At 68.9% G+C, this 56984-nt stretch carries 53 protein-coding genes and 1 tRNA gene (2 of these 54 cut by a window edge); 22 read left to right on the forward strand and 32 right to left on the reverse strand.

The window, feature by feature from the left end; genetic code table 11:
- The 20 genes from BHS09_RS24045 to plsX all read right to left on the reverse strand — a co-directional run.
- Positions 1-202, reverse strand: partial view of a CheR family methyltransferase gene (locus BHS09_RS24045; protein WP_140799166.1) — the 5' portion only. The gene continues 671 nt to the left of window position 1, outside the view; only the first 202 of its 873 coding nucleotides appear in the window; the start codon lies at positions 200-202; its stop codon lies off the left edge, out of view.
- A gap of 9 nt (positions 203-211) precedes the next feature.
- Positions 212-2191, reverse strand: a complete 1980-nt coding sequence (locus BHS09_RS24050) for a HEAT repeat domain-containing protein (RefSeq protein ID WP_140799168.1) — start codon at positions 2189-2191, stop codon at positions 212-214.
- Complete coding sequence (locus BHS09_RS24055; protein WP_140793581.1) at positions 2188-2565, reverse strand: hypothetical protein; 378 nt, start codon at positions 2563-2565, stop codon at positions 2188-2190. Before BHS09_RS24055 ends, BHS09_RS24050 begins: the two co-directional genes overlap by 4 nt.
- A 21-nt stretch (positions 2566-2586) precedes the next feature.
- Complete coding sequence (locus tag BHS09_RS24060; RefSeq protein ID WP_140799170.1) at positions 2587-3111, reverse strand: chemotaxis protein CheW; 525 nt, start codon at positions 3109-3111, stop codon at positions 2587-2589.
- On the reverse strand, positions 3108-3674 hold the full coding sequence (locus tag BHS09_RS24065; protein ID WP_140793585.1) for a chemotaxis protein CheW: 567 nt from the start codon (positions 3672-3674) through the stop codon (positions 3108-3110). Before BHS09_RS24065 ends, BHS09_RS24060 begins: the two co-directional genes overlap by 4 nt.
- A 43-nt stretch (positions 3675-3717) precedes the next feature.
- Positions 3718-6306 (reverse strand): chemotaxis protein CheA, encoded by a 2589-nt coding sequence (locus BHS09_RS24070; protein ID WP_140799172.1) that lies wholly within the window; start codon positions 6304-6306, stop codon positions 3718-3720.
- The gene (locus BHS09_RS24075) at positions 6303-6677 is read right to left on the reverse strand and encodes a response regulator (RefSeq protein ID WP_140793589.1); all 375 of its coding nucleotides are present in this window, start codon (positions 6675-6677) and stop codon (positions 6303-6305) included. Before BHS09_RS24075 ends, BHS09_RS24070 begins: the two co-directional genes overlap by 4 nt.
- A 51-nt stretch (positions 6678-6728) precedes the next feature.
- Positions 6729-7220, reverse strand: a complete 492-nt coding sequence (locus BHS09_RS24080; RefSeq protein WP_140793591.1) for a M17 family peptidase N-terminal domain-containing protein — start codon at positions 7218-7220, stop codon at positions 6729-6731.
- Positions 7221-7250: 30 nt separating this feature from the next.
- Positions 7251-7673 carry a transcription antitermination factor NusB gene (nusB, locus tag BHS09_RS24085; RefSeq protein WP_011554748.1) on the reverse strand — a complete coding sequence of 141 codons (423 nt, stop codon included), beginning with the start codon at positions 7671-7673 and terminating at the stop codon, positions 7251-7253.
- Between the two features lie 3 nt (positions 7674-7676).
- The gene (gene ribH / locus BHS09_RS24090; protein ID WP_020478482.1) at positions 7677-8180 is read right to left on the reverse strand and encodes a 6,7-dimethyl-8-ribityllumazine synthase; all 504 of its coding nucleotides are present in this window, start codon (positions 8178-8180) and stop codon (positions 7677-7679) included.
- Between the two features lie 40 nt (positions 8181-8220).
- A complete protein-coding gene (locus BHS09_RS24095) occupies positions 8221-8883 on the reverse strand; it encodes a riboflavin synthase (RefSeq protein WP_140799174.1) in 663 nt (220 codons plus the stop codon).
- Positions 8884-8934: 51 nt separating this feature from the next.
- Complete coding sequence (gene ribD / locus BHS09_RS24100) at positions 8935-10098, reverse strand: bifunctional diaminohydroxyphosphoribosylaminopyrimidine deaminase/5-amino-6-(5-phosphoribosylamino)uracil reductase RibD (protein ID WP_140799176.1); 1164 nt, start codon at positions 10096-10098, stop codon at positions 8935-8937.
- A 9-nt stretch (positions 10099-10107) separates the two neighbouring features.
- Positions 10108-10614, reverse strand: a complete 507-nt coding sequence (nrdR, locus tag BHS09_RS24105) for a transcriptional regulator NrdR (protein ID WP_140799178.1) — start codon at positions 10612-10614, stop codon at positions 10108-10110.
- A gap of 21 nt (positions 10615-10635) precedes the next feature.
- Positions 10636-11892: a serine hydroxymethyltransferase gene (glyA, locus tag BHS09_RS24110; protein WP_140799180.1), complete on the reverse strand. Its 1257-nt coding sequence runs from the start codon at positions 11890-11892 to the stop codon at positions 10636-10638.
- Between the two features lie 36 nt (positions 11893-11928).
- Positions 11929-12372: a ribose 5-phosphate isomerase B gene (gene rpiB / locus BHS09_RS24115; protein WP_090495521.1), complete on the reverse strand. Its 444-nt coding sequence runs from the start codon at positions 12370-12372 to the stop codon at positions 11929-11931.
- A 20-nt stretch (positions 12373-12392) separates the two neighbouring features.
- Positions 12393-13646 carry a beta-ketoacyl-ACP synthase II gene (gene fabF / locus BHS09_RS24120; RefSeq protein WP_140799182.1) on the reverse strand — a complete coding sequence of 418 codons (1254 nt, stop codon included), beginning with the start codon at positions 13644-13646 and terminating at the stop codon, positions 12393-12395.
- An 84-nt stretch (positions 13647-13730) separates the two neighbouring features.
- The gene (gene acpP, locus BHS09_RS24125) at positions 13731-13973 is read right to left on the reverse strand and encodes an acyl carrier protein (protein ID WP_090495523.1); all 243 of its coding nucleotides are present in this window, start codon (positions 13971-13973) and stop codon (positions 13731-13733) included.
- 104 nt (positions 13974-14077) lie between these two features.
- Positions 14078-14827 (reverse strand): 3-oxoacyl-[acyl-carrier-protein] reductase, encoded by a 750-nt coding sequence (gene fabG, locus BHS09_RS24130; RefSeq protein WP_140799184.1) that lies wholly within the window; start codon positions 14825-14827, stop codon positions 14078-14080.
- Entirely contained in the window at positions 14824-15765 is a 942-nt protein-coding gene (gene fabD / locus BHS09_RS24135; protein ID WP_140799186.1) for an ACP S-malonyltransferase, read from the reverse strand. Before fabD ends, fabG begins: the two co-directional genes overlap by 4 nt.
- A gap of 138 nt (positions 15766-15903) precedes the next feature.
- Entirely contained in the window at positions 15904-16965 is a 1062-nt protein-coding gene (gene plsX / locus BHS09_RS24140; protein WP_140793602.1) for a phosphate acyltransferase PlsX, read from the reverse strand.
- A gap of 442 nt (positions 16966-17407) precedes the next feature.
- Between plsX and rpmF the strand changes: the two genes are divergently transcribed.
- A complete protein-coding gene (gene rpmF, locus BHS09_RS24145; protein WP_011554760.1) occupies positions 17408-17596 on the forward strand; it encodes a 50S ribosomal protein L32 in 189 nt (62 codons plus the stop codon).
- A gap of 132 nt (positions 17597-17728) precedes the next feature.
- Here rpmF and BHS09_RS24150 read toward each other — a convergent pair whose 3' ends face one another.
- Positions 17729-18331, reverse strand: coding sequence for a YceD family protein (locus tag BHS09_RS24150; protein WP_140799188.1), 603 nt, complete (start codon positions 18329-18331; stop codon positions 17729-17731).
- 163 nt (positions 18332-18494) lie between these two features.
- Here BHS09_RS24150 and BHS09_RS24155 point away from each other — a divergent pair, with 163 nt between their 5' ends.
- The 6 genes from BHS09_RS24155 to BHS09_RS24180 are packed head-to-tail and all read left to right on the forward strand — an operon-like array spanning position 18495 to position 23525.
- Entirely contained in the window at positions 18495-19430 is a 936-nt protein-coding gene (locus BHS09_RS24155; protein ID WP_140793606.1) for a tetratricopeptide repeat protein, read from the forward strand.
- A complete protein-coding gene (locus BHS09_RS24160) occupies positions 19427-19930 on the forward strand; it encodes a hypothetical protein (RefSeq protein WP_140793608.1) in 504 nt (167 codons plus the stop codon). Before BHS09_RS24155 ends, BHS09_RS24160 begins: the two co-directional genes overlap by 4 nt.
- A gap of 25 nt (positions 19931-19955) precedes the next feature.
- A complete protein-coding gene (locus BHS09_RS24165) occupies positions 19956-20636 on the forward strand; it encodes a response regulator (protein WP_140793610.1) in 681 nt (226 codons plus the stop codon).
- A gap of 13 nt (positions 20637-20649) precedes the next feature.
- Positions 20650-22014 (forward strand): sensor histidine kinase, encoded by a 1365-nt coding sequence (locus tag BHS09_RS24170; RefSeq protein ID WP_140799190.1) that lies wholly within the window; start codon positions 20650-20652, stop codon positions 22012-22014.
- A 12-nt stretch (positions 22015-22026) separates the two neighbouring features.
- On the forward strand, positions 22027-22971 hold the full coding sequence (locus BHS09_RS24175) for a metallophosphoesterase family protein (protein WP_140793614.1): 945 nt from the start codon (positions 22027-22029) through the stop codon (positions 22969-22971).
- A gap of 59 nt (positions 22972-23030) precedes the next feature.
- On the forward strand, positions 23031-23525 hold the full coding sequence (locus BHS09_RS24180) for a SixA phosphatase family protein (protein ID WP_140793616.1): 495 nt from the start codon (positions 23031-23033) through the stop codon (positions 23523-23525).
- A 6-nt stretch (positions 23526-23531) separates the two neighbouring features.
- Here BHS09_RS24180 and BHS09_RS24185 read toward each other — a convergent pair whose 3' ends face one another.
- The 6 genes from BHS09_RS24185 to BHS09_RS24210 all read right to left on the reverse strand — a co-directional run bounded on the left by BHS09_RS24185 (position 23532) and on the right by BHS09_RS24210 (position 30399).
- Complete coding sequence (locus BHS09_RS24185; protein WP_174258881.1) at positions 23532-23984, reverse strand: DUF1634 domain-containing protein; 453 nt, start codon at positions 23982-23984, stop codon at positions 23532-23534.
- The gene (locus tag BHS09_RS24190) at positions 23981-24823 is read right to left on the reverse strand and encodes a sulfite exporter TauE/SafE family protein (protein ID WP_140793620.1); all 843 of its coding nucleotides are present in this window, start codon (positions 24821-24823) and stop codon (positions 23981-23983) included. The genes BHS09_RS24185 and BHS09_RS24190 overlap by 4 nt, the downstream gene beginning before the upstream one ends.
- Positions 24824-24919: 96 nt before the next feature.
- Positions 24920-25660: a carbonic anhydrase gene (locus BHS09_RS24195; RefSeq protein WP_140793622.1), complete on the reverse strand. Its 741-nt coding sequence runs from the start codon at positions 25658-25660 to the stop codon at positions 24920-24922.
- Positions 25657-27204, reverse strand: a complete 1548-nt coding sequence (locus BHS09_RS24200; RefSeq protein WP_140799192.1) for a SulP family inorganic anion transporter — start codon at positions 27202-27204, stop codon at positions 25657-25659. The genes BHS09_RS24195 and BHS09_RS24200 overlap by 4 nt, the downstream gene beginning before the upstream one ends.
- 205 nt (positions 27205-27409) lie before the next feature.
- Positions 27410-28753, reverse strand: a complete 1344-nt coding sequence (locus BHS09_RS24205; protein WP_140793626.1) for a sigma-54-dependent transcriptional regulator — start codon at positions 28751-28753, stop codon at positions 27410-27412.
- Positions 28750-30399 (reverse strand): sensor histidine kinase, encoded by a 1650-nt coding sequence (locus BHS09_RS24210; protein WP_140793628.1) that lies wholly within the window; start codon positions 30397-30399, stop codon positions 28750-28752. The genes BHS09_RS24205 and BHS09_RS24210 overlap by 4 nt, the downstream gene beginning before the upstream one ends.
- A gap of 195 nt (positions 30400-30594) precedes the next feature.
- Between BHS09_RS24210 and BHS09_RS24215 the strand changes: the two genes are divergently transcribed.
- The 9 genes from BHS09_RS24215 to BHS09_RS24255 all read left to right on the forward strand — a co-directional run bounded on the left by BHS09_RS24215 (position 30595) and on the right by BHS09_RS24255 (position 38904).
- Complete coding sequence (locus BHS09_RS24215; RefSeq protein ID WP_140799194.1) at positions 30595-31284, forward strand: response regulator; 690 nt, start codon at positions 30595-30597, stop codon at positions 31282-31284.
- 132 nt (positions 31285-31416) lie between these two features.
- Positions 31417-32238 carry a phosphate ABC transporter substrate-binding protein gene (locus BHS09_RS24220; RefSeq protein ID WP_140793632.1) on the forward strand — a complete coding sequence of 274 codons (822 nt, stop codon included), beginning with the start codon at positions 31417-31419 and terminating at the stop codon, positions 32236-32238.
- Between the two features lie 61 nt (positions 32239-32299).
- On the forward strand, positions 32300-33280 hold the full coding sequence (gene pstC, locus BHS09_RS24225; RefSeq protein ID WP_237077384.1) for a phosphate ABC transporter permease subunit PstC: 981 nt from the start codon (positions 32300-32302) through the stop codon (positions 33278-33280).
- Positions 33277-34188: a phosphate ABC transporter permease PstA gene (pstA, locus tag BHS09_RS24230; protein ID WP_140793637.1), complete on the forward strand. Its 912-nt coding sequence runs from the start codon at positions 33277-33279 to the stop codon at positions 34186-34188. The genes pstC and pstA overlap by 4 nt, the downstream gene beginning before the upstream one ends.
- A 46-nt stretch (positions 34189-34234) precedes the next feature.
- Positions 34235-34978, forward strand: a complete 744-nt coding sequence (pstB, locus tag BHS09_RS24235) for a phosphate ABC transporter ATP-binding protein PstB (RefSeq protein WP_237078451.1) — start codon at positions 34235-34237, stop codon at positions 34976-34978.
- Positions 34979-35003: 25 nt separating this feature from the next.
- Positions 35004-35690 carry a phosphate signaling complex protein PhoU gene (gene phoU / locus BHS09_RS24240; RefSeq protein WP_140799196.1) on the forward strand — a complete coding sequence of 229 codons (687 nt, stop codon included), beginning with the start codon at positions 35004-35006 and terminating at the stop codon, positions 35688-35690.
- Positions 35691-35833: 143 nt separating this feature from the next.
- Complete coding sequence (locus BHS09_RS24245; RefSeq protein WP_140799198.1) at positions 35834-37042, forward strand: ceramide glucosyltransferase; 1209 nt, start codon at positions 35834-35836, stop codon at positions 37040-37042.
- Positions 37043-37200: 158 nt separating this feature from the next.
- Positions 37201-37542: a response regulator gene (locus tag BHS09_RS24250; RefSeq protein ID WP_370527156.1), complete on the forward strand. Its 342-nt coding sequence runs from the start codon at positions 37201-37203 to the stop codon at positions 37540-37542.
- Between the two features lie 78 nt (positions 37543-37620).
- Entirely contained in the window at positions 37621-38904 is a 1284-nt protein-coding gene (locus tag BHS09_RS24255) for a hemolysin family protein (RefSeq protein WP_140793646.1), read from the forward strand.
- A 60-nt stretch (positions 38905-38964) separates the two neighbouring features.
- Here the strand turns inward: BHS09_RS24255 and BHS09_RS24260 are convergent, their stop codons facing one another.
- Positions 38965-40191, reverse strand: coding sequence for a fibronectin type III domain-containing protein (locus BHS09_RS24260; RefSeq protein ID WP_140793648.1), 1227 nt, complete (start codon positions 40189-40191; stop codon positions 38965-38967).
- A 550-nt stretch (positions 40192-40741) separates the two neighbouring features.
- Between BHS09_RS24260 and BHS09_RS39490 the strand changes: the two genes are divergently transcribed.
- Entirely contained in the window at positions 40742-41200 is a 459-nt protein-coding gene (locus BHS09_RS39490) for a hypothetical protein (protein WP_237077385.1), read from the forward strand.
- 817 nt (positions 41201-42017) lie between these two features.
- Here the strand turns inward: BHS09_RS39490 and BHS09_RS24270 are convergent.
- The 4 genes from BHS09_RS24270 to BHS09_RS24285 form a co-directional block, all read right to left on the reverse strand.
- Positions 42018-43385: a fibronectin type III domain-containing protein gene (locus BHS09_RS24270; protein ID WP_161604909.1), complete on the reverse strand. Its 1368-nt coding sequence runs from the start codon at positions 43383-43385 to the stop codon at positions 42018-42020.
- Between the two features lie 343 nt (positions 43386-43728).
- A tRNA-Arg gene (locus BHS09_RS24275) sits at positions 43729-43802 on the reverse strand.
- Between the two features lie 108 nt (positions 43803-43910).
- On the reverse strand, positions 43911-49628 hold the full coding sequence (gene agmC, locus BHS09_RS40070) for an adventurous gliding motility protein AgmC (protein ID WP_261344760.1): 5718 nt from the start codon (positions 49626-49628) through the stop codon (positions 43911-43913).
- Between the two features lie 30 nt (positions 49629-49658).
- The gene (locus BHS09_RS24285) at positions 49659-51497 is read right to left on the reverse strand and encodes an OmpA family protein (protein WP_140793654.1); all 1839 of its coding nucleotides are present in this window, start codon (positions 51495-51497) and stop codon (positions 49659-49661) included.
- 230 nt (positions 51498-51727) lie between these two features.
- On the opposite strand from BHS09_RS24285, the gene BHS09_RS24290 reads away from it, so the two are divergent.
- From BHS09_RS24290 to tssM, 5 genes are all read left to right on the forward strand, one after another.
- A complete protein-coding gene (locus BHS09_RS24290) occupies positions 51728-53992 on the forward strand; it encodes a type VI secretion system tip protein TssI/VgrG (RefSeq protein WP_140799202.1) in 2265 nt (754 codons plus the stop codon).
- A 147-nt stretch (positions 53993-54139) separates the two neighbouring features.
- On the forward strand, positions 54140-54757 hold the full coding sequence (gene tssJ / locus BHS09_RS24295; RefSeq protein ID WP_140799204.1) for a type VI secretion system lipoprotein TssJ: 618 nt from the start codon (positions 54140-54142) through the stop codon (positions 54755-54757).
- Positions 54754-56121 carry a type VI secretion system baseplate subunit TssK gene (tssK, locus tag BHS09_RS24300; RefSeq protein WP_140799206.1) on the forward strand — a complete coding sequence of 456 codons (1368 nt, stop codon included), beginning with the start codon at positions 54754-54756 and terminating at the stop codon, positions 56119-56121. The genes tssJ and tssK overlap by 4 nt, the downstream gene beginning before the upstream one ends.
- Positions 56122-56136: 15 nt before the next feature.
- Entirely contained in the window at positions 56137-56853 is a 717-nt protein-coding gene (locus BHS09_RS24305) for a DotU family type IV/VI secretion system protein (protein WP_090493012.1), read from the forward strand.
- Positions 56853-56984 carry the beginning of a type VI secretion system membrane subunit TssM gene (gene tssM, locus BHS09_RS24310; RefSeq protein WP_237079797.1) on the forward strand. 3561 nt of this gene lie beyond the right edge of the window, so 132 of the gene's 3693 nt are visible here — the first part of the coding sequence; it begins with the start codon at positions 56853-56855; the stop codon falls past the right edge of the window. Before BHS09_RS24305 ends, tssM begins: the two co-directional genes overlap by 1 nt.

Consider the following 56984-nt stretch of genomic DNA (forward strand, 5'->3'; position numbering starts at 1 on the left):
GGTTGGCGTCGTAGCGCAGGTAGCGGTGATACGCGCCGTAGTCCGGCAGCCCCAGCAACTCCAGCCGGGGCCACAGGCGGCGCTCCATCACGAACTTCATGTCCTCGTGCACCAGGATGCCGCAGTGCGAATACACGTGGTCCCGGAGGAGACGGAACTCCTCCGCTGACATCTCCGGACGTCCGTCGTCGAAGCGTGCCATGGAGCCCTCTCAGCGCCGGAGCAGGCGCTCCACGGCGTCGGAGAGGGCTCGCCGCGCCAGGGCGTCCGACTCCGCCTCCAGCGCCTCCTGGGCGGCGGACAGACACTCCGGCCCCGCCGAATCTCCCAGCACCCGCGCCGCCGCCGCGCGAACATCCCAGCGCGCATGACGCAGCAGTGACAGCGCCATCGTCACGCCGGCCGACGACTCCGCCCCCGCCACCAACGCCGCCTTCACCACCTCCACGTCCGGATGGCCCGCGGCCTCCCGCAACACTCCTGGGCCCGCCGCTCCCATCCGCGCCAGGGCCCGCACCGCGGCCACCGCCAGCGCGCCATCCGCGTCTCGCGTCAGGGCCACCAGGTCCGGTACCCGGTCCAACGCGCCGCAGTCCCCCGCCGCCTCCACCGCGGCCACCCGCACGGAGGGGTCCTCGTCCCTTAGTACCGGCGACAGCAGCGCGCCCGCGTCCGGCCCGCCCAGTCGCGCCAGGGCCCGCGTGCCCGCGATGCGCACCGGCACGGACTCATCCGCGAGCGCCGCGCGCACCAGCTCCCGACCGACGTCGCCATCCAGCTCACACGCCGCCACCACCGCCGCCGCGCGCCACCGAGGGTCCTCATCCCGCGCCAGCCGCTTCACCGAGGGCAGGGCCGGCACTCCGCCCACGCGGGCCAGGGCGGCGACCGCCGCGGGCGTGGCCCTGCGCGCCACAGCATCCTCCAACGCCTCCAGCACCGCCGGCCGACACGACTCCGCCAGTTCGGCCAGAGAACGCGTCGCCGCCCCCGCCAGGGATGGCTCTTCCAACAGGGCGACGAGCGGCGACACCGCCGAGGCCGCGCCCGTGCGCCCCAAGGCACGCACCACCACCGCGCGAAGCTCGTCCTCCACCCACTCCAGCAACGCGCACAGCGTTGCCACCGCCGAGGCGTCGACCAGGTCCACCAGCGCTTCGGCCGCGGCGGCCCGCGCCGGCAGAGACAGCTCCGGTAGGCGATGAAGCAAGGTGCGCCCGCCGGCCGGCCCCAGCCTTCCCAGCGTGTGCAGCACCTCGCGCAGCAGCCGCGCCTCGCGCGCGCACTCCGCCACGGGCACGGCCAGCGACGCATCGCCCAGCGAGGCCACCGCCACCAGCGTGCCCGCGCGCACCATGCCGTCCTCGGACGCCAGCGCCTCGGTCAGTCGCGGCGTTACGCCGGGCAGGGGCAAGAGCGCCTTCCGCACCACCGCTTCGAGTTCCCCGCGCCGCGCACCGCCGGAACGCGCGGCCTGTGTCCCCAGGGCGGACAGCGCCGCCTCTCGCACCGAGCGCAACTCCGACGTGAGCCCCTGGCAGATGCGCACCGTCGCGTCCGCCTCCGGAATGAGGCCCAGCATCCGGTAGGCGCTCCGCTGAAGCCGAGGGTCCTCCAGCAAGGCCTTCACCAGCGGAAGGGGCGCCGCATGCTGAAGCAGCGTCAACCCTTCCAGGGCGGACAGGCGAAGCAGCGGCTCCGGCTCGGCCAGCAGCGACTCCAGCGCGGTGACGGCTTGCGCGCCGCCGATGCGCCCCAGTGCCTCCGCCGCGGACACGCGCACGTTGAGGTCCGCGTCCGAGAGCGAACGCACCAGCGGAGCCTCCGCATCGCGATGCCCCAGTTGACCCAGGATGTCCGCGGCGAACTTCCGCTGGTCCGGGTCTGGATGGGCCAGCAGGCCCACCAACGGGCCCAACGCGGCACTGCCCAGCCCCGCGAGCGCCTCCGCCGCCGCGTTCCGAGCCCCCGTCTCCCCTCGCTCGCCCAGCACGGAGATGAGCCGGGCCGCGAGCTCGCTCGAGGCGGGCATCCGCTTGAGGGCCTCCGCCGCGACGTGGCGCACGCGCCAGCTCTCGTCATGCAAGCCGACGACGAGAATCTCCAGAACGCCCGCGGTGCACGGGTCCAGCGATTGGAGCGCGAGGTAGCGCGCCTCTTCCGCGACCGGGGGCTCGGAGTGGGGGCTCATGTGTCGAAGACCTGGTCAGACCCTGGTTGGAGGTAGAACCAGAGGGCGTAGGCCCCCAGGGCCGTGCCCAGTGGAACGTTGGGAATGGCGAGGATGCCCAGAACCAGCGTCAGCGTCCTCGACCACGCCTTGCGGTTCAGCAACCCGAAGCCGGTGATGACACCTGGCAGCCCCAGCAACGCGAGGCACCCGCCCACGCCCATGCCCACGGCCACAATCAGCGCCCGCTCCTCGGGCTTCGCGCCCGGCAACAGCCCGCCCATCGCCCCGATGAACAGCATCACTCCCACGGCGATGAGCACCGACAGCCCGTTGATGACGATGAAGAGGATGCCGAGAATTCTACGGTGCTGCTCCAGTCCTTGATGGCTCACCTCAATCCCCCATGTGTGCGCCTACGTCGTGTTCCTTGAAGACTCGCGCTCCAACTCCACGCGCAGCAATGCCTTGAGGTCCAGCAACAGCCGGAGCCGGTCCGGTGGCCCGCAGACACCGACGACAAAGGGCGTGTGTCCCGCCACCATCAGCGCGGGCGCGGGCTTGATGTCGCCGCGCCGCACGCGCAGCACCTCCGCCACCCGGTCCACCTTCACCGCCACGCGCCGCGTGCCCAGCTTGCAGACCAGCAGCCGCGTCTTCGGTGTCTCCGGCCCCGGCGCGCCCAGGAGCCGGAACCGCAGGTCCACCACCGGCAGGATGAGGCCGCGCAGATGGACCACGCCCTCCACGAACGCCGGCGCGTGCGGGATGGGGGTGATGCGCTGGAGCGGGAGGATTTCCTCCACCCGCATGATGTCCAACACGTACTCCTCCGCGCCGATGAAGAAGGCACAGAGCTGGACCACCAGGTCCGCGGCCGAGGCCACTTCATCCGTGACCGCGTGGGGACGCCGCGGCAGCAGGTTGACGGAGTCCTTCATGGGGCGAGCGCCTGTTCCGCGTCCAAGAGGATGTAGAGCATGGGGCCGCGCCGGCCCATGCCCACCACGCAATCCCTGTCACCCACGCGCAACCCTGGTGGCGGTGCCTCCAGCATGGACGGCTTGAGCTTCACCACGCCCACCACGCCATCCACCCACACCCCCGCGGGCCCCGTCTCCGTGCGCAGCACGAGGATGCGAGCACTCCGGGGCGGAGCCGGCGCGTCGGGCCCGGCGACCAGGGGCGCCCGTTCCGCCAGCCGCAACCGCACCTTGACGTCGTACACGGGCAGCAGCTCACCGCGCAGGTTCATCACGCCCAGGAGCTGGGGCTCGGCGCGGGGAATCTCCGTCAGCGGCGGAACCTTGGAGATTTCACGTACCCCCCGGATGGGGACCGCGTAGCACTCCCCCTCCAGGCGGAAGGCCAGGTACTCCTCGGGCACCTCCTCGGGGGCCGCGGGCAATACGCCGTCACTGCCCACCGCGAAATCATGGAGCCCGGAGACGTCCTCGTCAGGACGGTAGAAGAAGTCGTCGAGCAGCTCCGAGAACCGGGACACAGCGACGCAGGATAGCAGCCAGCGCGCCCGTCCGCAGCGAGGGTCAGGCGCGACGCCGCTCCACGGCCATGCCCTCTTCCAGGAGCGCCGCCACGTCCAGCACCAGGACGGTGCGCCGGTTGCCCAGGTCGGTGGCGCCGGAGATGCCCCGGACGGACTGGAGCCGGCCCCCCAGGGGCTTGGTGACGATGTCCTGCTGGCCGTGCAGTTCGTCCACGGCGATGCCCAGGCGCTCCTGGGCCAGCCCCACCACCACCACGAAGTGGCGGCTCACCGGACGCTCCGGCAGGGCGAACATGCGAGACAGCCGCACGAAGGGCAGCGTCTGCCCACGCAGGTCCAGGACCTCGCGCCGCTCCACGGTGCGGATTTCCTTGGGCTGGACGGAGATGATTTCGAGCACGCTGTTGAGCGGCACCGCGTAGGTGCGGCCACTAACGCCCACCAGCAGCGCGCGGATGATGGCCAGCGTGACGGGGAGCGTGAGGTGGAAGGCGGTGCCCTTTCCGCGCTCGCTCCACACGTCGATGATGCCCGACAGGTTGCCCAGGTTGTTCTTCACCACGTCCAGGCCGACGCCCCGGCCGGAGAGCTCGGACACGCTGCGGGCGGTGGAGAAGCCGGGCTGGAAGATGAGGTTGAGCAGTTCCCGCCGGCTCATCTCCTGGGCCTGCGCGAAGGTGATGAGGCCGCGGGTAATCGCCACCTCGCGCACGCGCACCTCGTCGATGCCGGCGCCGTCGTCACTCACCTCGATGGCGACGTGGTTGCCCTTCTGCTCGGCGCGCAGGCTCACCACCGCGCGGCGGGGCTTGCCCGCGGCCAGACGGGCGTCAGGGGATTCGACGCCGTGGTCGATGGCGTTGCGGATGAGGTGCATCAGCGGGTCGCTGAGCTCCTCGACGATGAGCTTGTCCAGCTCCACCTCGCCGCCGCTGATGGCGAGCTCGATTTCCTTCCCCGCCTCGCGGGTGATGCGGCGCACCAGCCGTGCCAGCTTGTCGAACACCTGGCCGACGGGGACCATCCGCGCTTCGAGGAGACCTTCCTGGAGGGCTTCCAGCTTGCGCTCCAGGCCCCGCGTCTCGCGCGCCAGCTCCTGGCCGAACAGCTTGGAGAGCGCCACCGCGCCGTCCTGCCTCGCGGACTCCGCGAGCCGCTGGAGGTTGGCCTTGATGAGCAGCAGCTCGCCCACCATGTTGATGAGGCCATCCAGGCGCCCGATGTCCACGCGCACGGTCTGCGTCAGGGAACGCAGCGACGTGTCCGCCGTCAGTGCCGATGGTGGACTCACGGGAGCGCCGGCCGGTGGCGCTGGGGCTACCGAGAGATTCTTGGATGATGCCTTGGCGGCGCCCTGGAGGTAGGCGACGACCGGCACGCTGGAGGGCCCAGGCACGGGAGTCGGTGAAGGCGAGCCGCTGGCATCGGCAGGCATGGCGGCGTCCGCCGTGGGCCATTCCAGGAGCCCGGGCTCCGTGTCTTCCGGTACGTGCGAAAGGAGCGGCTGCCGCGCCTCGGGGGGCATCGCGGCGGGCGTTGCGCGCACGCCCTTCTTCTTGCCGCCGCCCTTGGGCGACGTCGAATGCCCCGCCGCGGGCGCATCCTTGGCGTCCGCGGACGTGCCTCGGATTGCGGAGCCTCGGGGGCCGCGCGAGGGCGTTGCTCCCTTCCGCGACGTCTCTGTGGTCGCATCAGTCACGCGGACGGGTGCATCAGGTGCCGCGAGGCCCCCTGCCTCTGCGTACTGAGCAGTGCCTGCGTCCCTATCGCGTGTCGCCGCGTCTCCTGGCCGCGTCTCCGACTTCGCTCCCCCGGACGCGCGAATCGTCGCGGCGGGTTGCACGGCCTGAAGCAACGCGCTCGTCGCGGCCGCTGCGGCCGGGCGCACCGTCAGCGCGGCCAGCTCCGCGGGCGTCCCCTGCAGTCCCGTCTCCAGGGACACACGGTCGACCTGCGCACCAAAAATCAGGTCGAACGCGATGCCATGCGCGCCCCCCGGCTGCGCGGACGGCAGCGTGCTGATGACCTCGCCCAGCGGCTTGAGCCTCGCGTTGAGCTCCGCCAGGCCCTTGTCGAAGTCGGACAAATCAAAGGCGGCTCGCACGCGCCACAGCGACACTCCCCGCCGCACGTTCTCCCGCAGCCGGTGCTCCTCGTACTCCGTGAAGACGGAGCGGACCTGCGCCTCCAGTTCCAACCGGTCCAGCGGGTCGTCGTCAGCAACCTCCACCGGAGCACCCATCGACGCCATCCGCGCGGACATCGCCTCCACGCGGGCGGACAGGCTTTCGCTCTCCGTGCCACGAGCGGCCTCGCCCAGCAGTGCCTGGAACGCATCCAGGACTTCGATGAGCGCATCCAGGACCGCGCCATCCAGCAGCAGCTTCCCCAGCCGAAGCCTGTCGAGCAGGTCCTCTGTCCCGTGCGCCAGCCGGGAGATGCGCTCCTGGCCGAACAGCCCGGACAACCCCTTGAGCGAATGCGCCGCGCGGAAGATGCCGTTGACCAGGTCCGGGTCCGCCTCGTGGCCCCGGCGCTCGTCGAGCACGAGCAGGTCCCTGGCCAGGGCGTCGAGAATCTCCGTCGCCTCGGCCACGAACTCGGCCAGTGCCTTGCTTCCCGGACTCACGGCAGCTTCAGGTAGCGCCGCAGGAGCGCTTCGAGGCTCCCGGGGATGAAGGGCTTGACCAGATACTCCGCGGCGCCCAGCGCGAGCCCGCGCTCGCGGTCCAGGTCGCGCCCCTCCGTGGTGATGATGAAGAGCGGCACGTCGCGGTAGTTGGGGTTCTTCTTGACGAAGTTGATGAGCTCCAGCCCGTTGATGTCAGGCATGTTGATGTCGGTGATGATGAGCTCGAAGCGGTGACGCGGCAGCAGCTTCAGGGCCTCGAAGCCGCTCGAGGTCACCACCACCTCGACGCCCTCCACGGCCTCGACCATCGCGGCGATGTACTCGCGCGATGCTTTCGAGTCCTCGACAATCAACACCTTGACACGCATGTGCGCTCGCCCCGGGCGAGGCATGCTAGCAGAAGGCCCGCCCGCCGAGCGTCAGCCCTTGCGTGCAGGCAGCGACTTGACGAGTCCCTTGTCCGCCAGGACCGCCACCCGTCCGCCCTTGAACGCGGGCAGGAAGCCCTTCTGGAAAGCCTCCGCCCGCGCGGCGTCCTCTACCTGGCCACCGGCGGGCACTTCCAACGCCACGGACTCCACCCGGGCCTTGGACAGCACCCGTCCCGCTTCGGCCAACGCGGCGTTCAGCGTGCCCGCGTCCAGCCGCTGGCGCGCGCCCAGGCCCACCACGAAGATGCGGGGCACCGACAGCTTCCCGTCCGAGGGCAGCAGCAGCCAGTCATCCTTCGCGCCCGTGAAGAAGCCAGCCTTGAGCACCCGCGAGAGCGAGCCACACAGCCGCCAGTCCACGAAGCCCGCGGAGGACGGCAGGGGCCGGTCATCCTCGGCGATGAAGAGGCAGAGCGCGTCCACCCCGCCGAGCGTGTCCAGGCCCTCCAATCCGATGTCGTGCGTCGTCGTCTGGCTCACGGCGCGTCCCTCGCGGCTGGCGTCAGCGGCTCACGGCTTGTTCAAGGCGACCGCGACGCGGTCCAGGAGCCCGTTGACGAACGCGCTCGATTCTTCATTGCCGAAGTTCTTGCCCAGCTCCACCGCCTCGTTGATGGACACCTTGCGGGGGATGTCCGGGCGGTACTTCAGCTCGAAGATGCCCAGTCGCAGCACGTTCCGGTCGATGCGCGACATGCGGTCCAGGCGCCAGTTGTGGCTGTGGCGCTCGATGAGCTGGTCGATTTCGTCCCGGTGGGACTGCACACCTTCCACCAGTTCCCGGGCGAACTTCACCGCGTCCGGGTCCCGTTTGTTGCTCTCCTCGGCGGCCGACCAGGCCGACTCCAGCGCCTCCGCCGTCGTCGCGGTGGCCATCTCCAACTGGTAGAGCGCCTGCAGCGCACGCTCACGTCCCGTTCTTCGCGCGCCCATGGACTACGCCTTCCTTCCGTCCGTCGCCGACATCTTCGCGTACAGATTGACCATCTCGATGCAGGCCAGTGTGGCCTCCGCTCCCTTGTTCCCCGCCTTCACGCCCGCCCGGTCGATGGCCTGTTCCACCGTGTCCGTCGTCAACACGCCGAAGGTGACCGTCGTGGCCGGAGTGGCCGCCGCGGCCTCGAAGGCCACCGCGCCAATGCCCTTGGCGCACTCGCCGGCCACGTAGTCGAAGTGCGGCGTCCCGCCTCGGATGACGGCGCCCAGGGTGATGACACCCACGTACTGCCGGGTCTCCGTCACGCGCCGGACCAGACCGGGCAGCTCATAGGTTCCGGGGCAGCGGTACACGTCGATGTCCGCGTCGGCCACGCCGTGGCGCACCAGCGTGTCCACGGCGCCCTTGGCCAGCTCCTCGGTGATGAAGCCGTTGAAGCGGGCCACGCAGATGGCGAAGCGGCCCTTGGGGGGTAGAAAGTCACCGTCGAAGTAGCGAGGCATGCCGCGCTTCCTACACCACCCCGGGGCCCGGCGTCGCCTGCTACGGCGTGCCGAACCCCGCAGCCGAGATGGCCGCCGCCGTCAGCCCGCCGCCGCCCCCAGGTGCCCCCTGGCCCCGCTGGAGCGCGAACAGCCGTGCCACGTACTTCCCAATCTGGTCCGCCTCCAGGTTCACCTTCGACCCCACGCCTCGCGCCTTCAAGGTGGTGCGCTCCTGCGTCTCCGGGATGAGCTGCACCCGGAACCGGTCCACCTCCAGCGTGTTCACGGTGAGGCTGATGCCGTCGATGGCCACCGAGCCCTTCTCGATGAAGTACGGAGCCAGCGCTTCCGGCAGCCGGAAGCCCATCACCCAGGAGCCACCCTCCGGGTAGGTCTCCAGCACCTCGCTGACGGCGTCCACATGGCCAGAGACCAGGTGCCCGCCCAGCCGGTCCCCCAGCGCCAGGGCTCGCTCCAGATTCACCCGGTCTCCGGGCTTCACGGCGCCCAGCGTCGTCCGCCGCAGCGTCTCCGGCGCGGCCTGCACGCGGAAGGTGTCGCCGGTGCGCTCCACCACCGTGAGGCAGGCGCCGTTGACGGCAATCGACTCGCCCAGCTCGAAGGCCGCCGCGCCCAGCGAGGTGTGAATCCACAGGTCGGTCATCCCGCCGGGAATGACGCGCTCCACCCTGCCAAGGTCCTGAATGAGGCCGGTAAACATGGGGCCGTTTATAACGGACCGGCCCCGTCCACGCCCACGGCCGCGCGTGTCCTACAGCAGCGCCTGGAGCAGGATGTCGTCACCATGGCGTTCGAAGGCGAGGTCCTTCACCGCCAGGGCCTGGGCCATCTCCTTCACACCCAGGTCACCGGCCCAGGACAGGCCCGGGCTGCCAATCAGCTTGGGCGCCAGGAACAGCGCCAGCGAATCCGCCAGGTGCCCGCGCAGGAAGGAGCCGTACATCTCCGCGCCGCCCTCCACCATGACGTGGTTGTGGCCGCCCTTCGCCAGCCGCCGCAGCAGGGCCTTGAGGTCCACCTGTCCCGCCTTCTCGCGGAGCTGCCAGACGTCTACGCCCTGAGCCAGGAAGCGCCGCGCCTTGCGACCCTCCGGGTCCTCCAGCGTGGCCACCACGGTGCGCGCGGGGCTGCGCTGCGTGAAGACGGTGTAGCCCGGGGACAGGCGCAGGTGGCTGTCCACCACCACGCGCAGCGGGTCCTTCCCGCCGCCACCGGGCAGCCGCGTGGTCAGCTTCGGGTCGTCCTTCCGGACGGTGTTGGCGCCCACCAGGATGACGTCCACGGAGTCACGCAGCCGGTGGACCCAGGCGCGCGCCGGCGCCCCCGTCACCCAGCGCGAGTCACCGGTCGCAGTGGCCAGCTTCCCGTCCAGCGTCACCGCCGCCTTGAGCGTCACCCAGGGCAGGCCGGTGCGGATCATCTTGAAGAAGGGCCGGTTGAGGCGGTCCGCGTCCTCCGCGAGCACGCCCGTGAGGACCTTGAGGCCGGCGCGCCGCATCCGCGCCACGCCCTTGCCACTCACCTTCGGGTTGGGGTCCGCCGACGCGCAGATGACGCGCCGGACGCCCGCCTCGATGATGGCCATGCTGCACGGCGGGGTACGCCCATAGTGGTCGCACGGCTCCAGCGTGGTGTAGAGGTCCGCGCCCTTCGCGCGCGCACCGGCGGCCTCCAGCGCGACGACCTCCGCGTGCGCGCTGCCCGCCTTCTTGTGGTAGCCGCGGGCGATGATGCGCCCGCCCTTCACCAGCACCGCGCCCACGACGGGGTTGGGGCTGGTGCGGCCCAGGCCCTTGGCGGCTTCCTCCAGCGCGATGCGCATGAAGAACTCAGCCACCGCCCGGTCGAAATCCGCCGCTCGCTTCGCCCGGGGCGCCCGTGTCGCTTCCAACCTTGCCCGTGTCAGCAGCCGCATGTGCTTACTCTAACCGCCCTTGTCCACCGGTGCCGTGGGAGGCGCCTGGCGCTGCTCGCGCGCCTCCGCCTCGCGCAAGGCCTTCAGCTCGTCCATGAACTCCGCGATGTCGCGGAAGCTGCGGTACACGGACGCGAAGCGGACATAGGCCACCTCGTCCAGTTGCCGCAGCCGGCGCATGATCTCCTCGCCGATGACGGACGAGGGCACTTCCTTCTCGCCCATGCCCTGCAGCTGCCGCTCGATGGCGACCACCGTCTCCTCGAGCTGATCCGCGGACACGGGCCGCTTCTCACACGCCTTCTTCAGCCCGTTGACGATCTTCTCCCGGTCGAACGCCTCGCGCCGCCCGTCCTTCTTCACGATGAGCGGGTAGAGCTCCTCCACCCGCTCATACGTGGTGAAGCGGCGCTTGCAGGCCAGGCACTCGCGGCGCCGCCGGATGACGGAGCCCTCGTGTGACTCGCGGGAGTCGATGACCTTGTTCTCGGCGTCCTGACAGAAGGGGCAGCGCATGGAAGGGTACGACCCGCCAGTCTACTTCAACCGCGAGGCGTAGAGCGGGAATCCCTGCGCAAGCTCCTTCACCTGCCCCTTGATGCGGGCCAGCGCGGCGTCGTCCTGCGCGGCGTCCAGCGCCTCACCGATGAGCCGCCCCACCACCGCCATCTCCGCCTCGCGCATGCCGCGCGTGGTGATGGCCGGCGTGCCCACCCGGACGCCGGACGTGGTCATCGGCTTCTCCGGGTCGAACGGAATCATGTTCTTGTTCACGGTGATGCCGGCCTTGTCGAGCACCTCTTCGGCCACCTTGCCCGTGAGCTTCTTGGGGCGCAGGTCCACCAGCATCAGGTGGTTGTCCGTGCCACCGGACGTCAGCCGCAGGCCGGCGCGCTGAAGCGCCTCCGCCAGCGCCTTCGCGTTGGCGACAGTCTGCTGCTGGTACGCCTTGAACTCCGGCGACAGCGCCTCCTTGAAGGCCACCGCCTTGCCGGCGATGACGTGCATCAGCGGGCCGCCCTGGATGCCGGGGAAGATCTGGCTGTTGATGGTCTTCGCGTATTGCTCGCGGCTCAGCACCAGGCCGCCGCGCGGACCGCGCAGCGTCTTGTGCGTGGTGCTGGTGACGATGTCCGCCACCGGCACCGGCGAGGGGTGCACACCCGCGGCCACCAGGCCAGCGATATGCGCCATGTCCACCAGCATGGCCGCGCCCACCGCGTCGGCGATCTCGCGGAACTTCGCGAAGTCCAGCGTGCGCGGGTACGCGCTGGCGCCCACGACGATGACCTTCGGCTTGTGCTCCCTGGCCAGCGACTCCACCTGCGCGAAGTCGATGGTCTCCGTGTCACGCGTCAGGCCGTAGTGGACGACCTTGTAGAGCTTGCCGGAGAAGTTGAACGTGGCGCCGTGGGTGAGGTGGCCGCCGGAGTTGAGGTCCAGCGACAGCATGGTGTCGCCCGGCTTCATCAGCGCCATGAAGGCGCCCATGTTGGCCTGGCTGCCGGAGTGCGCCTGCACGTTGACCGCGTCCGCGCCGAACAGGTCCTTGGCGCGGGCGATGGCCAGACTCTCCGCGACGTCCACCACCTCGCAGCCGCCGTAGTAGCGCTTGCCGGGGTAGCCTTCCGCGTACTTGTTGGTGAGCACCGAGCCCACCGCCTCCATCACCGCCGGAGAGACGAAGTTCTCCGAAGCGATGAGCTCCAGCCCTTCCTCCTGGCGATGGGTCTCCTCGCGGAGGACGCGGGCAATCTCCGGGTCCACTTCGGCCAGCGTACGGATGTTCTCCATGGCGGATTCCCTCGAACGACGGGTACGGCGGGGCCGTTAGCCCTGGGACTCGGCCTCGCGAATCATCTGGACGCGCCGCTCGTGGCGGCCGCCTTCGAAAGCAGTGCTGAGGAACGCCTCCAGGATGGCGCGACCCACGCCGGCCCCCACCACGCGCTGGCCCAGGCACAGCACGTTGGCGTCATTGTGGGCCCGGGCCATACGGGCCTCGAACTCCGTGGTGCACAGGGCCGCCCGGATGCCCTTGTGCTTGTTGGCGACGATGCTCATGCCGATGCCGGTGCCACACACCAGCACGCCCAGGGTGGCCTCCCCGGACGCCACGGCGCGGGATACCCGCGCGGCGAAGTCCGGATAGTCCACCGAGTCCCGCGTGACGGGGCCCACGTCCTCGTGGGCCACGCCCCGCGCGGTGAGCGCCGCCACCAGCTCCTGCCGGAGCTCCAGGCCCGCGTGGTCTGAAGCGAGGATGACTTTCACGCGGGTTTCTCCTGGGACGGCTAGAAGCGCTTGAACACCAGCACGGCGTTGGTGCCGCCGAAGCCAAACGAGTTGCTCATCACCGCGTCCACCCGGGCCTCACGCGCCTGGTTGGGCACGTAGTCCAGGTCGCAGTCCGGGTCGGGCGACGTCTGGTTGATGGTGGGCGGCAGGATGTTGCGCGCCAGCGCCAGCGCGCTGACCACGCCCTCGAAGCCGCCCGCCGCGCCGAGCATGTGGCCCGTCATCGACTTGGTCGACGACACGGCGACCTTGCGCGCGTGGTCGCCGAACACCGCCTTGATGGCCTTCGTCTCGTTCGCGTCGTTGAACGGCGTCGAGGTGCCGTGGGCGTTGATGTAGCCCACGTCCTCCGGGTTCATCCCCGCGGACTGGAGCGCCAGCCGCATGCAGCGCGCCGCGCCCTCGCCTTCCGGCGCCGGCTGGGTGACGTGGTAGGCGTCCGAGTTGGCGCCGTACCCCACCACCTCCGCCAGGATGTTGGCGCCGCGCTTCTTCGCGGCCTCCATCTCCTCCAGCACCAGGATGCCCGCGCCCTCGCCCATGACGAAGCCGTCTCGGTCCTTGTCGAAGGGCCGGCTGGCACCGGCCGGATCATCATTGCGCGTGGACAGCGCCTTCATCACCGAGAAGCCACCCAGCCCCAGCGGGGTGATGGCCGCCTCGGCACCGCCGGCGATGACCGCGTCCGTCTCACCCAGGCGGATGGACTTCCAGGCCTCGCCAATGGCGTGAGCACTGGTGGCGCACGCCGACACCGGCGCCCAGTTCGGCCCCTTGCAGTTGTACCGCATGGAGATGAGGCCCGGCGCCATGTTGATGATCATCTGGATGATGAAGAAGGGCGACAACCGGTCGAACCCCTTCTCCAACCCCTTGCGGTGCTGCTCTTCCAGCGAAGAGATACCGCCGATGCCCGAGCCGACGATGACGCCGACCTTCTCCGGGATGTAGCCGTGCGGCTGGTCCGGGCCAATGGGAATGCCCGACTCCGTCACGGCCATCTGCGCGGCGGCCAACGCGAACTGCGCATACAGGTCCATCCGGCGCACTTCGCGCTTTTCGATGAACGCCTCGGGCTCGAAGTCCTTCACCTCACCCGCGATGCGCGTGTCGATCTTCCCAACGTCAAAGCGCGCGACCTGGGCAATACCCGACTTGCCGGCGATCAACGCCTGCCAGTTCTTCTCGGTTCCGGTTCCCAGAGCCGAAACAAGTCCGGTTCCGGTGACGACGACTCGACGTTGTGACACGGTCCTCTCCGGTGGCGCCTGGGACACCGGGGACGCCGCGCATCACGCGGCGCCGCCCCGCACCCCGGCACGCCGTGGTGCTACCTACTTCTTGTGGGTGTTGATGTAGTTGGTGGCGTCGGCGACGGTCTTGATGTTCTCCGCCTCTTCGTCGGGAATCTCGACCTCGAACTCCTCTTCCATCGCCATGACGAGCTCCACGATGTCGAGGCTGTCCGCGCCCAGGTCCTCGATGAAGGAGGACTCCGGCTTGATCTCATCCTCTCCGACACCGAGCTGGTCGGCGATGATGGACTTGACCTTGGCCTCAATGGTTGACGTCGACATAAGTGTAGAACCCTCCAGGAACCAGATGTGGCCCGGCTGGCTTCCCGGACCATGTCGAAAGCGGGCGCGGTATATCCCACGCCCGGCGGCAATCCAACCGTGGGTTACATGTACATGCCGCCGTTGACCTTCAGGACCTCGCCGGTGATGTAGGACGCGGCGTCCCCCGCCAGGAAGAGCACGGCACCGGCGACCTCCTCCGGATTCCCCAGCCGACCCAGGGGGATGCCCTCCAGCATCTTCTGGCGCATCTCGTCATTGATCTGATGCGTCATATCTGTCCCGATGAAGCCGGGGGACACGGCGTTGACGCGGATGTTCCGGCTGGACAGCTCGCGCGCCACGGACTTGGTCAGGCCGATGAGCCCCGCCTTGGACGCCGAGTAGGCCGCCTGACCGCCGTTGCCCATCTCCCCCACCACGGAGGTGATGTTGATGATGGCGCCGCCCTTCTGCTTCATCATGGGCCGGCTGACGGCGCGAATGAGCGAGAAGGCGCCCTTGAGGTTGGTGTCCAGTTGCTTGTCCCAGTCCTCGTCCTTCACCCGCATCACCAGGCCGTCCACCGCGACGCCCGCGTTGTTGACGAGCACGTCCAACCGGCCGTGGGCCTTGACGATGCCATCCACGGCGCTGGCGCAGGCGGCGCTGTCGGACACGTCGAACCGGATGGCCTCCGCCTTGGCGCCTTCCGCCTGGAGCAGGGCCACCGTCTCCTGGGCCGCCGCTTCATTGCCCGCATAGCTGATGACCACGGTGGAGGCCCCCGCCTTGGCGAAGGCCACTGCGCACGCCCGGCCGATGCCGCGCGAGCCACCCGTCACGAGCACGACCTTGTCCTTGAAGCCGCTCATGGTGCCACCCCCAGTGCCGCGAGCGCCTTGTCCAGGCTCGCGGAGTCCTCGACGTTGAACAGCTCGATGTCCTTGGTGATGCGCTTGACCAGGCCCACCAGCACCTTGCCCGGCCCCAACTCGATGATGCGGGTGACGCCTTCGGCCTTCAGCGCCTCCACGCACTCAATCCAGCGCACCGGCGAGCTCACCTGCTCCAGGAGCAGCGGCACCACCCGCGACGCGTCCGCGTTGGGACGGGCCTCCACGTTGGTCACCACCGGCACGGACGGCGCGGACACCTGGATGCGGCCCAGCACCTCCGCCAGCCGGGGCTGCACCGGCGACATCAGCGCGCAATGGAAGGGGGCGGACACCGGCAGGGGCATCACGCGCTTGGCGCCGGCCTCCTTGCACTTCACCCCGGCGCGCTCCACCGCCGCGACGTCACCGGCGATGACCGTCTGCTCGGGCGAGTTGTAGTTCGCCGGCGACACCACCTGCCCCTCGGCCGCCGCGTCGCAGGCCGCCTTCACCTTCTCCGGAACAAGGCCCAGCACCGCGGCCATGGCGCCCACGCCCGCGGGCACCGCCTCCTGCATGAAGGTGCCGCGCGCGCGCACCGCCCGGGCAGCGTCGCCCAGGTCCAAGGCGCCCGCCGCCACCAGCGCCGAGTACTCGCCCAGCGAGTGCCCCGCCACGAAGGACGGCGCCGGCCCCCGCTTCGCGAACACCGCGTGCGCCGCCAGCGACACCGTGAGGATGGCCGGCTGGGTGTTGGCCGTGAGCTTCAGCGCCTCGTCCGGGCCCTCGAAACAGAGGGTGGAGAGCTTCTCCCCCAGGGCGGCGTCGACCGCGTCGAACACGGCCCGGGCCTCGGGGAAGTTCTCATACAGGTCCTTGCCCATCCCCACGGCCTGGCTGCCTTGCCCGGGGAACACGAACGCGACCTTCGACATGCGGACTCTGCCTCCTCTTCAGCGGCCGGGGCCGCAGGCTGGACGCCCTGTTGCCGTACCTGAACAGGTTCAGCCAGCAATTTCCGCGAGGCGCCCCGCCACCAGCCCGAGGCGGCCTGCACGCTCCGGGCGAAGGCTCTAATCGGAAACGCCCGCGTCTGTCGCTCTTTTTCCCTTCGGGTGGGTCGGAAGCCACGCTCCCGCGCGCCCGATGCAACGCGTCAACTCCGCCTGCACGCCCCCCTCCGCCATGGCCAGCGCCGCGCCCAGCGCGTTGAAGAGGGCCCGGGGCGTGGAGCGCCCATGCGCGACGATGCCCACCCCCTGGATGCCCAGCAGGGGTGCCCCGCCGTACTCGGCGTAGTCCACCACCCGGCGCAGCCCGGCCAGCGCGGGCTGGAGCAGCATCGCCCCCACCTTCTCCGCCAGCCCTCCGCGCCGCTCAATGGCCTGACGCAGCATGCCAATGACGCCCATGCCCACGCCCTCGGATGTCTTCAGGACGACGTTTCCGGTGAACCCGTCCGTCACCACCACCTGCACCTCGCCGGAGAAGAGGTCCTTGCCCTCCACATAACCCACGAAGTCCAGATCCGAGCGCCGCAGCAGCTCACTGGCCTCCCGGGTGAGCGGCGTCCCCTTGGAGGACTCCTCTCCATTGGAGAGCACGGCCACCCGGGGCCGGGCCACGCCCATGCGCGCGCGCACGTAGGCCTCCCCCATGACCGCGAACTGGGCCAGGTGCGACGGCTTGCAGTCCACGTTGGCGCCCGCATCCAGGAGCAGGCACCGGCCGCCGCCCTTGAGCGCGGGGAAGAGCGCGGCGATGGCGGGACGCTCCACGCCCGGCAGCCGTCCCAGCGTGAGCAGGCCCCCGGCCATGACGGCGCCGGAGTTGCCCGCCGAGACGAGCGCCTCCGCCCGGCCGTCCCGCACCAACTCGAAGCCCACCCGGAGGGAGGAGTCCCGCTTGCGGCGGAAGGCGGACGAGGCGTGCTCGTCCATCTCCACGACTTCAGAGGCGTGGTGGACCTGGAGGTTGGACGGAGGCCGCAGCTTGCCCAGCAGGGGCGCCACCTTCGCCTCGTCCCCCACCAGGAACACCTCATGGCCGGGGTGGGCCCGCGCGAAGAGCACCCCACCCTCCACGGGGGCGGAGGGCGCGTGATCGCCGCCCATGGCATCCAGCACCAGCCTCATCCCCACCCTCTCCTTGCCCGCCAGGCGTCCCGGCGGCTGTCGGTGTCGGTATCCCACCCGCCGGGGGGCGGGCGGCGCGCAGCACAGCAGGAACCCTCCAGGGGGGCAACGACTGGCTGACACGCCCTGGGGCACGGCCGAAGAATGGCGCCCACGCCATGGGCGTTGTCACCGGGCACCGTCCAGGATAGACGGTGCCCGGGAGATAACGGGCCCTCCCGCGTTGCCACATTGACTCGGGGGCTTCGAGCCGCTAGGGTCCGCCGCCTTCCGAAGCCGGACATGGAGTACGGGAGCCTTCGTGCGACCGCCCCAGACCGGTTTCGAGCAGAGAGTGTTGCGCACGGAGCCGGGGACCCCGGCACAGCGCGAAAGACATTGGACTCAACCGGTCCGGACCGGCGCGAACGCTCCGGGTCGGGGTCGAATATAGAGGTGAGCCGTGGGTGTCCCCAAGAAGCGTACTTCGAAGATGCGTCGCGACCGCCGCCGTGCGGCCAACAACAACCTGCGGAGCGCCGTGCAGGTGACCAAGTGCCCGAACTGCAAGGAGCCGGTGATGCCTCACCGCGCCTGCACGTCCTGTGGCCAGTACAAGGGCCGTGAAGTGGTCGCTCAGGCCGAGGCCTGACACACAGCCGCATACAGCGCCCTTCCCGGGCGCTGCGAAACACGACGGGCCGCGTCTCCATTCTGTGGAGGCCGCGGCCCTTGTCGTTTCAGGGCCCCCTCTCACGAGGCGGCCCTGCACTCCAGGCTCACTTCAGTTGCTGAGCTTGATGTTCTTCAGCGGCGCCAGCCGCGGGTCCGCAGGCCGGGTGTCACAGGTGCAGGCGACGTCGTTGCGGTTCGCGCCGCACTGCGAGCACAGGCCCTTGCAGTCGTCCCGGCACACGGCGTTCATCGGCAGGGCCAGCAGGAGCTGCTCCCGGACGATGGGGTCCAGGTTGATGGTCTTCCCGTCGAAGACTTCCTGATCCGCGTCGTCCATCTCGAAGGAGCCGCCAGACTCTCCCTGGCTACGCTCCTTCTTCTCCATGGCCTTCTCGTCGTCATCCTTGAAGTCGTCGCCCCGGGCCAGCGACTCCGGCACCAGGTTGAGCGTGAACTCCACGGGGACCTTCGTGGCCACGTCGGTGAGGCAGCGCTTGCAGGGGCTGGTGACGTCCACCGTGAAGCGCCCCTCCAGCAGCACGCCGCCGCTCAGCTTGCGCAGCGACGCCTTCAACGTCGCCGGGGCCGTTGCCCGGAATCCGGTATCCTCGCCGGAGGCAGCGCCTCCCAGCGTCTCACCGAGCAGCTCGAGATTGACGGGCTCCTCGAGCTTCAGCCCTGCGTCCTTGATTTGATCAACCTTTACGAGCATTTACGCTACTTCCAGGCGAAAAGGGGCGCGCAACATAGAGGGCGGCCCCTCCAGCGTCAACACGCCGTCATGCAACACCGCCACGAAGATGTCACCGCGCCGTCACCCCCGATGGGCCGGCCTTCGTGGATTCTCTCGATAACGTTTGGATAGGTTCGAATCGATGCACGCACACGGCTGGCGGTTGCGCGGGTGGGCCCTGCTCCTGGTGCTGGGCCTGGGTGCCCAACCGGGCTGGAGCCGGCCCCTCTTCCCTGAGCCTGTTCTCTCGCAGCTCGGCCCGGCCAGTCCGGCCATCACCGAGGCCCGCGAGCAGTTCGACCAGGGCGAATTCGAAGACGCACGTCGCACCCTCCTGGAAGGCCTGGATGCGCCGGACCTGACGGATGATCAGCTGGTGGAGATGTACCGCCTGCTGGGCCTCACGGCCCTCTACCTGGGGGACGAGCCCCAGGCGCGCGACGCCTACGAGAAGCTGCTCCAGGCCCGGCCGGACTACGAGCTCCCCCGCAGCTCCCCGCCCAAGCTGCGCGCCCTCTACGCGCGCATCCGCGAGGACATCAAGAGCCGGCGCGTCCGCCCCGTCACCCTGGACGCGGACCCCATCCCTGATCCGCCGGGTGGCGAGCCCGTCGTCGTGGAGGCCACCATCCAGGACCTGGCGCTGGGCGCCCGCGCGCGCCTCTTCTACCGGCGCGCCGGTGACGAGGCCTACAACTCGGTGGACTTCGCGCGTGAGCGAGGCCCCGACGGCCGCCCCCGCGAGCGCTACCGCGCGGTGCTGCCGGCCTACGAGGTACCCACCGAGGCCGAGGCCTACGAGATGGAGTACTACTTCGAGGTCGCGGACGCGGCGCAGCGCCGGCTCGCGGGCCGGGGAGACTCCTTCCAGCCGCTCATCTTCCAGGTGGCGCCCCGGGCCGTGCGCGCCGGCGCCGCCGCCGACCCGTCCTCCCGCCCCTGGTACAAGAGCCCCTGGCTCTGGGTGGGCGTGGGCGCGGTGGCCATTGGCGCCACCGCCGGCATCGTGGCGCTGACCTCCGGCGAAGAGCGGGGCCGCGTTCCCATCACCATCCGCGTGGAGCCCCCCGCCCCATGAGCCTGCGCCTCCTGTTTCCCCTGCTGTTGCTCGGCCTTGGAGCGTGCGGCCCTGACGCCGAGCCTGCGGGCCGCTTTCCGCTCGCCCTGACGCTGGAGCGCGCGGTGGCCAACGACGTCCAGGCCCTGCAGGTGGCCGTGGTGACGCGGGGCTCCAGCCGCAGCTGCACCGAGATTCAGCGCACGTGCCTGGGCACCCAGGTGCGGCGTGACGACCTGGTGGTGCTGAAGGACGCCCAGGGCCGCGAGGGCCGGGCCCTCCGCTTCCCGGTGGACCTGGCGGCCCTCCAGTCGGGTGGAAGCCTGGAGCTGGCGGTGGACGTGCCGGTGGGCCGAGATTACGCGCTCGTCATCGAGGCGATCACCACGGGGACCCCGCCCGGCTTCCTGGGGAGTTCGTGCAACTACCTCCGAGAGGTCAACGCGGGCGACAACGCCCCGGTGATTGCCGCGCCCCTGACGCTGACCGGTGGAGATTGCAACCCGTCCATCGCGCCCTGAGCGCGGAGGGACTCAAGAGGACTTCATGTCGCGCATCCTGATTATCGAGGACGAGCAGGACCTGGCTGGCCTCGTCGACTACAACCTGCGGGCCGCGGGCTTCGAAACGGAGACGGCCAACACCGGCGCGAGCGGGCTCGCCAAGGCGCGCGCGCATCCGCCAGACCTGGTGCTGCTGGACCTGATGCTGCCGGACGTGGCGGGCAGCGAGGTGCTGCGCATGCTCAAGGCGGACACCGAGCTGCGCAAGGCGTCCGTCATCATCGTCAGCGCGAAGGGCCAGGAGTCCGACCGGGTGCAGGGCCTGGAGCTGGGCGCCGACGACTACGTGGTGAAGCCCTTCTCCGTCCGCGAACTCCTCCTGCGCGTCAAGGCCGTGCTGCGCCGCGCGGACGCGGAGGACGGGCCCGCCGCGGTGCTCGCCTCCGGTGACATCAGCCTGGACACCACCCGCCACCAGGTGCGCGTGAAGGGCGAAGAGGTGCTCCTCACCGCGCTGGAGTTCCGCCTGCTGCGCACGCTGCTGGAGCGCTCGGACCGGGTGCAGACGCGCGAGGTGCTGCTGTCGGACGTCTGGGGCATCCAGGCGGAGATCCACACCCGCACCGTGGACACGCACATCAAGCGGCTGCGCGAGAAGCTGGGCCCCGCTGGGGACATCATCGAGACGGTGCGCGGCGTGGGCTACAAGCTCAGCCCTCCGTGAGGCCGCCCCGCCCATGCCCCTGCGCGCCACACTCCTCCCGCTCCTGCTGCCCGCCGTCGTCGTCGCGACGCTCGTCGCCATCCTCGACGGGCCGAAGGAGGTCGTCGCCGCGGCGCTCGTCGCGCTCGCCGGCTCCCTCATGTCCCTGGGCATGAGCCGCGGAACGCTGCAGCGGCAGCTCGACCTGCTTGCCCGCCACACGCGGGACCGCGCCGAGGGGGGCCCCTCTACCGCGCCCTCCGTTGTCCCCGAGCGGCTGGACGAGGTGGCCGGGCTCGAAGGCGCCATCGACTCGCTGCACGCCCAGCTGTCCGCGCGCAACACGGCGCTTACCCAGGAGGCGCGCACCCTCACCGCCGTGATGGACGGCATGACGGAAAGCATCTGGGTGACGGACGAAGAAGGCACGGTGGTGCGCCACAACGACGCCCTCCGGGCCATGCTGGCATCCACGGGCAGCCCGCTCACCGGCCAGCGCCCCCTGGCCCTCATCCGGAACGAGGCGCTGCACGACGCCGTGATGCGCGCCTGCCGGGAGAGCGCATCCAGCCACCTGGAGCTCACGCTGGACGGCCTCTTCCCGCGCACGCTCTCCATCCGGGTGACGCCGCTGGCCAAGGACTTGCCGGGCAGCGCCGCCGTCTTCCACGACGTCACCGAGCTGCGCCGGTTGGAGAAGGTGCGCAAGGACTTCGTGGCCAACGTGTCGCACGAGCTGCGCACGCCGATTACCGCCGTCCGAGGCTACGCGGAGACGCTCCAGGGCGGCGCCCTCAATGACCCCGTCATGGCGCCGAAGATGGTGGAAATCATCCACCGCCAGTCCGAACGCCTGTCCGAGCTGGTGGAGGACCTGCTGGAGCTGTCCCGCCTGGAGTCGCGCGAGGTGAGCCTGAAGCTCGCCCGCGTCACCCTGGCCGACGCCGCCGCCCGCGCCGCCGACACCGTGCGCCCCAAGGCCGAGGGCAAGGGCCAGGTCATTTCACTCCATGTCCCCCAAAATCTACTCGCGGTGGGGGACACCCGGGCCGTGGAGCAGGTGCTGCTCAACCTGCTGGACAACGCGGTGAAGTACACGCCCGCGGGTGGCCGTGTGGATGTTTACGGTGCGTGCGAGGGAGGCCGCTGCGTGGTGCGGGTGAAGGACACGGGGGTGGGCATCGAGGCCAAGCACCTGTCGCGCATCTTCGAGCGCTTCTACCGGGTGGACAAGGGCCGCAGCCGGGACATGGGCGGTACCGGCCTGGGGCTCGCCATCGTCAAGCACCTGCTTCAGGCCATGGATGGCGAGGTCAAGGTGGAGAGTCAACCCAACGAGGGGAGCACCTTCACCATTTTTCTGCCCCTGGCGGCTTCATCGAGCGCGGCGACAGGGTAGGATGGGGTGACCATGCGGGTCGCCATCCTCGCGGACATCCACGGGAATCTTCCTGCCTGCGAGGCCGTCCTCGAGGACATCGCGCGCTCTGTGGCGCCCGACTACATCGTCGCGGCCGGTGACCTGGCGCTGCGTGGCGCCCATCCCCGGGAGACGGTGGACCTGCTCTTCGACCGGTGTGACTCCGTCCTGATGGGCAACACCGACTGCTACCTGGCGGGCAACTACCTGGGCGGCGCCTACCGGGAGAAGGACCACTGGAAGACGGAGCTGCTGCGCTGGACGCGGGACCAGTTGGGCGGCGCGCTGCTGGAAAAGCTGGGCGCCCTGCCCTTCTCCGTGCGCTACACGCCGCGCAAGGGCCAGGACCTCTTCGTCTGCCACGCCAACCCGCGCAACCTCGAGGAGTCGCTGGACCCCACGTTGGATGACGTCGCGGTCCGCCGCTTCTTCAGCCACCTGGACGCGGCGGCCTGCGCCTTCGGGCACCTGCACTTCCCCTACCGCCGCCGCGTGGGCCGCATGCTCATCGCGGACGTGGCCAGCGCGGGCATCCCCCGGGATGGCGATTTGCGCCCCGCCTACGGCGTCTTCACCTTCACGCCCAAGGGCTGGCGGGTGCAGATTCGCCGGGTGCGCTACCCGGTGCGCAAGGCCACCCAGGCCCTCACCGCGCGCCGCGTCCCTGGCGGGCCGCTGCTGGTCCACAAGCTGGTGGAGGCGCGCTACCGCCACCACAACGCGCTGATGGAGGCCGCGCGGCGCCACTCCGGCCTGCCGCCGCCGGGCCCGGTGCTCCGCCCGCCGCCGGGGGCCGCCTCGCGCGCCGCGGCCACGCCCATGGACAGTCGCCCCTCCCCGGAGGTCGACCCCGCCTCGTTGCCCACGGACCTGGACGGCACCGTGACGGGCGCGGCGCCGCTACCCCTGGACGCGCTCAACGATTTTGAAGGGTAGACGTTGTCGCCAGTCCGTTGCTTGCGCGGGGACGCCGGGAGTGATTCACGGCGCTCACCATGTCCGCACGCGAGCTCCCGCTGCTGTTCATCCGCCACGCCGTCGCGGAGGACTCTCACGTCCTGGGCGATGAGGCGCGCGCCCTCACCCCGGAAGGCCGCGCCGCCTTCCGCCACCACGCACGCAAGCTGGCACGCCTCACGCCACTGCGCGGCATCATCACCAGTCCGCTGGTGCGCGCCGTCCAGACGGCGGAGCTGCTCGCCGAGGCCTTCGGCGTGTCCGGCGTGGAGGTCCACCCCGCCCTGCTGCCCCAGCGCGGCGCGCACAAGCGCATCGTCGACCTGGGCCGCGAGCGCGGCGCGGGCTGGGCCCTGGTGGGCCACAACCCCTCGCTGGAGCGCGCGGCCATTCGCGCCCTGGAGCAGGAGCTGCCGGACAAGCTGCGCAAGGGCGCGGCGCTAGCGCTCCATCCCCTGAAGAACGGCGGCTTCACGCTCGCGTGGTGGGCCACGCCGGGCAAGCCCGTGAAGCGCCCCGGCGACCTGCGCTGACGCGCCTCAGTGCGCCGCGCCCAGCAGGAAGGACAGGACGAGCATGGCCAGCACCGTGGCGGTGATGCCCACGTAGAGCCGGTCCTTCTGCTGGCGGAAGATGAGCAGCGACAGGGCCACCCGCATCACCGGCACGGCCATCATCACCAGCAGTCCCGCCATGACGAACGCCTGGCCCCGGGCGGCCAGCGCCCCCGCCACGACGTCCCCCAGCGTGTGCGGCACCGGGTGCGGTGAGGTGAGGCGCTGCAACGCCTCGGACGAGACGAGGTAGTCCGGGTGTCGGAAGAACGTCACGACGGTGCCCAGCGTCACCAGCGACAGGCTGGCGGCCACGCCGTACCGCAGCAAGTCACTGATGAGCAGCTCCGGCTGGAGCAGCGAGGCGTCCTCGCCGTCCTGCACCGCCGCGGTGGCGGCCTCGGGGCTTCGCGGCTCCGGCTTCGGTGCCTCGCTCATGGCGCCCACCCCTTGCGCAGCATCTCGAAGGCAACCCATAGCAGCACGCCCACGAAGAGCGCGCGCAGCCACGTGCTGTTCACCCGGGCCATCAGGTGGCGCGAGCCCAGCCACGCGCCCAGCGTGACGCCCACGCACACCGGCCCCGCGATGAACGGGTCGATGTTGCCGCGCGCGAAGTAGACGCCCGCGCTGGCCGCCGCAGTCACGCCAATCATGAAGTTGCTGGTGGCCGTGGACACCTTCAGCGGCAGCCGCATGGCCAGGTCCATGGCCGGCACCTTGAGCGCGCCCGAGCCGATGCCCAGCATGCCGCTCACCGTTCCCGCCACGTACATCAGCCCCAGGCCCACCAGCGGCCGCGTGACGCGGTAGGACACCTCACGGCCCTGCGACTCGTCCCAGTAGCTGCCGTGCAGCGCCAGCCGGTCCGCCAGCGCGTCCGCGGGCACCGGCGCCTCGGCGCTCGACCGCATCCGCCGCAGCATCACCAGCGCCGACCACGCCATGACGCCGCCAAAGACGAGGTACACGCCGCGCCCACCCACCAGCCCGGACATGAACGCGCCGCTGAGCGCGCCCGCCGTGGTCGCCAGCTCCAGGAACATGGCCACGCGGGTGTTGGCCATCCGGTCGCGGACGTAGGCCGCCGCCGCGCCGCTGGACGTGGCGATGACGGAGACGATGGACGCCCCCACCGCGTACTGGATGTCCACCTTCAGGAGCAGCGTGAGCACGGGAATCAGGATGAGTCCACCGCCGATACCCAGCAGTGAGCCCAGCAGTCCCGCGCCCACGGAAAACCCCAGGACGACGAGCATGAAGAGGAAGGGAGTCATCGAAGCTGCTCCCCATCCTCTCCCCCTCACCGGCCTTTGGCCACCAGGAGAATGGCTCGATTCGAGCCGCTCCCCTGGTCGCCTGCTTTCACCGGGCTACTGGGCGCTGGCCGCTACCGACAGGCGCTGAGCACCGTTGCCGTTGGCGAACGCGCCGTGGACGTGGGTGTCCGTGCCCAGTTCGCGCAGCAGGGCCTCGCCCACCAGTTCGTCCATGGGGATGAAGCGGCCCAGCGACGGGCGCCAGGCCTGGACCTGCGCGTTGGCGATGTCGAACCACCAGCCGTGCAGCCGCAGCGTGCCCGCGTCGAGACGCGCCTTCACCCACGGATAGCTGGAGATGTGCTCCATCTGCAGCAGCACGTTGTTCTGGGACAGGCGGTCGTAATCCGACAGGCCCTCCCCCAGCTTCGGGTTCGTCTCCATCCGCTGGAGCGCGGCCTTGCCGTGCTCGAGCCAGCCATTGAGGTTCGGGTTCTCAAGACCCACGCCGCCAGCGAGGACGGCCTTCATCGCGCCGCAGCTCGAGTGGCCGCACACGACGATGTCCTCCACCGGCAGGTTGCGGAGCGAGAACTCCAGCGCGGCCGCCTCGGACTGGTCTCCCGTGGACTGCCCCTTCGAATCCGACGGCGGCACCATGTTGCCGACGTTGCGGACCACGAACAGGTCACCCGGGTCCGTGGACACGAGCAGGTTGGGCACCACGCGGCTGTCCGCGCAGGCGATGAAGAGGCAATCCGGCTTCTGCCCCTGCGCCAGCAACGCGAACTTCTCCCGGTAGGTGGAACGGGCGTTGAGCTGAAAATCCAACAGACCGCGGATGAGCTTCCTCATTGCGCACCTCCAGAGACAAGCGAGTTGTGGTTGGGACCGTCGATGACCTCGGGGCTGCTCGGCTTCACCGTGCCCTTGCGGCTCCAGACGTCTTCAAGCGACTCGGTGAACACCTTGCCGCCCGTCTTGCGATGCGTGTCGCACCAGCTCTCCAGGGCTTCGTGCCCGGAGTGGTCCAGCGTCTGCACGGCCAGGTCCAGCTCCACCTTGGAGCCCGACGGAACCTGCGCCAGCGCGGTGGACAGCTTGGGTACGCCGACGAACGTCAGCGCACCCGAGATTCGCACCAGATAGGACGCATGCGCCTGCTGGTGCACGTCCACCTTGACGCTGCCCAGGTGCCACAGCAGGCGCAGCACGGCGAACGCCAGACCCATGCCGATACCGGCCAGCAGGTTGACGCCCACCACGCCGGCCACCGTCACCAGGTACACGGCCAGCTCCCCGCGCTTCTGGAGCTCACGGATGTGGTGCACGTTCACCAGCTTCGCGCCGACGAAGACGAGCAGACCCGCCAGCACGGTGAGGGGAACGAGCCCCGCCACCGAGCCGAGCAAGGTGACGAACAGGAGCAGCCACACGCCGTGCAGCGTGCCCGACAGCCGCGTCTTCGCGCCGGCGGTGATGTTGGTGGCGCTGCGGACGATGACGCCGGTGATGGGCAAGCCACCCGCCAGACCCGAAATCGTGTTCGCCAGGCCCTGACCGAAGAGCTCCCGGTCCAGGTTCGCCCGGGGGCCCGTGTGCATCTTGTCCGTGGCCACCGCGCTCAAGAGCGACTCCGCGCTCGCGACCAGCGCCAGCGACAGCACCGCCGTGCCGAAGGCGACCCAGTCACCCTTGGGGAAGGTGGGCAACTGGATGCTGGAGAAGATGTTCTCCGGCAGGTCCACCCGGGCCACGTCCGCGCCCATGAAGGTCGCCGCCGCGGTGGCCCCCACCACGGCCACGAGCGGACCGGGGACCTTCTTCAACTTTCCGGGAACGAACTGCCACGCCACCATCAGGCCAATGGTCAGCAGGCCCAGCAGCGTCGCGGCGCCATGAAGGTCCGCGATCTGCCCCGGCAGCTCCTTCACGTTCTGCCACGCGCTCGACTGCGGCGCGCCGCCCATCACGATGTGGACCTGCCCCAGGACGATGAGGATGCCGATGCCGGCCATCATCCCGTGGATGACGGCGGGAGAGATGGCCAGCGCGCCGCGCGCCACCTTCAACCCACCGAGAATCATCTGCACCACGCCCGCGACGGCCACCGCCGCGCACGTCATCGCCAGGCCCATCTGCTGGATGAAGCCAAACACCATGACCGCGAGGCCGGCCGCGGGACCGCTCACCTGGAGGGGCACGCCTCCAAAGAGCCCCACCACGATGCCGCCAATCACACCCGCGATGAGCCCGCTGACGATGGGCGCGCCTGAAGCCAGCGCGATACCCATGCACAACGGCAACGCCACCAGGAACACCACCAGGGAAGCAGGCAGGTCCGTGGCCAGCGCCTTCCAGGGGGAAGCAGCGCCCTCAGGACTCTTCAAAGTCGACATCACACCTCCACACAAGTCGCCGCGACTGCCGCGTGCGCTGGTTCACGTGGAGGCCCTCCGCAAAGAGCGTGCCGTCCGCCTTTCGACAGGCTCAGAGGGAACGCAAATTGATTGCGGTTGGGAATATGAAAGCGATTTTAAGTCCCGGAGCCGGACTTAAAAATCCTTGAGGCCGCCGGCCTCAAGAATCTTGAAGCGCCCTCGCCTACTCCTCCTCGAGCCGGCGGAGGAAGGTGGGATAGGAGAGCCCCAGCACCCGGGCGGCCTCCATCCGGCGCCCATCCAAGCGGGCGAGGACATGCCGGACGTACAACCGCTCGACGTCCTGCAAGGGGCGCGGAGCCCCGGGGACGATGAACGCGTCGGGGTCCACGTCGGGCGGGCCGCTGGTGCCCTGCGGCTCCAGGGAGGCGAGCTCGAGTTCGGGGCCGGCCTCCAGCACCAGGGCCCGTTCGAGCACGTTGCGCAGCTCACGGACGTTGCCGGGGAACGGGTAGCGCTCCAGCCGGGCGCGCGCGGCGCTGGAGAAGCCCACGGGCCGGCGCCCCAGCTCTGCGCACAGCTCCGCCACCAGGGACTGCGCCAGGGGCAACAGGTCCTCGCGGCGCTCGCGCAGCGGCGGAATGTCAACCCGGAAGACGCTCAGGCGGAAGTAGAGGTCCTCGCGGAAGCGGCCCTCGGCCACCTCCTCCGTCAGGTCGCGGTTGGTGGCCGTCACCACGCGCGCGCTGCTGCTCAGCTCGGCGGTGCCGCCCAGGCGGCGGAAGGCGCCCTTGTCCAGGAAGGTGAGCAGCTTCGCCTGGAGCTGCAGCGGCAACTCGCCCACCTCGTCCAGGAAGAGCACGCCGCCCGCGGCCACCTCCACCAGGCCGCGGCGGGCGGTGCGCGCGTCAGTGAAGGCGCCGCGCTCGTGGCCGAAGAGCTCGCTCTCCACCATGGTGGCGGGCAGCGCGGCGCAGTTGACGTGGACGAACGAGCCCTGCCCGCCTTGCAGCGCGTGCAGGTGGCGCGCAATCACCTCCTTGCCCACGCCCGTCTCGCCCAGCAGCAGCACCGAGCTGCGCGGCGCCTTGGCGATGCGCTCCAACATCTGCAGCGCGGCGAGCATCTTCGGCGAGTGCGGACGCGACAGGCGCCGCCGTCCGCCCAGCTCGCTCTCCGCCAGACGCAGCCGCTCCTGGAGCTGCAGGTCCGCGGCGGCGCGGCGGGCGCGCAGCACCAGGTCATCCAGCTCCACCGGCTTGGACAGGTAGTCGCGTGCGCCCGCCTGGATGGCCTCCACCGCGCTGGCGATGTCGCCGTGCGCCGTCACCATCAACACGGGCGTGTCCGGAAGCTGGGCGCGCAGCTCCGGCAGGAAGTCGATGCCGTCCCCGTCCGGAAGGCGCCGGTCCAACACCACCAGGTCCGGCGCCTCGCGGGACATGGCCCCACGCGCGTCGTGGAGTGAATGCGCCAGCGTGACGCGGAAGCCCTCGTGGCGCAGCACGGAGGCCGCCAGCGAGGCGAAGGTCCGGTCGTCATCCACCAACAGCAGATAGGTGCTCATCGGGCCACCTCCAACGGAAGGCGCAGCGTGAAGCGGCTTCCCAGCGGACTCCGGACATAGTTCAGACTGCCACCATGGGCCTCCACGGAGGCACGCGCCATGGGCAGCCCCAGCCCCACGCCCTTGGCCCGCCCGGTAGCGAAAGGTTCCCACAACCTGGGCTCGAGACGCGGATCCACGCCGCCCGCATTGTCCTCCACCACGAGCACGGCGTCATGGTCGTCCCGCGTCAGACGCACGCTTACCCACGGAGCCAACTGCATCCCTGTGTCCTTCGCCACCGCGCCCGCCTCCACCGCGTTGCGCAACACGTTGTCAATGGCGGACACCAGCAGCGCGGCATCCCCCTGGACCCACAGGGACTCCTCCAGGGAGGTGGTCAGGGCCACGGCCTCTGACTCCGGCAGCAGCTTCACGCCCTGGAGCGCGTCCTGCACCAGCAGGTGCACCTCGCAGCTGCGGCGCAGCGCGGCACGAGGCGCCCCGAAGGACAACAGCGAGCGCGCCAGATGGCTCAGGCGCTCCACCTGCGAGCGCAGCGCGCCCACGGGCAGCTCGCTGCCCGCGGGGGTATGCCGGAGCACGGACAGCGCGGCCTGGATGCCGTTGAGGGCGTTCTTCACCTCATGCGCGATGAGCGAGGCCGCGGTCCCCAGCGCGGCCATGGTCTCCTGGCGTCGCAGCCGCTCCTCGGCCGCCAGCAGCGAACGGTAGGAGTGCCGCAGCAGGAGGATGAAGATGATGAGCGTGCTGCTCAGCAGGGCGATGTGGAACGCCAGCTGCCGCAGGAAGCGCGCCCGGAGACCCGCGGTGGCCGTCTCCTCCTCCAGGACGACCAACAGCAGGTCGCTCTTCCCCACCCACGCGCCCGCGCCCATCATGTGCTTGTCATCCAGCGTCAGCGGCCCCGGCATGTTCGCCAGCGCGCGCAGCCGCCCCGTGGTGTCCCCGGCGCCCAGCTTGAGCCCCACCGGCATCAGGAGCTGACCGTGGTCATCCATCAGCACCAGTGACGTCTGCGCGGTGGGCCGCGTGGGCAGCGCGCTGGCGCGGAGCTCTCCCAGCAGCACGCCCTTGAAGCGGCCCTCCTGGAACATGGGGACGGCGACCACGATGGGGCCCCCCTCCCCTTCCAGCAGGTCGATTTCCGGCTGACGTCCCTCCACCATCCGGCGGAACCAGGGCCGCAGCGGCAGCGGCGAGCGCCCCAGCGGCATGTCCGGAGGGTCGCTCCAGACGCGCTCGCCCTCGGGCGTCAGGAGGGCCACACCCTCCGAGAAGAGGGACGAATGGTAGAAGGCGCTCTCCAGCAGGGCCAGCTCCGCCGGGGAGACGCCGTCGTCGGGAGACAGCGCGGGGTGCCCGGCCACGCGGGCCAGCTCCGCCTCCAACAGCCCCAGGTGGACGCCCAGCGCCTCCGACTGCACCTGCGCCTGGTTGAGCAGCCGGCTCAGCAGCTCCTCGCGCGCGTTGCGCACGTCCTCCACGTAGCCCAGCACGGGGCTCGTCAGCGCCACCAGCCCCACCAGCCCCAGACCGACGAGCGCGGAGCGCCCCCCGCGCCGCTGCGCGTGGGCCAGCTCGCCCGGCGTGGGGGTCAGCGTAGGAAGCGGAGGTGGGGTCGGCGGCAGGTGGGCGGAAGTCATGACAGGGCGTCTTGGGGTTTACCCCGGCACGGCAGCACCTTCACGCGCAATCAGGCCACCCGGCCGGGGGCCCGCCCGCTGGAGGGCCGGCCACCGCCCCGTGTCACCCGCTCCCGCGCATGTCCCCGCCATGACGAAGTTGTTGCACATGAGTCACACGTTCGGAAAAGGGGGCGCGCAGAGTGACGGCCCGCCATGCCCCATGTCCTCATCATCGACGACGAACGCGACCTCGCGGAGCTCATTGATTTCAACCTGCGGGGTTCCGGCCTCACCACGCACGTGGCCCACACTGGCGAAGAAGCGCTGGTGGCCGCGCGGGATCAGAATCCCGACCTCGTGCTGCTGGACCTGATGCTGCCGGACATGTCCGGCATCGATGTCTGCCGGCAGCTGCGGGCCAACCCCCAGTCCCGGGGCGTCCTCATCGTCATGCTCACCGCCAAGGGCGAGGAGTCCGACCGCATCCGCGGCTTCGAGGTGGGCGCGGACGACTACGTGGTGAAGCCCTTCAGCGTGCGGGAGCTGGTGCTGCGACTGAAGGCCATCCTCCGCCGCGGCGCGCCCGCGGCCGGCAGCTCGGCGCCGCTGGCGCTGGGGCCCCTGCGCCTGGACGTGGCGTCCCACCGCTTCTTCGTGGAGGAGCGCGAGGTGGCCCTCACCGCGCTGGAGTTCCGGTTGCTGGAGCACCTGCTCGCCCGCCTGGGCCGGGTGCAGACACGTGAGCAGTTGCTGGAAGAGGTGTGGGGCCTGTCCTCCTCCCTGGAGACGCGCACCATCGACACCCACGTCATGCGCCTGCGCGACAAGCTGGGCCCAGCGCGCGCGCTGCTGGAGACGGTCCGCGGTGTCGGCTACCGGATGCTGGACCCAGCCGCGGGCTGAGCGTCGTGACGGCGATGTCACGTGGCGGACGCGAAACGGACACCCACGTCACGTAGAAGCGCGGCGTCTTCGCGCAAGCCTCACACAGCGTCCAGATTCCGATCCGCATCATCCAGCCAGGAGAAGTCCCCCATGAAATCGCTCCTCAAGCCCCTGCTCGCGGTGTTCCTCCTGGCGCTCCCCGCCGCTGCCCAGGCGGGCACCGTCACCATCAAGGGCTCCGACACCATGGTCATCCTCGGCCAGCGCTGGGCCGAGGCGTTCATGAAGAAGAACCCCACCATCAAGGTCCAGGTCACCGGCGGCGGCTCCGGCGTGGGCCTGGCGGCGCTCCAGAACGGCACCACGGACATCGCCATGTCCAGCCGGGAGATGAAGAAGGCGGAGGCTGACAAGCTCCGCGCGCGCTTCAAGGTGCCGCCCGTGCAGCGCTCGGTGGCCAAGGACGGCGTCACCTTCTACGTCCACCAGGGCAACCCCGTGAGCGCGCTCACCACCGAGCAGCTGATGAAGATCTACGTGGGTGACATCACCACCTGGAAGCAGGTGGGCGGCGCGGACGCGCCCATCGTCGCGTACTCCCGGGAGAACTCCTCCGGCACCTACGTCTTCGTGAAGGACATGGTGCTGGACGGCGAGGACTTCGCGCCCGCCATCCAGACGCTGCCCGGCACCGCCGCGGTGGTGAACGCCGTCTCCAAGGAGAAGAACAGCCTGGGCTACGGCGGCGCCGCGTACGCCGAGGGCATCAAGGAGCTGAAGGTGAAGAAGGGCAACGAGGAGATCGCCCCCAGCGCGGACAACATCAAGAGCGGCAAGTACCCGCTGGCGCGCGACCTCTTCTTCTACCTGCGCGCCGAGCCGACCGGCGACATCAAGGCCTTCATCGACTTCGCGCTCTCCCCCGAAGGTCAGGCCATCGTCACCCAGGTCGGCTACTTCCCCGTGAAGTAGCCGCGGAGCGTCACACGAATGTCACAAGAGGCGCTGAATCCCTATGGATAGACAGGCGACCATGGAGCAAGGTCTCACGCGGGTCGTGGCCGCGCCGCGCCTGTCCGCGGCGGCGCGGAGGCGTCAACTGCGGGAGAAGGCCGTCGCGGGCTTCATCACCCTGATGGCGTTCACCGGCATCGCCGCGCTCATCCTCATCATCGTCTTCGTGGCCAAGGAGGCGCTGACGCTCTTCACCGACGCGGACGCCCGCCACGAAGCCAGCTTCTCCAAGATGTTCCTGCCGCAGGAGGGCCGCTACCCGTTCCGGTGGCAGCCCGTGTCGGACACGCCCAAGGTCAGCATGATTCCGCTGTTCGTGGGCACGCTGAAAATCACCCTGGTCTCCATGTTGGTGGCGGTGCCCATGGGCGTCTTCAGCGCGCTCTTCGTCGCGGAGTTCGCCCCGCGCCGCCTGCGCGAGCTGCTCAAGCCCGTCATCGAACTGCTGGCCGGCATCCCCTCCGTGGTACTGGGCTTCTTCGCGCTGATGGTGCTGTCGCCGATGGTGAAGGACCTGTTCCACCTGGACCGGCCGCTCAACGGCACGCTGGCGGGACTGGCGCTGGCGCTGGCCATCGTCCCGGTCATCTTCACCGTGTCCGAGGACGCGCTCACCGCGGTGCCCCGCAGCTACCGCGAGGCCTCGCTGGCGCTGGGCGCCACGCTCTGGGAGACGGCGTGGAAGGTGGTGCTGCCCGCGGCGGCCCCCGGCATCCTCGCCGCGTGCGTGCTGGGCTTCGGACGGGCCATTGGCGAGACGATGATCGTCCTCATGGCATCAGGCAACGCGGACATCGTGTCCTGGAACCTGGGGGATTCGGCGCGCTCGCTGTCGGCCACCATCGCGGCGGAGATGGGTGAAGTCGTGGTGGGCAGCCCGCACTACTCCCTGCTGTTCTTCATTGGCGTGGAGCTGTTCATCTTCACCTTCGTCCTCAACATGGTCGCCTCCACGTGGACGAAGAAGGTCCTCCAGCGGCTGACCGGGAGCGCCTCTTGAAGTACACCACGCGCCGGGCGGTGGGGCTGGGCCTCACCGGATTGACGGCCCTCGCGGCCTTCTTCATCGTGGGCATGCTGGCCCTCATCCTGCTGGACGTCGCCCGCAACGGCGCCCGGCACCTCTCCTGGACCTTCCTCACCGAGCCGCCCAGCGACGGCATGATGGGCGGCGGCATCTTCCCCGCCATCTTCGGCACCGCCGCGCTCACGCTCCTGATGACGCTGGCGGTGATGCCGGTGGGTGTGCTCACCGCCGTGTACCTCCACGAGTACGCGCCGCCAGAGTCACGCTTCGCCCGCTGGGTGCGCGTGGCGGTCGTCAATCTCGCGGGCGTGCCCTCCATCGTCTTCGGCCTCTTCGGCCTCGGCTTCTTCATCCTCTTCGTCGGCGGCAACCTGGACCGGCTGCTGGGCTACGAGGAGATGCACTGGGCGCAGCCGGGCATCCTCTGGGCCTCGCTGACGCTGGCGGTGCTGACGCTGCCGGTGGTCATCGTCTCCACGGAGGAGGCGCTGCGCGCGGTGCCGCTGGAGCAGCGAACCGCCAGCCTGGCGCTGGGGGCCACCCAGTCACAGACGCTGGCGCGGGTGGTGCTGCCGGGCGCCCTGCCCGGCATCCTCACCGGCGCGGTGCTGGCCATCTCCCGCGGCGCGGGCGAGGTGGCGCCCATCCTCTTCACCGGCGCCGCCTACTTCCTGCCGGACCTGCCCACGCACCTGGATTCCCAGTTCATGCACCTGGGCTACCACACGTATGTCATGGCCACCCAGTCACCAAACGTGACGGAGGCCAGTGGCCCCCTCTATGCGACGGTGCTGGTGCTGCTGGCGCTCACCTTCGCCCTCAACCTCGTCGCGGTCATCATCCGGACGCGCACGCGCCGCAAGGCCGCCAGCGCCCACTGACGGTACGCCTGCCATGTCCCTCCAACCCCAGAATCCCCGCGCGAAGATGGAAGCGCGGGAGCTCACGCTGCGCTACGGCCCCAAGACAGCCATCCACAAGGTGTCCCTGGCCATCCTCGACCGGCGGGTGACGGCGCTCATCGGCCCCTCCGGCTGCGGGAAGTCCACCTTCCTGCGCTCGCTCAACCGGATGAACGACCTCATCTCCGGCACGACGCATTCGGGAACCATCCTCCTGGAGGGCACGGACATCCATGACCGCGGCGTGGACGTGGTGGACCTGCGCCGGCGCGTGGGCATGGTCTTCCAGAAGTCCAACCCGTTCCCCAAGAGCATCTTCGAGAACGTGGCCTACGGCCTGCGCGTGGGCGGGATGAAGGACAAGGCGGAGTTGGCCACGCGCGTGGAGAAGTCGCTGCGTGGCGCCGCACTCTGGGACGAGGTGAAGGACCGGCTGGACGAAAGCGCCCTGGGCCTCTCCGGCGGCCAGCAGCAGCGTCTGTGCATCGCCCGGGCGATGGCGGTGGAGCCGGAGGTGCTGCTGATGGACGAGCCCGCCAGCGCGCTGGACCCCATCGCCACCGCGAAAATCGAAGAGCTCATCCACGAGCTCAAGGCGACGTACACCATCGCCATCGTCACCCACAACATGCAGCAGGCCGCGCGCGTCAGCGACCGCACCGCTTTCTTCTACATGGGCGAGCTGGTGGAATGCGGCCCCACCGAACAGATCTTCACCAACCCGCGAGAGAAGCGCACCGAGGACTACGTCACCGGCAAGTTCGGGTGAGCGGAAGAAAAAGGGGACCGGACACATGCCGTCGATGCATACGGACAAGGCCTTCGAGGCGGACCTGAGGGATTTGCGGGAGAAGCTGCTCGCGATGGGCGCGAAGGTGGAGAACCTCATCGTCCAGAGCATGAAGGCGCTCATCGACCGCGACAGCGCCCTGGCCGAGAAGGTCGTCGCCGCCGACAAGGACGTCAACCGCCTGGAGGTGGACATTGACGAGCTGTGCCGGAAGATTCTGGCGCTGCGTCAGCCCGCCGCCAGCGACTTGCGCCTCATCACCACGGCGCTGAAGATCGTCACCGACCTGGAGCGCATCGGCGACCTGGCGGTGAACATCGCCGAGCGCTCCATCGACCTGAACCAGGCCCCCCCGCTGGCGCCCTACGTGGACACGCCCCGGCTGGCGGAGCTGGCCCAGCGGCAGGTCCGCATGTCGCTGGACGCCTTCGTCTCCGGCGACGTCGCCAAGGCAGAGGAGGTGCTCCGGGGCGACGATTTGCTGGATGCCCTCTTCCTCAAGATCTTCAACGAGCTCCTCGCCTACATGATGGAGGATTCGCGCAACATCCGCCGCGCTACGGCGCTGATGTTCATCGCGAAGCACCTGGAGCGCATCGGCGACCACGCGCTGAACGTGGCGGAGATGGTCGTCTACATGGTGCGCGGCAAGGACATCCGCCACCCGCAGAGCCGCAACCTGACGGAGTAACCCGCGGGCGCGGGCTTCACCGGCCCGTCACCGCGAATTGCCCGGCCCGCCCCGGGCGCTTCGCGGGGCTGACGTGGAAGGTCTCTAGCGTGGCAACCGTGGTCGCGCCATGACGGCGCACCGGCCCCGGGGATTGCCCGCGAATGTTGCTCGCCTCCACCGTCCTGCTGCTCGCCGCCTGCATCGGACTGTTCGTCCTCACCGTCCAGTTCGCGCTCGTGCTGCGCCACCGGCGTGAGCCGTCCTCCGCCGCGCAACCGGGCACACCCCGCCCGGGCATCTCCATCCTCAAGCCGCTGTGCGGCGTGGATGACGACCTGGAAGCCAACCTCGCGCAGTTCGCGGGGCTGGACTACGCGGGCGTGTACGAGGTGGTGCTCGGCGTCAAGGATGCCCGGGACCCGGCCTTCGCCGTGGCCCGCGCGGCGGTCACCCGCTGGCCCCACGTCATGCGTCTGGAGGTCCAGGAGGGCGAGCCGGGCCGCAACCCGAAGGTGAACCAGCTCATCACCCTGGCGGACCGGGCGCGCTACGATGTGCTGGTCATCAGCGACAGCAACACGCGGGTGGCGCCGGGCTACCTGGAGGAGATTGCCCAGGCCTTCGCGGACCCGGAGGTGGGCTGTGTCACCCACCCGGTGTCAGGCATTGGCGAGCGCACCTTCGGCTCGCTCCTGGACAACCTGCACCTGGGCGCCAGCGCGGCGGCGGGGATGATTGCCGCCAAGCGGCTGGCGGGCCAGGACATCGTGGTGGGCAAGTCCATGGCGCTGCGCCGCGAGGACGTGGACGCGCTGGGTGGCTTCTTCTCCGTGAAGGACGTGCTGGCGGAGGACTACGTCATCGGCCAGTGGGTGACGCGGAAGCTGGGCCGGCGCGTGGTGATGGCGCACACGCCCGTGTTCAACGTGTCGCTGCGCAAGAGCGTCCTGTCCTTCTTCCAGCGCTATCTGCGCTGGAGCGTGATTCACCGGACCGCGGTGTCTCCGGGCACGTACCTGGCCCAGGCCCTGCTGAACCCCACGCCGCTGGCCCTGCTGGGCGCGATGCTGGCCCCCTCTTCCGACACCGCGGCGCTCTGCCTGGTGGTGGCTCTGGGCAAGGTCGCGGTGGACCTCTCCACCGTGCGCGCCCTGCGGCCGCAAGCCCTGTCGTGGGACGCGGTGCCCGCCGTCTTCGCCAAGGACGCCCTGCTCTTCGCGGCCTGGAGCTACGCGCTCTTCTCCCGCACCGTGAACTGGCGCGGCACCCGGCTGCGCGTGGGCCGGGGCACCCGCCTGATGCCGGTGCGCACGACATCCCTGACGTCCGAGCCCGCGCTGCCCCGGGGCGACCGCATCCTCGCGGGCTGACCTGGCGACGCGCCCTTCCAGGGCCTGCCTGCCCGCATGCCGCAGCGAGCACCATGTCACCGCTCGCGGAGAATGATGGCGCCCTTCAGCAGCGTTCATCTCAGGTCGGGGGAGGACGATTGGCGCGACTGGCAACGGACAACGGCGCAAGAAGGGTCTTGGTCGTCGATGACGACGCGGACTGGAGGGAATTCCTCCGGCTCAGCCTGGAGGACCTTGGCTACGAGACGACCGAGGCCTCGGATGGGCAAGAGGCCCTGGAGACGCTGAGGCGCGGCGGACGGTATGGCGTGATGCTGCTGGACCTCAACATGCCGGGCATGTCCGGGCTGGAGGTCGTGGAGCATCTGCCACGCGGGCCGCATCCCCGCATCGTCTTCCTGACGTCCGCGGCGGCGCAGGATGTAGGCAGTGCCCTGCTCTCAGGGCCACACTACTACCTTCCAAAAGGTGCGAGCCGCGACCAATTGTCACTCCTCTTGCAATCACTTGGTGAGTGAGCAGCCCGCCTCTGGCGTATAGGGTAGAGGGCCCCTGAGAGGAGGGCCATTATCGTCACCGAGCTTCTCATCATCCTGTTGCTGGTCCTGGCAAACGGCATCTTCGCCGGCGCGGAGCTGGCCATCATCTCTGTCCGCCGGACGCGGCTGCGGGAACTGATTGAAGAAGGCAGCACCTCCGCGAAAGCGGTGGAGGCCCTGCGCGGCAACCCTGAGCGCTTCCTGGCCACGGTGCAGATTGGCATCACCGTCATCGGCGCCACGGCGGCCGCGTTCGGTGGCGCGAGCATCGCCACGCGTCTGGGTGACTTCCTCACGAGACTGGGAGTGCCCGAGCAGCAAGCCGACGAAGTCGCCCTGGCGGGCGTGGTGGCCTTCGTTTCGTACCTCTCCTTGGTGCTGGGCGAACTGGTGCCCAAGTCACTCGCGCTGCGTGCCGGCGAGCGCTACGCGCTGCTCATCGGCCGGCCTCTGCGCGGCCTGGCGTGGCTGATGCAACCGGTGGTGTGGTTCCTCACCGCCAGCTCCAACGTGGTGCTGCGCCTGTTCGGCGACCGGACGAACTTCACCGAAGGCCGCCTGTCCGCGGAGGAGCTCCAACAGCTGGTGGAGGAGGCGGCGAAGCAGGGCACGTTGGATCCGCACGCCGGCGAAATTGCATCACGCGCCTTCGAGATGGGCGACGTGACGGTGGGCGAGCTGTCGGTGGCGCGGGACGAGATGGTGGCCCTGCGGCGGCACTCCAGTCCGGAGGAGATTCGCCGCGTCCTGCTGGAGGGCGGCCATTCGCGCATGCCGGTGTACGAGGGCACGCTGGACAACATCGTCGGCTACGTCATCGCCAAGGACCTGCTGGGGGTGGCCTGGGAGGGCAACCTCATCATCCTGGAGGACGTGATGCGTCCGCCCTTCTTCGTCGTGGAGACGATGCGGGCCATGGACGCGCTCAAGGAACTGCAGAAGCGGCGCATGCAGTTGGCGGTGGTGGTGGACGAGCGCGGCGGCGTGGTGGGGCTCGTCACCGTGGAAGACCTCGTGGAGGAGCTGGTGGGCGACATCCTCAGCGAGTCCGAGGTGCCGGAGGAGTACGTCAAGCGCGAGGGTCCGAACACCGCCCTGGTGCTCGGCACCGCGAGCATCCGCGACGTCAACCGGGAGCTGTCCCTGGACCTGGACGAGGACCAGGACTACGCCACCGTGGCGGGTCTGTGCATCGCCCTGTCCGGCGGCGCCATCCCCGGGCCGGGCACGAAGGTCCAGACGGAGGGAGGACTCGTGCTGGAGGTCGTCGCGTCCTCGCCCCGCCGTGTGGACACCGTGCGCTTCCACCTGCCGCAGCGCGAAGAGCCCGTGGAGGCGTGAAGCCTGCCCCCCCGGCCTTTGGCTCAGGAGGCCAAAGGCGTCGGGAGGTGCGGCGCGGCCTCAGGGGCGCAGCGAGTCAAAGTAGCAGTAGAGCTCCACGGAATTTCCAAACCCATACGCATTCTGGGCGACGAGAGAGAACCGCATGGGGTTCCCTTCGCGAGGAATCTCCGGGAGGACGTAGCGCAGCTTGGTGGTGTACCACGCGGTGTAATAGCCGCGGAGCATTGTCGCGATACGGTATTCCACTACCGGGTACCCGTAGTCGAACTCAGGCGGCTCCCAGGCGAACGTGACGTTCCCGCTAGAGGTATCGCAGGTGGCGTTGAGCGGCACTGACGGGCTCCGGGCGAGCGTGCTCGCGATGCGCTCCGAGATCGTGCCCCACCCGGCCTCGTTCCGTGCGACGACCGTGAAGTGATAGGTCGTCGAGTAGAGCAACCCCGTCACGTTCAACGTCAACTCGGTCGTCTCCACGGTCCGTAGGACCTCGTCGTTCAGGTACACCGTCACCAGATAGCCGGTGATGGGACGGCCTCCCGTGTCTTCGGTGGTCCAGCGCAAGGACACGCGAGTCGAATACCCTCTGGCCGTCAACGCGGGAGCGCCCGGCGTCGTGAAGGGGGTGGCCGAAACGGAGCTCCCAGGCCCCTGCGCATGGCCGTTGTCCGCGACGACGGTGAAGGAGTACGCCGTCCCGTTCGTCAACGCGACCAGCGCGGCCCGCGTCTCCGTCACGGTGACCGTCACCGGCTGAGACTCGGCTCCCGCATCCTCGGCCTGCACTGTGATGGAATAGCCGGTCAGGGCCATGCCCTTGCCATCGGCGGCCTCCCACGTCAGCACGACCTCCTGGTTCCCAGGCACGGCCACCAGGTTGCTCACCGCGCCGGGCGTCACGTGCGGCGTGACGAGGGCCGTGCGCGTGGACGCAGCACCACGGCCCCGGTCGTTCACCGCGACCACGCTGAATGCGTAGGCCGTGCCATTGCTCAGGTCAGGGATGAGGGCCTGGTTCGCGGACGCGGGCGACGGCACCACCCGGACCTCGCTCTCACCGGAGAAGACATGCACCGCGTATTCGAGAATGGCGCTGCCACCGTTGTTCGCGGGCGCCGCCCACGTCACCGTGACATGTGAGTCCCCCGCCACTGCCGCCACCTGGGTCGGCGCCCCGGGTACTGTCACCTGCGGTTCCTGGGGAGGCGGGTCATCCGAACCGCCACATCCCATCCCGCCAAACAGCCCCAGCAGCACCGCAGCCAAAAGACAGATTCGTCCGTTCATCACGACAGTCCTCCCCTCTCACTGGGAAACGCAGGCCTACAGCATCACGCCCGCCTCCGGAAAGAGAGGCTGCATGGACCCTGCCCTTCAGAAGGAAGTGCTCGCACCCCCCTGGAGCAGGACAACCGCCCACCTGAACAAGCCCACGGGAAGAGCGAGCTCCCAGCCCTTACAAACGCTCAGGATTTTGGAGATTCGGAACCAGGGACCATCCAACCCTCCACCAGCTCGTCACGAGCGTCCACGCGCCCCTGGAAATGTCGACTATCGGACCAGGACCTCGGAAGCAACTTTGCGATACCAAACACTATCGACGGGAGTCGACAAGTCACATGACCGTGTTTGCGGCATATCTGGCCATGCCCGATTGGCGCCGCAGAAGGGCGCGATGCACATGTGGTCGCAGGTCAGGCGGTGGCGCATTCCCTGTCGACTGAGGGGTACGCAATGAAAAGCAAGCGCTCGTTTCGACTAGGATTTCTGTTGGCGGTCACTCACTGAAGCGCAACTGTCACTCCAGCGCATCGACAAACTATACGAATCCAATCCGGTGGCCGCACTGGAAGCCAAGCAGAAGTTGCGTCCAAGGCTCGATGAAATCAATCATCTGATTGTTCGTGTCGAACTGGCACCTGAGCACCATGTTGAATTTTACGACTCGGGGGCCGGTGGCCTACTCATCATGGAACGCGGGCCCGTTGAAAATGGACATATCTTGCGTGACGAGGATGTTGCAGGTCGCTCTGCCGTCGACCTCTATCGTCGGCTTACGGGAGGCTCGCCACCGCCAGAAGCATTGGTCAGGGCAGAATCGCTCAGTGGGGCGCATGATGGCTCCCATGTCATGCCTGCGCGAGATGAGGTTGTTGCCAACCCAGAATCTTCAGAGGGCTTTGCCCCGGATGTCACCCAGTCGTGGACGGGGGCCGATGGCCAACAATGGTGGCGCATGGGGATCCTGGGTCTTTTTTGCAGGAGAATCGGTGCAGTACTGGCAGCACAGTGCTAGCTATTGGGCATGCCCTTGGTACGAGGCATGCGGCGTTCAGGAGTACTACATTCGACAACATCGATGGGATGTCTTGGATGCGGACGGCGACGGGTATCACTTCAGTCACGCATTCAGGAGCAATTGCAACTGGACATCGTGTGACAATGCCCCCTGACGTCCGCAACTGCTGATCCCATTGAGGCTGCGTTCCTTGATGCCAGATTGGCTCTCGTAGCGTTGCTACGTTGCCACTGAGCAAGGCCACGTGAAACTCCAGCGCGCCGCATGCTCGACTGGGACTCCCCCGGTTCCGTGGGGTCCGCCCCGAAAGCAGCGGCGCGCGATGTCCCTCCTGCAAGACGCCCAGCGATACCGCCGCATCGTACCTATATCCGGCGCCCAGCCGACCTGCCATCGGCCGAGCGCTCCGTTCAGCTCCAACTGCGCGTGCGTCGCTTCTCCTGTCCAAACACGAAGTGCACTCGTCGCACTTTCGCGGAGCGTCTGCCCGGTCTGCTCGCCCCACGTGCCCGGCGCACGTCACGAAGCTCAAACTCCAGAAGCGCCAGATGTACGGCCGCGCCCGCTTCGACTTGCTGCGCCGTCGCGTGCTGCTCGCCGCTTGATCCGACGCCTCACATCAAGTGCGGGAGCGCCACGAAATCGGGGCAACCCCAGGTTCAAGCAAGTGGCGCGAAGCGCTCTTCCTGCAAGGTCCGTCCAGAAAGCGAAGGGCCCGAAATCGGTGGAGAATCTCCACAACGTTCCGGGCCCTTGTCTCTGCTCACAGCGAAAGCTTCGAACCTGCGGCCTTTGGCTCCGGAGGCCACCGGCCTCACGGGGCCATGGGTGTGGCCTGCGTCGTCGCCGTCGGCCCCTGCCCCGCGCGGTTGTCCGCACGAATGGTGAACGTGTAGGTCGTCCCGTTCACCAGGCCCTCCATGAGCCGCGACAGGTCGTTCGGGCTCACATAGAAGGTGTCCGTTTCGCCCACCGCAGGCTCGACCGTCACCACGTACCGCGAGATACGCCCCCCATTCAATGGAGGCTCCGTCCACGACAGAAGCACCGTGCCGTCGCCTGGCGTGGCGGTGAAGTTCCCCGGCATCCCCGGCGCGGGATATGGCGTGGCCTGATCCTGAGTCGAATAATCACTCATCCCAGCCTCATTCCGGCTGTGGACCACGAGCAAATAGAGCACTCCGTTCCGAAGCCCCGTCGCAACGAAGCGCGTATCCGTGTTCGTTTCAGTCCGGGTCGAGGCGCCGCCAACCACACCCATGATCTCGACGCGGTAACCGATGAGGGGGCAGCCCCCGGTCTCCACCGGCGCGAGCCAGGTGAGGGTGAGCTGCCCATCCCCGGGCGCGGCCATCAACGTCGTCGGCGCTCCTGGCAGGCCACAGGGCCGCTGCGCCTCGAACTCCGCGGGCGCCCCCTCTCCCTGCGCATTGATCGCGATGACGACGACGCGATACGGCGTGCCCGTGGACAGGTTCCTGAACCAGTGCAAGGTCTCCGTCGTATCGGCGGTCTGGACCACCGAGTCCCCCTCCCGCAGGACCAGCCGGTACCCGGTAATGGGGCTGCCGCCCGTGTCCCCTGGCTCCCAGCCGAACGCCAGCGCGGTCGCGGTCCGGTTGTGCACCCACAACCGGGGCGCGCCAGGGACGGACACCGGCGTCACCGCGACCGGCGCGGACTCCGGCCCCGCAACCACCGCGTTGGCAGCCGCCACGGTGACTTGATAGTCGGTGCCGTTGATGAGTCCTGAAACGGCGGCGTGCAGCTCCGTTGATGCCTGTGTCGCTACCACCGTCTCTCCCTGCCGGACGGTGACGGTGTAGCCGGTGATGGGCATGTCCGTCGCCTCGGGAGGGCTCCAGGCCACATTGGCACTGCGGTCTCCCGGCGTCGCGGTGACCTCGCGCGGTGCTCCCGGAATCACGCGGGGCGTGACGGCCTCGGAAGGCGCGGACGCGGGCCCTTCGCCCTGCGCATTGATGGCCACGACGACCAGCGTGTACGTCTCACCGTTGGTCAGCCCCGTGAGCGTGAGCGAGGTGCTTGTCCCTTCCAGGGTGTGGGCGACAACGCCGTTGCGCAGGGCACGAACCTCGTAGCGCTGAATGGGGCTGTCGCCCGCATCTTCTGGCGCCGACCAGGTCGCGGTGACCAGGGAGTCACCTGGTGTGGCCGACACGGAGCGAGGCGCTCCTGGCACACCCGAAGGCGTTGGTTCACTCTCTCCCCCACACGCCGCCAACCCCACCAGGAGCAGCAGACACCAGGATTTCAACGGGATACGGCGCATCACACTCACCTCGCTCCATGACTCCAGCAACGAGTCCCCCCGGGGACTTCGCCACCTGACGAATGAGCGCGGACTCTAGTAGAGCCCATGCGCCATGAAGATTGGGTGAAGCCGGACACCGCGTGTAGCCCGCAGGACGGGTGCAGCGTGCCTGGAAGTCTCCGCCCCTCGCGGGAAAGACAAAGGCCCGGAACCGGCGGGATGAATCCCTCGGTTCCGGGCCCTGTCCCTGCGCGCGATGCAGGATTCGAACCTGCGGCCTTTGGCTCCGGAGGCCAACGCTCTATCCAGCTGAGCTAATCGCGCAGACAGCTCTGACGGTGGGGCACAAGTAGCCGAAGTTCCCCGCCGAAGCAAGCACGCAATCCCCCAACCGGATGCGTGCGCCGCCCCATTCCCCCCAAAGGCGGCCGGTTACGGCTGCCTCCTCCGGCGAGCGGCCAGCAGGGCGAACGCCACGAACCCCAGGGAGGCGACAGGCGCCTGGCCACTGCCACCCAATGAACAGCTCAGGCCTCCTCCTCGCGAGTCGATCTCCGTGGATGGGATGAGCGTGAAGGTCACGAGCTCGCTGGCCGCGCTCTGGTTGCGAGCCAGGTCCACCGCGTAGACGCTCACGGAGTGCTCGCCGTCGGGCAACGACCCCGTCAGGGTAAAGCGCCACTGCCCCGCTCCATCCACGGACGCCCGCCCGCGTTCGTCGCCATCCACCCTGATCACGACTTCGCTGGCCTCCCCCAGTGCGGTTCCTCGAAACTGCGGCGTGCGCGTCTCCACGAGGGCACCGGGCGTCGGGAAGCTCAGCGAAGGGACCTCTGGGGGCGTGTCATCCACCGTCCAGGTGTAGCTCTCCGGGGAGTCGTCCACGTTCTCCACGCTGTCCACAGCACGGACTTGCAGCGTGTGCGCCACCTGCGAAAGCGGAGGCAGCGTGACGGGGTTGTCGCAGGGCGCGAATGCGGCGCCATTCAGACTGCATTCGTAGCGAACCTCCTCTTCATCGGAGCCGAACAAGAACACGGAGCGCGACGAGTGGTCGAACAAGCCAGGCTTGTTGATGATGCTCGTCTCGGGCCGCTTGGAGTCGACCAACCAGGTATGGGTGGCAGGCGTCGGATCCAGATTGCCAGCAAGGTCGCGGGCGCGAACGCTGAGGAGATAGGTACCATCCTGGGGAACCATGACCTCGTAAGGCGTCGTGCAGTCCCGGTATTGCTCGTCATTGAGGCTGCACTGGAAGCCAGCGAAGTTCACCTCCTGCCGATGCTCAAACTCGAAAGTGACGGTCCGTTCGCGGCCCCGAGCAGGGGGCGCCCCGGTGATGGTGGTGTCCGGCGGCGTGACGTCCACGGTGAAGACGCGCGGCTCGGAGGCGTTCAGTGAGCCCGTGTTGGATGCCGGGTCCGTCAACGTGGCGCGAAGGGTGTACTGCCGCTCCTCCAACTGGAGGCCGCTCAGCTCCCAGGAGAGAGTGCCGCTCGTCGCCGCCTGCCCGACGTTCAGTGCCCCCAGATACACCGTCACCGTCCCGGCCTCGGGGGCGGTTCCCCGGATGACAGGCGTGGTCGTGTTGACGTACGCCGTTATGGGCTCCGTGATGAGCGGTGGCCCCGGGGCAACCGTATCCACGGACCAGGTGTAGGAGGCACCCGTCTCATCCCGGTCTCCGTTGTCCTGGTCCACGGCGTGGACATTCAGCGTGTGCCGTCCATCCGATACGTTGAAGGGGTGCTCAGTCTCCCGATCCTCTGGATCTGGCGTGATGGAGCCACAGTCGACTTCGGTCTGGTCATCCAGTTTGCACCGGAACGCCACATGCCCCTTGTTCGACGTGAAGACAAACCTGGCCACCGACTCGTTGGTGAGCTGCGGTGGCCGCGCCCTGATCTCAGTGATGACAGGACCGGAGTCGACCCGCCAGACATGCGTTGCGGGCGTGTCGTCCACGTTTCCCGCCGTGTCCACGGCGCGAATGAGCATCTTGTGCACCCCGTCGTCGACCTGGAACTCGACGCCAGAGACGCACCTCTCGAAGGGGTCTCCATCCAGGCTGCACTCGTAATAGTCGACATCCGAGTCCTGAGGTGACGCAAAGCCAAACGTCGCGACCAGGTCACTCGTCAATTCCGCAGGCGCCTGCGTAAACACCGTGTTGGGAGGGGTCACGTCCACACGCCACAAATGGCTGGCCGGCGACGCGTCACTGTTTCCCGCCCGGTCGACCGCCCTGACGTGAAGCTGGTAGGTGGTGCCATTGACGAGGTCGTTGATGACATGGGCAGAGGGACACGTCTGCCAGGTTCCCGTGGTGGACTCGGGCTCCGTCGTGTCCAGCCTGCATTCGAAACGGACTACGTCCGTCGCGGAGGAGGTGAAGCCAAATGCCGCCGAGCGGGAGTTGTTCGGGTTCCGCGGGGGGACCGGAGACGTGAGACTGATGGCGGTATCTGGCGCGGCCGTATCCACCACCCACATATGCATCACGGGCGTCGGGTCCACGTTGCCCGCTTCATCCACCGCCCTCACCTGCAACGCGTGCGTCCCGTCCGCCGGCGGAGTGACAGGCGTGAAGGGCGAGGTGCACGTCGCGAAGGGCGCCGAGTCCAGGCTGCACTCGAAGCGCACCACGTCCGTGTCGTCGCTACTGAATGCGAACGGCACGTTCTGTGACGTCACCTCCGGCAACGCAGCGGTGAACTCCGTGTCGGGCGCCACCAGGTCCACCGTCCACGAGTGCGGGACGTCCGTCCCCCGATTTTCGGCACGGTCCACCGCGCGTACCAACAACGTGTAGCGCGAGCCATGCGTCAGGTTCGAATAGAGCTTCGAGGCGGGGCACGTAGCCCACGTGCCAGTCGTCGAACTGCCCGTCGCGGGCACCTCCGCCAGTTGGCATTCGAAGCGCACGACATCCGCGGCCGTCGAATCGAAGTCGAAGCCCGCCGTCGCCTGGTTGCTGGGGTCCGGCGGGCCCAGTCGAATCGTCGCCGGAGGCCCGTCCGTGTCCACCACCCAGGTATGCATCGCGGGCGTCGGGTCCACGTTGCCCGCTTCATCCACCGCCCTCACCTGCAACGCGTGCGTCCCGTCCGCCGGCGGAGTGACAGGCGTGAAGGGCGAGGTGCACGTCGCGAAGGGCGCCGAATCCAGGCTGCACTCGAAGCGCACCACGTCCGTGTCGTCGCTGCCGAATGCGAACGGCACGTTCTGTGACGTCACCTCTGGCAACGCAGCGGTGAACTCCGTGTCGGGCGCCACCAGGTCCACCGTCCACGAGTGCGTGTCCTCCGTCCCCGGATTGTCGGCACGGTCCACCGCGCGTACCAACAACGTGTAGCGCGAGCCATGCGTCAGGTTCGAATAGAGCTTCGAGGCGGGGCATGTAGCCCACGTGCCAGTCGTCGAACTGCCCGTCGCGGGCACCTCCGCCAGTTGGCATTCGAAGCGCACGACATCCGCAGCCGTCGAATCGAAGTCGAAGCCCGCCGTCGCCTGGTTGCTGGGGTCCGGCGGGCCCAGTCGAATCGTCGCCGGAGGCCCGTCCGTGTCCACCACCCAGGTATGCATCGCGGGCGTCGGGTCCACGTTGCCCGCTTCATCCACCGCCCTCACCTGCAACGTGTGCGTCCCGTCCGCCGGCGGAGTGACAGGCGTGAAGGGCGAGGTGCACGTCGCGAAGGGCGCCGAGTCCAGGCTGCACTCGAAGCGCACCACGTCCGTGTCGTCGCTACCGAATGCGAACGGCACGTTCTGTGACGTCACCTCCGGCAACGCAGCGGTGAACTCCGTGTCGGGCGCCACCAGGTCCACCGTCCACGGGTGCGTATCCTCGGGACTTTGATTCCCGGCACGGTCCACCGCGCGCACCTCCAACGTGTAGCCGTGCCCGTGCAGGAGCCCGGACAGGACATGGTTCGCCGGGCACGTCGCCCACGCGCCGTATTCCGGGTCTTCCTCGGGAGGAACCGCCACGCCCAGTCTGCACTCGAAGCGGTCCAAATCACTGGCATTCGAATCAAAACCAAACGCAGCAATGTCCAAATGAGACATGGACACAGGAGGCGCTGGATTCGTCGAGCGAATGCTCACATCCGGTGAGTCGTGGTCCACCACGAATTCAATGACGGCGGGCGTCGGGTCCTCGTTCGTCGCGGCATCGATCGCCCTCGCCTCGAACCGGTAGGTGCCGCCGGCCGCTGAGATGTCATGACTGGAAACGGACGTGCAGGGGCTGAAGGCTGGCGTGGGCTGAGAAGGCCGCGTGAGCCGGCACTGCAGCGTGCAGGGGAGGGTCGCCGCGTTATCGCATCGCTGGCCCTCTGCCTCATCTCCTTCGACGGTGAAGGTGATTTCATCGGCATTGGTCGGAAACGACAGGCTCGTAGAGGCGCGTGTATCCGGTGGGCGGGTGTCCACGGTGACAGGCAAATCCGTGCAGTAACTCCCCTGCAAACCCTGGCGCTCCACGGCCGCCTTCAGCGTGTTGCTCCCCTCTTGAAGCGGGACGTTCACGGCGTATGTGCCATTCGCACCGATGACGGTGCGCACCACGAACTCCTGCACCGAGGCCTGGCCGGGGCGGTTCCGATAGATCAATAGCCCGGCCCCAGGCGCTCCGGTTCCTGTCACCAGCGGAGACGAGGTCTTCACCAGTGCGTTCGCGATGGTCAGCTCCGGCGCGGCAATCGTCTCGGGCATACCGCCCACCAGGAAGGTGACCGAGCCGACGTAGGGAGGGAGCCGGATGGACGATGCAGGAGGCATCGCCCCCCGAGCCACCGGCGCCTCGCCATCGTCCGAGGTCAGCCCCGCCACGCCACTGTCGACCGAGATGGGACAGGTCGACGAAGCGCCCGCCTGAAGCAGGACACGTCCACCACCGCCGCCACCGCCCGGGCCCGCGGCGTTCACCGTCCCCGACTGCACACTATCGACATCACCTCCGTTGCCACCGTTCGCCACGATAGCGGTGGTGCTGCAGGTCTCCGTCAAGCGGACGGAGATGGAGCCACCCGCCCCACCACCGCCGCCACTGTCCGAACTCTCGGCGGCGGACGCGCCAGACGCATCGACCCGGCCACCTGACAGGCTGGCCGCGCGAAGGAAGACAATCCCGCCTCCCCGTCCACCGTTGGGAGCCGGAGCGGTCGCCGTGTGTCCCTGACCGCTGCCGCCTCCACCGCCGAACGTCAGGTGGTCGAGCGGTGAATAGCTCAGAGACGTGCCACCACGCCCGCCCATGCTCCGGCTGCCGTCCATCGACCTGCCCCCCAATCCGCCCATACCCGCGTTGCCGCCACCACCGCCGCCAGACTGTTTGCACACGCCGCCGCCGCCGCCATGGGTGAAGTTCCTGAGGCCTCGAAGGGCCCCGGCCCCGGTGTAGCGCGTGGTCGACAGCCCCTCCCCCTTCATCCCTAGCCGGAAGTCCCCGGCCCCGTCATCGGTTCGGTCACACCCCTCCGCAGGGTCGTCTTCGACTTCTTCACGCGTGAACACGCCGCCACGGAATCCGGCCGACGCGGCGCTGATGACGCCCGTGCCATTGAGTTGGATGCCCTCTTGAGCCAGGAACGCCACGACGCCGCCCGACGCGCCATCCCAAGGCAACGCCTCGATACGCGCGCCGTCCGCGACGGTGACGGAGGTGTACTGGGGAACGAGAATGACCTGTGTGGCGTCAGGAGCGTAGCTGTACTTGAGCGGCTGTGACAGCACCAGCGCCCCCGTGGTGCTGTTGAAGCCCGTAATCGTTCCCAACTCCCACCGGCCCACCGCGCTGTTCCCCAACTCGAGCGTGTCCTGCTCGAACGCCTCATCGGGGACCTCGGTCGGGGTGATGCCCGTTGTCTGGAGCACCATCACCAATCGGTCGTTGGCGAAGTTGGAGGCAGCGTTGCCCTGGCGCCGGTTGCCCAGCATCAGTTGAGGACGCCCCTCGCTCGTTGTCGTGATGGCAATCACCGGGGCGTAGGTATTGACCTGCACCTCCGTGGGCTGGTTCTGGGCGGACGGGACCGTCAAGCCATCGCTGCCCAATCCCAGGAAGAACGTGTCCGGCCCAGCCACCGCGACAATGGCGCTCAACAACACGCCCGCCGCGAGCGCCGCCTTGAGCCCCGTGCCCTTCATCAAGACGCCCCTCTTTGGATGGCCCATGGCTTAGCGACGGGGGGTGCCCGTCTTCTCCTTTTCGGGAACCACCAGCAGGAACTCCACGCGGCGGTTGTTCTCGCGGCCGTTGGAGGTCGCATTGCTATCGATGGGGCGGTCCTGGCCAAAGCCCACGGACTGCAGCCGGCCCGGCTCCACGCCCTTGGTGATGAGGTACTGACGCACCGACTCCGCGCGGCCCTGCGACAGCCGGCGGTTCGCGTCCGGGAAGCCACGGTCATCCGTGTGCGCGCCCACGACGACGGACGGAATCTCCGGGTGCTCATTGATGACCTTCGCCACCCAGTCCAACACTTCGAAGGAGCGGCTCTGCACGCGTGCCTGCGCGGGCTCGAAGAACACCTTGCCCATCACCACCAGGCGGTCCGGCCGCAGCTCCACCAGGGGAAGGACATGCAGCGGGCAGCCCAGGTTCTTCGCGTCGCCGGGCTCGTTGGCACAGCTGTCCACACGGTTGGGGACGCCGTCCTTGTCCGAATCCGACTCGGGGCAGCCATTGCGCTCCGCGGGCCCCGGCTCGCTGGGACACTCATCCTTGTCGTTGTCGATGCCGTCGCCGTCGGTGTCCCGAATCGGGCAACCGCGATTGTCCGCGGGTCCCGGGTCCGTGGGACAGCTGTCGATTTCGTCCGGGACCTCGTCCCTGTCCTCGTCGGGAGTGGGGCAGCCCTGCCGCGCCGCGGGTCCCGGCTCCAACGGGCAACCATCGAGCATGTCCTCGATGCCATCGCCGTCGGTGTCCTGCGCGGAGCAGCCGCTGCGCGCCACGTCACCCGCCACCAGGGGGCACTTGTCATCAGTGTTGCGCACGCCATCGCCGTCCTCGTCGAGGTCGGGGCACTCCACGACCTTCACCTCCGGCGGGAGTCCCATCTCGCACATGACGGACGACTCGCCCGGGCCGCGCGGCGGCGTCACCTGGCCGAAGGAACCGCCCACCATCAACCGGAACAGCGGCGTTCCCGGCGCGGAGCCCACGCCAATACCTACCAGCCCGAACACCTCCAAGGAGGAGTTGACCAGGTAGCGACCGCCCGGCAGCAGCTCCACGGAGGCGGGCTGGTTGGTCAGCGGCACCATGCCCCGCACGTTGAACTCCCACCGCGTCCGCCGCCCCGTGGTCGCGAGCGCCAGGCCCACCCGGAGCTCCTCGCCCACCTCGTCTTCGAGGTCGCCTTCCTTCTCCGTCAACAACAACCGGGGCCGCCGCGTGTACCCGACCTCCGCCCCCGCCCGGATGAAGCCGAAGTGGCGCCCCACCATCACCTTCGGCGAGAAGCGCAGCGAATCTCCATCCCGTGAGAACGCATCCCGTGAGCCCAACGGCAATCCCACGCCCAGCTCCACGGCGAGGTCCACGCCGCCATGCACTTCCTGCCGCAACAAGCCAAACCGCCCGCTCACCAGGGGCGTCGCCAGGGCCTGGCTCGCGGGCGCGGCGATGTTCCGCTCCTGCATGAGCAGGGTATCCCCACCTTGAAAGGCAACCAGCGGCACCTGGAGCCCGACCTGAAGCCAGGCCAACGGCGCATAGGCGGCGGCCAGATGCGCGGTGGCCCGATTCCCGACCACCGCCAGCTCACGGCCCGTGTCGACGAAGAGCAGCGGGTTGTGGGCGTAGTGCGCCAGGACGGTCGCGCGGTAATGTCCCTTGGGCAGGAGCTCACCGAGCCCCACGAGGAGCGAGCCTTCCGCCCCGGGGTTCAGCTCCAAGCGCTCCAGATCGAAACCGCGCTGGAGGGGCGATGCATCCTGCGCCCCGGCGGACAGGGACGTCAGCGCGAGTGCCAGCGCGAGCCCGCGGTGCAGGAGCTCTTTTCTTCTCATGGTTCTCCCCGAAGCCGTCTGGGTACCCCGGGAAGACCCGCAGTTTCAAGCCAGCCCCCCTTTTCCACTCTACACCGAAGTCCGACCTGGAATGGGGTGGCCCCAGCGTCAGCGCACGCCGGCAATGAAAATTTCGTGTCAGGCCCCCCTGGTACGCCAATTCGTGGCATGCTGCCGCACCACAAACGGGCCCAATCCTATGGACGAGGCCCCGCGCTGGGGGTCTGTGGATGATCGCGAACGCCGCCTTGAAAGCCAACCAGGCTGAGTTCGAGTTCCAGGCAGGGTCCTTCACCGCCGGGGAGCTGGCCGTCCTTGGCTTTGAAGCCGAGGAGACGCTGTCCCAGCCCTATGCGGTGGAGGTGGCACTGGCCGCCCGGCCGGACGTGGACGTGGATGAGAAGGCGCTGCTGGGTCAGGACGCCCGGCTCACCGTCATGCTCGGAGACGGCACCGCGCGCTTCTTCCACGGCATCGTGTCGCGCATGTCTCGGTGGGATGAAGGCAGCGGCCCCGAGCGTCGCCGCTACCGCGCCACCGTGGTGCCGCGGCTGTGGACGCTCCGCCACCGCCGCAAGAGCCGCATCTACCAGGAGATGACCGTCCCGGACATCGTCCACAAGGTGCTGGACGAGGCCAAGGTGGAGCACCGGCTGGCGCTCACCGGCGAGTACCCCAAGCGCGACTACTGCGTGCAGTACCGCGAGTCCGACCTCGACTTCGTGTCCCGCCTCCTGGAGGAAGAAGGCATCTTCTACTTCTTCGAGCACGGCGAGGACGCCCACATGATGGTGATTGGCGACGGCGCCTCCGCCAATCCCGCGATGCAGGGCGAATCCAAGCTCGTCTTCCGCGAGCGCAGCCAGATGGTCGCCTCGCAGGAGTACGTCCACGAGCTGGTCTCCCGCATGGAGGTGCAGCCCGGCGCCGTGGCCCTGCGCGACTACAACTTCCTGCGCCCCGCCCAGGACCTGGGCACCAGCTCCGAGGCGGAGAACGGAGAGGCCGCGCTCGAAATCTACGACTACCCCGGCCGCTATGAAGAGCCCGCGCCCGGCCGCAGCTTGGCGAAGGTGCGCCTGGAGGAGCTGCGCGCTCGGGCGGAGACGGTGACGGGCGCCAGCTACAGCCGCCGAATCTGCGTGGGCCACTCCTTCGAACTGGCGGAGCACCCGGACGAAGCCGCCAACCGCAAGTACCTGCCCGTCTCCGTGCGGCACCTGGGCCACCAGTCGGAGGCGCTGAGCATCGAGCAGGGCTCGCTGCGCAGCCGGGAGGACTACCGCAACGAGTTCCTCCTCCAGCCCGCGGAGGTGCCCTTCCGCCCGCCGCGCGTGACGCCCCGGCCGGTGATTCCCGGCGCGCAGACGGCCATCGTGGTGGGCCCCAGCGGTGAGGAGATCCACACCGACGAGCACGGCCGCATCAAGGTCCAGTTCCACTGGGACCGCGAGGGCAAGAACAACGACAAAAGCTCCTGCTGGATTCGCGTCAGCCAGGCCTGGGCGGGCCCGGGCTGGGGCGCCCTGTACCTGCCGCGCATCGGCCATGAGGTCGTCGTCGAGTTCCTCGAGGGCGACCCGGACCGGCCCATCGTCACCGGCAGCGTCTACAACGGGGCGAATCCGACGCCCATCGACCTGCCCGGCAACAAGACGCAGAGCACGCTGCGCTCCAGCTCCAGCCCCGGCGGCGCGGGCTCCAATGAGCTGCGCTTCGAGGACGCGGCCGGCAGCGAGCTCGTCTATCTGCACGCGCAGAAGGACTTCAACATCGTCGTGGAGAACGACAAGACGCAGGAGGTCCGCGGCAACGAGACGTTGCTGGTGCGCAAGGACCGCTCCCGCGTCATCGAGGGCAACCAGGCCCTGCTGGTGAAGAAGAACGACGACAGCACCGTCACCGGCAACCAGACGCTGGCCGTCACGCAGAACCGCTCCACCACCGTGGGCGGCAATCACACCGAAGCGGTGGCCGGGGACCAGTCCATCAGCGTCAGCGGCAACCAGGCCCTCACGGTGGCCATGGCCTCCGCGGAGACGGTGGCCCTGGGGAAGATGCTCAACGTGGGCGGCGCGCTCGCCGTCACCGTGGGCGCCGCCTTCAACGAACTGGTGGGCGGCCTCAAGTCCGAACAGGTGGGCGGCGCCAAGGTGGAGGTCGTCGGCGCCAAGAAGTCCGAGACGGTCAAGGGCGCCCGCACGCTCCAGGTGGGCGGGGACCTCTCCGAAGAGGTGGGTAAGTCCCGCACGCTCAAGGTAGACAAGGACATGCTGGTCAGCGTGGCCGGCAAGGTGAACCACGCCGCCAAGGACGCCTACACACTGTCCGCCAAGGAAATCTCACTGGTTGCCCAGGAGCAGTTCACCCTCAAGGTCGGCTCCGCCACGCTCCAGGTGAAGAAGAACGGGGACGTGGTCATCAAGGGCGCCAAGATCGAGGTCACCGCGTCGGGCGACGTCGTCATCAAGGGCTCCAAGATTTCCGAGAACTAGGAGCAAACAGGGAACCGCCATCTGGGGGGTGGCTTGAATCCTGTCCGTCCTGTCTGGCAGTTTACGCTTCGCACGGAAGTTGTAAGGACCCGTGCGCTCTTTCAAGGAATGCGAATCTTGGCGCTAGGACACACAGGCGCCGGTCGGGTGAAGCGTGCCGGCCGGAACCTTCGGTGGGGTGTGGTCATCGCGCTCGCGGCCGCCTTGAGCGGGAGCGCGGGCTGCGTAAAGCGTGTGCCCCAGGCGTGTGAGACGCCGCCGCCGTTCCAGGTGGTGGTGGATGCGTCGGAGCAGCTCAATCCTGACGCGCGCGGGCGCTCGCTGCCCACCGTGGTGCAGATTGTCCAGCTCAAGGACAGCGTCCGGCTGGAGCGCGCGGGCTTCAAGGACATGTGGGGCAAGCCGGAGGAGTTCCTCAAGGAGGACCTGCTCCAGGTGGCCGAGCTGGTGATTCCGCCCGGCCGCCAGGTGAAGCGCTGGGTGCAGCGTGATCCGAAGGCCCGCTTCGTCCTGGCCATGGGGCACTTCCGGCAGCCACTGGGCTATTCGTGGCGGACGGTGGCGGCGCTCCCCGTGGTGGAGGAAGCGCGCTGCGTGGAGCGCCCCGCGGGTGACCAGGGCGACCCGAAGCCGGGAGACGAGGTCTTCCGCTACCGGCTGCAAGGCTATCAGATTGACCTGATGTTCCGGCCCATGACGCAGGCGCCGGAGCCTCGACTCCAACCCCAAGCAGGCGACGGCGTGTCGCCGCGGAGAGGTGTATGAAGTCCGTGCAGCGAGTCGTGTGGTCGGAGGGCATGTTCATGAGCCCCCACCACCTCCAGCAGCAGGACCTCTACCACGAGCAACTGCTGGATCAGCGGCTGGCCTCGCTCGAACCGTATCCCTGGGGCGTCGTGGCCCTGGAGTTCGACATGGAGGCGCTGCGCGCCGGCCAGGTGCAGCTGACCCACTTCACCGGCATCCTCCCCGACGGGCTGCCGGTCTCCTTCGAGTCCGGAGACGCGGAGGCGCCGCCCGCGAGGCCCGCGGATGGCTACTTCCCGCCCGCCCAGCGCACCCTGGACGTGTACCTGGGCGTGCCGCGCGAGCGCAGCGGCGTGGAGAGCTTTGGCAGCGGGGAGCGGCTGGGCAGCAGCCCGCGCTACACGCCCGCTTCCCGCCCCGTCAGTGATTTGACGGCCTCCACCTCCATCTCGCAGGTGGCCTTCGGTCAGCGCAACGTGAGGCTGCTGTTCGGCACCGAGCCGCGCGACGACTTCGAGTCCATCAAGCTGTGCGAGCTGTCCCGCGACCGCTCCGGCAACCTGACGCTGGTGGAGTCCTTCATCCCGCCGTGCCTGCGCATCGACGCGTCCCCGTTCATCATGAACGAGCTGCGGACGATGTTGCGGCTGCTGGTGTCCAAGCAGCGGCAGCTGTCCTCGCGGCGGCGGCACCGGGACGCCTCGGCGCTGGAGTTCACCGCGGGCGACGTGACGCTCTTCCTGGAGCTCAACGCGCTCAACGGCACCATCCCCTTCCTCCAGCACGCGCTGGACGCGGGCAACCTGCGGCCCAGGGACTTGTACCTGGCGCTGGCGCAGTGCGCGGGGCAATTGTGCACCTTCTCCGTCAGCGCGGACCCGTCCACGCTGCCCACCTTCCAGTTCACCAACCTGCGCGCCACCTTCGAGGAGCTGTTCCGCCGCCTCTCCGAGCTGATGCGCTCGGTGGCGCTTGAGCAGTGCCTGTCGGTGGACCTGACGGCGGGCGCAGACGGCATGTTCCGCGGCCGGCTGGAGGACGACCGGCTGGAGCGCTGCGGCCACTTCATCCTCGCGGTGCGCAGCGAGCTGCCAGAGCGGGTGGTGGCCGAGCAGCTTCCCAAGCTGTCGAAGGTGGCCGCCTGGGAGGACATCCGCGCGCTGGTGCAGGCCGCCGCGCCCGGCGTGCCGCTGGCGGTGACGTACCGGCCGCCGCCCGAAGTTCCCGTGCAGCCGGGCACCGTCTACTTCAGCCTCTCCATGAATGACGGCTACTGGAGGAACGTGATGCGGGACCGCAACCTCGCCATCTACCTCCCGCAGCCGTTCGACGCGAGCCGAACGACCGTGGAACTGCTCGCGGTTCCCACCGCCAATCGCTGACGCCCCGAGCCGCCCATGGACCGAGTCACCGAAGCCACGAAGGATTGTTTCGACGCCGCCATCCAGCTGCGCGGCTCCGAAGCCTCGGCGGTGCCCCCGCCCGAGACGCTGCACCACCGCCTGCGCGGCGTGGTGGACGAGACGCTGCGCCGCGCCGCCGTGCTGGGCTTCAGCCATCAGGATGCCCAGGACATGGCCTACGCGCTGGTGGCGCTCATCGACGAGGTCGTCCTGGGCCGCCCGGAGGAGTACCGACAGCTCTGGATGCCCCTCCAGCTCCACTACTTCAACGAGAACGTCGCCGGTGACGGCTTCTTCGCGCGCCTCAACACCGTGCGAAAGGACCCGCACCGGCATGAGGTGCTGCAGGTCTACTACCTGTGCATGCTCTTCGGCTTCCAGGGCCGCTACCGCATCCGCGGCGGCGAGCTGGAGCTGATGACGCTCATCGACACGGTGCAGAAGGACCTGGAGCGCGCACGGCCCTTCGACTTCGACGTGCTGTCGCCGCACGGGGACCGGCCCACCGAATCGCTGCTCTCCAAGCGCAAGAAGGCGTCGATGGTGGGCATCTCCGCCGGGGCCCTCGCGGTGGCCGTCCTGTTCTACGGCGTGCTGCAGTTCTTCCTCAACGACAAGGTCGGTGAGCTGAGAAGCCGCATCGAGGTCCACGCGGCCCGCAACACGGCGACGAGCGCCAGCCAGACCCAGGCAGCGGGGGGGGCGCAGTGATGGCGTACCTGCTACCGCTGTTGGGCATCGGCGCGCCGATGTTCGCCCTGATGACCTACCTGGGCTTCTCCATGCAGCAGGCGGCCATCATCGCCGCGCTCGCGGGCATGCTGGCCGCCGGCGTGGTGTGG

This window comes from Myxococcus xanthus (assembly GCF_006402735.1).
GTDB classification, from domain to species: domain Bacteria; phylum Myxococcota; class Myxococcia; order Myxococcales; family Myxococcaceae; genus Myxococcus; species Myxococcus xanthus_A.

Excerpts from the sequence above, each read along its gene's own strand:
- BHS09_RS24260 (WP_140793648.1), bottom strand. The coding sequence starts at position 40,191 with ATGAACGGACGAATCTGTCTTTTGGCTGCGGTGCTGCTGGGGCTGTTT.
- phoU (WP_140799196.1), top strand. The coding sequence starts at position 35,004 with ATGCCGTCGATGCATACGGACAAGGCCTTCGAGGCGGACCTGAGGGAT.
- BHS09_RS24185 (WP_174258881.1), bottom strand. The coding sequence starts at position 23,984 with ATGAGCGAGGCACCGAAGCCGGAGCCGCGAAGCCCCGAGGCCGCCACC.
- BHS09_RS24150 (WP_140799188.1), bottom strand. The coding sequence starts at position 18,331 with ATGCTCGTAAAGGTTGATCAAATCAAGGACGCAGGGCTGAAGCTCGAG.
- BHS09_RS24200 (WP_140799192.1), bottom strand. The coding sequence starts at position 27,204 with ATGTCGACTTTGAAGAGTCCTGAGGGCGCTGCTTCCCCCTGGAAGGCG.
- BHS09_RS24285 (WP_140793654.1), bottom strand. The coding sequence starts at position 51,497 with ATGAGAAGAAAAGAGCTCCTGCACCGCGGGCTCGCGCTGGCACTCGCG.
- tssK (WP_140799206.1), top strand. The coding sequence starts at position 54,754 with ATGAAGTCCGTGCAGCGAGTCGTGTGGTCGGAGGGCATGTTCATGAGC.
- BHS09_RS24220 (WP_140793632.1), top strand. The coding sequence starts at position 31,417 with ATGAAATCGCTCCTCAAGCCCCTGCTCGCGGTGTTCCTCCTGGCGCTC.
- plsX (WP_140793602.1), bottom strand. The coding sequence starts at position 16,965 with ATGAGGCTGGTGCTGGATGCCATGGGCGGCGATCACGCGCCCTCCGCC.
- agmC (WP_261344760.1), bottom strand. The coding sequence starts at position 49,628 with ATGAAGGGCACGGGGCTCAAGGCGGCGCTCGCGGCGGGCGTGTTGTTG.
- BHS09_RS24245 (WP_140799198.1), top strand. The coding sequence starts at position 35,834 with ATGTTGCTCGCCTCCACCGTCCTGCTGCTCGCCGCCTGCATCGGACTG.
- nrdR (WP_140799178.1), bottom strand. The coding sequence starts at position 10,614 with ATGCGCTGCCCCTTCTGTCAGGACGCCGAGAACAAGGTCATCGACTCC.
- BHS09_RS24305 (WP_090493012.1), top strand. The coding sequence starts at position 56,137 with ATGGACCGAGTCACCGAAGCCACGAAGGATTGTTTCGACGCCGCCATC.
- BHS09_RS24170 (WP_140799190.1), top strand. The coding sequence starts at position 20,650 with ATGCCCCTGCGCGCCACACTCCTCCCGCTCCTGCTGCCCGCCGTCGTC.
- BHS09_RS24050 (WP_140799168.1), bottom strand. The coding sequence starts at position 2,191 with ATGAGCCCCCACTCCGAGCCCCCGGTCGCGGAAGAGGCGCGCTACCTC.
- BHS09_RS24175 (WP_140793614.1), top strand. The coding sequence starts at position 22,027 with ATGCGGGTCGCCATCCTCGCGGACATCCACGGGAATCTTCCTGCCTGC.
- BHS09_RS24290 (WP_140799202.1), top strand. The coding sequence starts at position 51,728 with ATGATCGCGAACGCCGCCTTGAAAGCCAACCAGGCTGAGTTCGAGTTC.
- BHS09_RS24190 (WP_140793620.1), bottom strand. The coding sequence starts at position 24,823 with ATGACTCCCTTCCTCTTCATGCTCGTCGTCCTGGGGTTTTCCGTGGGC.
- pstC (WP_237077384.1), top strand. The coding sequence starts at position 32,300 with ATGGAGCAAGGTCTCACGCGGGTCGTGGCCGCGCCGCGCCTGTCCGCG.
- BHS09_RS24060 (WP_140799170.1), bottom strand. The coding sequence starts at position 3,111 with ATGAAGGACTCCGTCAACCTGCTGCCGCGGCGTCCCCACGCGGTCACG.
- BHS09_RS24215 (WP_140799194.1), top strand. The coding sequence starts at position 30,595 with ATGCCCCATGTCCTCATCATCGACGACGAACGCGACCTCGCGGAGCTC.
- acpP (WP_090495523.1), bottom strand. The coding sequence starts at position 13,973 with ATGTCGACGTCAACCATTGAGGCCAAGGTCAAGTCCATCATCGCCGAC.
- nusB (WP_011554748.1), bottom strand. The coding sequence starts at position 7,673 with ATGGGCGCGCGAAGAACGGGACGTGAGCGTGCGCTGCAGGCGCTCTAC.
- BHS09_RS24095 (WP_140799174.1), bottom strand. The coding sequence starts at position 8,883 with ATGTTTACCGGCCTCATTCAGGACCTTGGCAGGGTGGAGCGCGTCATT.
- BHS09_RS24075 (WP_140793589.1), bottom strand. The coding sequence starts at position 6,677 with ATGCGTGTCAAGGTGTTGATTGTCGAGGACTCGAAAGCATCGCGCGAG.
- BHS09_RS24180 (WP_140793616.1), top strand. The coding sequence starts at position 23,031 with ATGTCCGCACGCGAGCTCCCGCTGCTGTTCATCCGCCACGCCGTCGCG.
- BHS09_RS24205 (WP_140793626.1), bottom strand. The coding sequence starts at position 28,753 with ATGAGCACCTATCTGCTGTTGGTGGATGACGACCGGACCTTCGCCTCG.
- ribH (WP_020478482.1), bottom strand. The coding sequence starts at position 8,180 with ATGCCTCGCTACTTCGACGGTGACTTTCTACCCCCCAAGGGCCGCTTC.
- ribD (WP_140799176.1), bottom strand. The coding sequence starts at position 10,098 with ATGCGGCTGCTGACACGGGCAAGGTTGGAAGCGACACGGGCGCCCCGG.
- BHS09_RS24155 (WP_140793606.1), top strand. The coding sequence starts at position 18,495 with ATGCACGCACACGGCTGGCGGTTGCGCGGGTGGGCCCTGCTCCTGGTG.
- fabD (WP_140799186.1), bottom strand. The coding sequence starts at position 15,765 with ATGTCGAAGGTCGCGTTCGTGTTCCCCGGGCAAGGCAGCCAGGCCGTG.
- pstB (WP_237078451.1), top strand. The coding sequence starts at position 34,235 with ATGGAAGCGCGGGAGCTCACGCTGCGCTACGGCCCCAAGACAGCCATC.
- glyA (WP_140799180.1), bottom strand. The coding sequence starts at position 11,892 with ATGGAGAACATCCGTACGCTGGCCGAAGTGGACCCGGAGATTGCCCGC.
- BHS09_RS24160 (WP_140793608.1), top strand. The coding sequence starts at position 19,427 with ATGAGCCTGCGCCTCCTGTTTCCCCTGCTGTTGCTCGGCCTTGGAGCG.
- BHS09_RS24210 (WP_140793628.1), bottom strand. The coding sequence starts at position 30,399 with ATGACTTCCGCCCACCTGCCGCCGACCCCACCTCCGCTTCCTACGCTG.
- BHS09_RS24195 (WP_140793622.1), bottom strand. The coding sequence starts at position 25,660 with ATGAGGAAGCTCATCCGCGGTCTGTTGGATTTTCAGCTCAACGCCCGT.
- fabG (WP_140799184.1), bottom strand. The coding sequence starts at position 14,827 with ATGAGCGGCTTCAAGGACAAGGTCGTGCTCGTGACGGGTGGCTCGCGC.
- BHS09_RS24165 (WP_140793610.1), top strand. The coding sequence starts at position 19,956 with ATGTCGCGCATCCTGATTATCGAGGACGAGCAGGACCTGGCTGGCCTC.